This is a genomic window from Streptomyces sp. NPDC057854 (genome assembly GCF_042797055.1).
In the GTDB taxonomy this organism is placed as follows: Bacteria; Actinomycetota; Actinomycetes; order Streptomycetales; family Streptomycetaceae; genus Streptomyces.
In genome coordinates this window covers 1-57,671 of the sequence record NZ_JBHVMF010000008.1, presented here as the reverse complement: position 1 = coordinate 57,671, position 57,671 = coordinate 1, and the positions used below count along the sequence as shown (strand labels likewise).

42 protein-coding genes and 2 tRNA genes (1 of these 44 running past the window's edge) are annotated in these 57,671 nt (G+C 71.9%); 32 read left to right on the top strand and 12 right to left on the bottom strand.

The window, feature by feature from the left end; all coding sequences use genetic code 11:
* Positions 1 to 991 carry the 3' portion of a serine hydrolase domain-containing protein gene (locus ACFVQZ_RS13745; RefSeq protein WP_383621868.1) on the top strand. Its footprint begins 167 nt before the window's first position, so 991 of the gene's 1,158 nt are visible here — the last part of the coding sequence; its start codon lies beyond the left edge, outside the window; its stop codon occupies positions 989 to 991.
* Positions 992 to 994: 3 nt separating this feature from the next.
* Here the strand turns inward: ACFVQZ_RS13745 and ACFVQZ_RS13740 are convergent, their stop codons facing one another.
* Positions 995 to 1,999, bottom strand: a complete 1,005-nt coding sequence (locus ACFVQZ_RS13740; RefSeq protein ID WP_383621865.1) for a hypothetical protein — start codon at positions 1,997 to 1,999, stop codon at positions 995 to 997.
* A gap of 142 nt (positions 2,000 to 2,141) precedes the next feature.
* Positions 2,142 to 4,688, bottom strand: coding sequence for an aminopeptidase N (gene pepN / locus ACFVQZ_RS13735; protein WP_383621862.1), 2,547 nt, complete (start codon positions 4,686 to 4,688; stop codon positions 2,142 to 2,144).
* Positions 4,689 to 4,831: 143 nt separating this feature from the next.
* Here pepN and ACFVQZ_RS13730 point away from each other — a divergent pair, with 143 nt between their 5' ends.
* Positions 4,832 to 5,467, top strand: a complete 636-nt coding sequence (locus tag ACFVQZ_RS13730) for a DsbA family protein (RefSeq protein ID WP_030494055.1) — start codon at positions 4,832 to 4,834, stop codon at positions 5,465 to 5,467.
* Positions 5,468 to 5,581: 114 nt separating this feature from the next.
* On the opposite strand, the gene ACFVQZ_RS13725 is transcribed toward ACFVQZ_RS13730, so the two are convergent.
* Positions 5,582 to 6,229, bottom strand: coding sequence for a superoxide dismutase (locus ACFVQZ_RS13725; protein ID WP_030494056.1), 648 nt, complete (start codon positions 6,227 to 6,229; stop codon positions 5,582 to 5,584).
* 189 nt (positions 6,230 to 6,418) lie between these two features.
* On the opposite strand from ACFVQZ_RS13725, the gene ACFVQZ_RS13720 reads away from it, so the two are divergent.
* Positions 6,419 to 7,381, top strand: coding sequence for a hypothetical protein (locus ACFVQZ_RS13720; protein ID WP_383621857.1), 963 nt, complete (start codon positions 6,419 to 6,421; stop codon positions 7,379 to 7,381).
* A 71-nt stretch (positions 7,382 to 7,452) separates the two neighbouring features.
* Here ACFVQZ_RS13720 and ACFVQZ_RS13715 read toward each other — a convergent pair whose 3' ends face one another.
* Positions 7,453 to 8,862 carry an amino acid permease gene (locus ACFVQZ_RS13715; RefSeq protein WP_383621854.1) on the bottom strand — a complete coding sequence of 470 codons (1,410 nt, stop codon included), beginning with the start codon at positions 8,860 to 8,862 and terminating at the stop codon, positions 7,453 to 7,455.
* 116 nt (positions 8,863 to 8,978) lie between these two features.
* A complete protein-coding gene (locus ACFVQZ_RS13710) occupies positions 8,979 to 10,391 on the bottom strand; it encodes an amino acid permease (protein ID WP_383621850.1) in 1,413 nt (470 codons plus the stop codon).
* Positions 10,392 to 10,653: 262 nt separating this feature from the next.
* Here ACFVQZ_RS13710 and ACFVQZ_RS13705 point away from each other — a divergent pair, with 262 nt between their 5' ends.
* Entirely contained in the window at positions 10,654 to 11,250 is a 597-nt protein-coding gene (locus ACFVQZ_RS13705) for a biotin transporter BioY (protein ID WP_030494060.1), read from the top strand.
* Positions 11,251 to 11,320: 70 nt separating this feature from the next.
* Here the strand turns inward: ACFVQZ_RS13705 and ACFVQZ_RS13700 are convergent, their stop codons facing one another.
* Positions 11,321 to 12,754, bottom strand: a complete 1,434-nt coding sequence (locus ACFVQZ_RS13700) for an amino acid permease (protein ID WP_030494061.1) — start codon at positions 12,752 to 12,754, stop codon at positions 11,321 to 11,323.
* Between the two features lie 219 nt (positions 12,755 to 12,973).
* Here ACFVQZ_RS13700 and ACFVQZ_RS13695 point away from each other — a divergent pair, with 219 nt between their 5' ends.
* Entirely contained in the window at positions 12,974 to 13,462 is a 489-nt protein-coding gene (locus ACFVQZ_RS13695) for a ribose-5-phosphate isomerase (protein WP_383621845.1), read from the top strand.
* Positions 13,463 to 13,535: 73 nt separating this feature from the next.
* Positions 13,536 to 14,351, top strand: a complete 816-nt coding sequence (locus ACFVQZ_RS13690) for an Fpg/Nei family DNA glycosylase (RefSeq protein ID WP_383621842.1) — start codon at positions 13,536 to 13,538, stop codon at positions 14,349 to 14,351.
* Here the strand turns inward: ACFVQZ_RS13690 and ACFVQZ_RS13685 are convergent.
* Positions 14,348 to 15,577, bottom strand: coding sequence for a GNAT family N-acetyltransferase (locus ACFVQZ_RS13685; RefSeq protein WP_030494064.1), 1,230 nt, complete (start codon positions 15,575 to 15,577; stop codon positions 14,348 to 14,350). The genes ACFVQZ_RS13690 and ACFVQZ_RS13685 overlap by 4 nt on opposite strands.
* A gap of 106 nt (positions 15,578 to 15,683) precedes the next feature.
* Here ACFVQZ_RS13685 and ACFVQZ_RS13680 point away from each other — a divergent pair, with 106 nt between their 5' ends.
* The gene (locus ACFVQZ_RS13680; protein WP_030494065.1) at positions 15,684 to 16,826 is read left to right on the top strand and encodes a PP2C family protein-serine/threonine phosphatase; all 1,143 of its coding nucleotides are present in this window, start codon (positions 15,684 to 15,686) and stop codon (positions 16,824 to 16,826) included.
* Positions 16,827 to 16,964: 138 nt separating this feature from the next.
* On the top strand, positions 16,965 to 17,159 hold the full coding sequence (locus ACFVQZ_RS13675; RefSeq protein WP_030494066.1) for a hypothetical protein: 195 nt from the start codon (positions 16,965 to 16,967) through the stop codon (positions 17,157 to 17,159).
* A 90-nt stretch (positions 17,160 to 17,249) separates the two neighbouring features.
* Here the strand turns inward: ACFVQZ_RS13675 and ACFVQZ_RS13670 are convergent.
* Positions 17,250 to 17,320 (bottom strand) — tRNA-Gly (locus tag ACFVQZ_RS13670).
* A gap of 131 nt (positions 17,321 to 17,451) precedes the next feature.
* Here ACFVQZ_RS13670 and ACFVQZ_RS13665 point away from each other — a divergent pair.
* The 5 genes from ACFVQZ_RS13665 (at position 17,452) to clpX (ending at position 22,165) form a co-directional block, all read left to right on the top strand.
* Positions 17,452 to 17,528 (top strand) — tRNA-Pro (locus ACFVQZ_RS13665).
* 186 nt (positions 17,529 to 17,714) lie between these two features.
* A complete protein-coding gene (gene tig / locus ACFVQZ_RS13660; protein WP_030494067.1) occupies positions 17,715 to 19,097 on the top strand; it encodes a trigger factor in 1,383 nt (460 codons plus the stop codon).
* A gap of 264 nt (positions 19,098 to 19,361) precedes the next feature.
* Positions 19,362 to 19,979 (top strand): ATP-dependent Clp protease proteolytic subunit, encoded by a 618-nt coding sequence (locus ACFVQZ_RS13655; RefSeq protein ID WP_030494068.1) that lies wholly within the window; start codon positions 19,362 to 19,364, stop codon positions 19,977 to 19,979.
* A gap of 65 nt (positions 19,980 to 20,044) precedes the next feature.
* Entirely contained in the window at positions 20,045 to 20,707 is a 663-nt protein-coding gene (locus ACFVQZ_RS13650; protein ID WP_030494069.1) for an ATP-dependent Clp protease proteolytic subunit, read from the top strand.
* Between the two features lie 174 nt (positions 20,708 to 20,881).
* On the top strand, positions 20,882 to 22,165 hold the full coding sequence (gene clpX / locus ACFVQZ_RS13645) for an ATP-dependent Clp protease ATP-binding subunit ClpX (protein ID WP_030494070.1): 1,284 nt from the start codon (positions 20,882 to 20,884) through the stop codon (positions 22,163 to 22,165).
* Between the two features lie 72 nt (positions 22,166 to 22,237).
* On the opposite strand, the gene ACFVQZ_RS13640 is transcribed toward clpX, so the two are convergent.
* Complete coding sequence (locus ACFVQZ_RS13640; protein ID WP_383621835.1) at positions 22,238 to 23,170, bottom strand: hypothetical protein; 933 nt, start codon at positions 23,168 to 23,170, stop codon at positions 22,238 to 22,240.
* A 138-nt stretch (positions 23,171 to 23,308) separates the two neighbouring features.
* On the opposite strand from ACFVQZ_RS13640, the gene ACFVQZ_RS13635 reads away from it, so the two are divergent.
* The gene (locus ACFVQZ_RS13635; RefSeq protein WP_383621832.1) at positions 23,309 to 25,930 is read left to right on the top strand and encodes a valine--tRNA ligase; all 2,622 of its coding nucleotides are present in this window, start codon (positions 23,309 to 23,311) and stop codon (positions 25,928 to 25,930) included.
* A 158-nt stretch (positions 25,931 to 26,088) separates the two neighbouring features.
* Positions 26,089 to 27,228, top strand: a complete 1,140-nt coding sequence (locus ACFVQZ_RS13630; protein WP_030494073.1) for an ATP-binding protein — start codon at positions 26,089 to 26,091, stop codon at positions 27,226 to 27,228.
* A 77-nt stretch (positions 27,229 to 27,305) separates the two neighbouring features.
* On the opposite strand, the gene ACFVQZ_RS13625 is transcribed toward ACFVQZ_RS13630, so the two are convergent.
* Positions 27,306 to 28,328 (bottom strand): rod shape-determining protein, encoded by a 1,023-nt coding sequence (locus ACFVQZ_RS13625; RefSeq protein ID WP_383621827.1) that lies wholly within the window; start codon positions 28,326 to 28,328, stop codon positions 27,306 to 27,308.
* A 65-nt stretch (positions 28,329 to 28,393) separates the two neighbouring features.
* On the opposite strand from ACFVQZ_RS13625, the gene ACFVQZ_RS13620 reads away from it, so the two are divergent.
* The 10 genes from ACFVQZ_RS13620 to ACFVQZ_RS13575 all read left to right on the top strand — a co-directional run bounded on the left by ACFVQZ_RS13620 (position 28,394) and on the right by ACFVQZ_RS13575 (position 40,836).
* Positions 28,394 to 29,938 carry a folylpolyglutamate synthase/dihydrofolate synthase family protein gene (locus ACFVQZ_RS13620; RefSeq protein WP_107645412.1) on the top strand — a complete coding sequence of 515 codons (1,545 nt, stop codon included), beginning with the start codon at positions 28,394 to 28,396 and terminating at the stop codon, positions 29,936 to 29,938.
* A gap of 7 nt (positions 29,939 to 29,945) precedes the next feature.
* Positions 29,946 to 30,311, top strand: a complete 366-nt coding sequence (locus ACFVQZ_RS13615; RefSeq protein WP_030494076.1) for a DUF4233 domain-containing protein — start codon at positions 29,946 to 29,948, stop codon at positions 30,309 to 30,311.
* Between the two features lie 65 nt (positions 30,312 to 30,376).
* Positions 30,377 to 30,790 carry a nucleoside-diphosphate kinase gene (gene ndk / locus ACFVQZ_RS13610; protein ID WP_030494077.1) on the top strand — a complete coding sequence of 138 codons (414 nt, stop codon included), beginning with the start codon at positions 30,377 to 30,379 and terminating at the stop codon, positions 30,788 to 30,790.
* Between the two features lie 232 nt (positions 30,791 to 31,022).
* Entirely contained in the window at positions 31,023 to 32,042 is a 1,020-nt protein-coding gene (locus ACFVQZ_RS13605; RefSeq protein ID WP_019886273.1) for a rod shape-determining protein, read from the top strand.
* Between the two features lie 77 nt (positions 32,043 to 32,119).
* Complete coding sequence (mreC, locus tag ACFVQZ_RS13600) at positions 32,120 to 33,181, top strand: rod shape-determining protein MreC (protein ID WP_051787684.1); 1,062 nt, start codon at positions 32,120 to 32,122, stop codon at positions 33,179 to 33,181.
* The gene (gene mreD / locus ACFVQZ_RS13595; protein ID WP_030494079.1) at positions 33,178 to 33,846 is read left to right on the top strand and encodes a rod shape-determining protein MreD; all 669 of its coding nucleotides are present in this window, start codon (positions 33,178 to 33,180) and stop codon (positions 33,844 to 33,846) included. Before mreC ends, mreD begins: the two co-directional genes overlap by 4 nt.
* 19 nt (positions 33,847 to 33,865) lie before the next feature.
* Positions 33,866 to 36,058, top strand: coding sequence for a penicillin-binding protein 2 (mrdA, locus tag ACFVQZ_RS13590; protein WP_383621820.1), 2,193 nt, complete (start codon positions 33,866 to 33,868; stop codon positions 36,056 to 36,058).
* 4 nt (positions 36,059 to 36,062) lie between these two features.
* Positions 36,063 to 37,262 carry a rod shape-determining protein RodA gene (rodA, locus tag ACFVQZ_RS13585; RefSeq protein ID WP_030494080.1) on the top strand — a complete coding sequence of 400 codons (1,200 nt, stop codon included), beginning with the start codon at positions 36,063 to 36,065 and terminating at the stop codon, positions 37,260 to 37,262.
* 69 nt (positions 37,263 to 37,331) lie between these two features.
* Entirely contained in the window at positions 37,332 to 38,855 is a 1,524-nt protein-coding gene (locus ACFVQZ_RS13580) for a CHAD domain-containing protein (RefSeq protein WP_383621815.1), read from the top strand.
* Between the two features lie 52 nt (positions 38,856 to 38,907).
* Complete coding sequence (locus ACFVQZ_RS13575; RefSeq protein ID WP_383621812.1) at positions 38,908 to 40,836, top strand: TIGR03960 family B12-binding radical SAM protein; 1,929 nt, start codon at positions 38,908 to 38,910, stop codon at positions 40,834 to 40,836.
* A 65-nt stretch (positions 40,837 to 40,901) separates the two neighbouring features.
* Here the strand turns inward: ACFVQZ_RS13575 and ACFVQZ_RS13570 are convergent, their stop codons facing one another.
* Entirely contained in the window at positions 40,902 to 43,208 is a 2,307-nt protein-coding gene (locus tag ACFVQZ_RS13570) for a bifunctional glycosyltransferase family 2 protein/CDP-glycerol:glycerophosphate glycerophosphotransferase (protein ID WP_051787686.1), read from the bottom strand.
* A 352-nt stretch (positions 43,209 to 43,560) separates the two neighbouring features.
* Between ACFVQZ_RS13570 and ACFVQZ_RS13565 the strand changes: the two genes are divergently transcribed.
* Positions 43,561 to 47,154, top strand: coding sequence for a bifunctional glycosyltransferase/CDP-glycerol:glycerophosphate glycerophosphotransferase (locus ACFVQZ_RS13565; RefSeq protein ID WP_030494084.1), 3,594 nt, complete (start codon positions 43,561 to 43,563; stop codon positions 47,152 to 47,154).
* An 81-nt stretch (positions 47,155 to 47,235) separates the two neighbouring features.
* Here ACFVQZ_RS13565 and ACFVQZ_RS13560 read toward each other — a convergent pair whose 3' ends face one another.
* The gene (locus tag ACFVQZ_RS13560; RefSeq protein WP_051787688.1) at positions 47,236 to 49,236 is read right to left on the bottom strand and encodes a glycosyltransferase family 4 protein; all 2,001 of its coding nucleotides are present in this window, start codon (positions 49,234 to 49,236) and stop codon (positions 47,236 to 47,238) included.
* Between the two features lie 246 nt (positions 49,237 to 49,482).
* Between ACFVQZ_RS13560 and ACFVQZ_RS13555 the strand changes: the two genes are divergently transcribed.
* The 6 genes from ACFVQZ_RS13555 to obgE all read left to right on the top strand — a co-directional run bounded on the left by ACFVQZ_RS13555 (position 49,483) and on the right by obgE (position 57,625).
* A complete protein-coding gene (locus ACFVQZ_RS13555; RefSeq protein WP_383621808.1) occupies positions 49,483 to 50,118 on the top strand; it encodes a hypothetical protein in 636 nt (211 codons plus the stop codon).
* A gap of 255 nt (positions 50,119 to 50,373) precedes the next feature.
* Positions 50,374 to 51,165 carry a TIGR03936 family radical SAM-associated protein gene (locus tag ACFVQZ_RS13550; protein ID WP_383621805.1) on the top strand — a complete coding sequence of 264 codons (792 nt, stop codon included), beginning with the start codon at positions 50,374 to 50,376 and terminating at the stop codon, positions 51,163 to 51,165.
* 231 nt (positions 51,166 to 51,396) lie between these two features.
* Complete coding sequence (locus ACFVQZ_RS13545; RefSeq protein ID WP_383621802.1) at positions 51,397 to 55,209, top strand: ribonuclease E/G; 3,813 nt, start codon at positions 51,397 to 51,399, stop codon at positions 55,207 to 55,209.
* 261 nt (positions 55,210 to 55,470) lie between these two features.
* Positions 55,471 to 55,791 (top strand): 50S ribosomal protein L21, encoded by a 321-nt coding sequence (rplU, locus tag ACFVQZ_RS13540; protein ID WP_030494089.1) that lies wholly within the window; start codon positions 55,471 to 55,473, stop codon positions 55,789 to 55,791.
* Between the two features lie 14 nt (positions 55,792 to 55,805).
* Positions 55,806 to 56,060, top strand: a complete 255-nt coding sequence (gene rpmA / locus ACFVQZ_RS13535; protein WP_030494090.1) for a 50S ribosomal protein L27 — start codon at positions 55,806 to 55,808, stop codon at positions 56,058 to 56,060.
* A 125-nt stretch (positions 56,061 to 56,185) separates the two neighbouring features.
* Positions 56,186 to 57,625 carry a GTPase ObgE gene (gene obgE / locus ACFVQZ_RS13530; RefSeq protein ID WP_030494091.1) on the top strand — a complete coding sequence of 480 codons (1,440 nt, stop codon included), beginning with the start codon at positions 56,186 to 56,188 and terminating at the stop codon, positions 57,623 to 57,625.
* Positions 57,626 to 57,671 lie beyond the last annotated feature (46 nt).

Sequence of the window (57,671 nt, the reverse complement as noted above, 5' to 3'; positions counted from 1 at the left end):
CGGCGTCCCCGGCGCCGTCGCCCAGGCCCGGGTGGACGGCCGCTCCTGGACCGGCACCGCCGGCGAGCGCGGCGGCGACGACCGCTTCCGCGTCGGCTCCATCACCAAGACCTTCACCGCCACCGTCCTCCTCCAGCTCCAGGCCGAGGGCCGGATCGACCTCGACGACCCGGTCGAGAAGTGGCTCCCCGGCCTGGTCCGCGGCAACGGCCACGACGGCGCGAAGATCACCGTCCGCCAGCTCCTCAACCACACCAGCGGCGTCTACAGCTACACCGAGGACCCCGGCTTCCAGCAGAAGGTCTTCGGCCCCGGCTTCCTCCGGCACCGCTACGACACCTGGAACCCGCGCGACCTGGTCGGCATCGCCATGGCCCACGCCCCCGCGTTCGCCCCCGGCACGTCCTGGTCCTACTCCAACACCAACTTCGTCCTGGCCGGCCTGGTCATCGAGAAGGTCACCGGCCGCCCCTACGGCAAGGCCGTCGAGAACCGGATCATCAAGCCGCTCAAGCTCCGCGCCACCAGCGTCCCCGGCACCCGGGCGACCGTGCCGGACCCCAGCAGCCCCGCGTACTCCACCCTCGACCCGAAGAGCTCCACCGTCCACGACGTCACCGAGCTCAACCCCTCCCTCGCCCACGCCGCCGGCGAGATGATCTCCGACGCGAACGACCTCCAGACCTTCTACCGCGCCCTCCTCAGGGGCCGGCTCCTCCCGAAGGCCGAGATGCGCGAACTCACCGCCACCGTGCCGGTCTCCGACCAGCACCCGGGCTACCGCTACGGCCTCGGCATCTCCTGGCAGAAGCTGAGCTGCGGCACCGAGGTCTGGGGCCACGGCGGCGGCATCCACGGCTCCCTCTCCGAGGCGTACACCACCCGCGACGGCCGGCACACCCTCGCCGCCAACATCAACGCCGACTGGACCGGCGACACCCAGGCGATCATCGACGCCGAGTTCTGCGGCACCCTCCCGGCGAAGAAGTAGCGCTCACCGGGGCAGCACCACGACGTAGGCGGCGGGCTGCCGGTCCGACGCGGCCATCAGCGCCGTGCGGACCACGGTGGCCTGCCGCTCCATCGACTCCCGCAGCTTGCGCGGGGTCAGATGGACCACCGTGATGCCCAGCCGCTCCAGATGCTCCCGCTTGCGGGTGTACTCGGACCACAGGGCGTCCTCGTCCTGCCGAGGCGCCCGGGTGTCCAGCTCCACCGCCACCGCCTGGTCCGGCCAGTACGCGTCCACGCCGCCCAGGTGCGGGCCGCCCGGCAGCCGCAGGTCCACGTTCCACACCGGGTCCGGCAGCGCGAAGTCCCGCACCATCTCGTACAGCCGCTCCTCCGACAGCGCCCGCCCCTCCACCAGGAGCGAGTCCACCGCGTCCACCACGTGCGACCGGGTCAGCAGCCGCGACCGGCTCAACTCCCGCACCAGCACCGGGGGTTCGCAGTGACCGCCGCGGACCGCCTCGGTCATCAGCCGGCGGACGGTCTCGGCGTCCTGCAGCCCCGACACCGCGTCCGCGACCGCCCGCGCCACCGGCGCCACCGGCAGCCCGTCGAGCTCCACCGGCTCCGGCGACTCCGGCGCCCGCACCACCCGCACGAACCCCGTCGACCGCAGCCGCCGGGTCCGCCCCACCAGGACGTCGATCCGGTCCAGGGCGGCCGGCGGGGGAGCGGACGCGAAGCCGTGCAGGGCCAGCGCGGCCAGCCCGGTGATCATCGCGCCCGGGCCGTGCAGCGGCGCCCCGCCGTCCCGGCGGGCGTACAGCAGCGCGGCCCGCAGCCGGTCGTCGCCGGTCGGCGCGCCGGGGTGCAGCAGGAAGACGCCCGGCAGCACCTGCTGCCAGTCGCCGCCCGCCGCCCGTCCGGCGACCTCGGCGGCGGGCACGCCCATCGCCCTCAACTGGGCGGTCGACGCGAGCCGTTGGGTGAGACCCGCGGGGGCGGAGAGGGGGCGGGGGGCGGAGGGGAAGGGGGTGTCGTGGTTCATGCCGGGGGTCTTCCGCCCCCCGGTCCGGTCCTAACGGCCTGTTACACGGGTGTTGCCCAACCCGGACAAGACGGCACTAAAGTACGCGCGTTCGACTGCCGAGAGGGGCGGCGTGCGGCCCCCTCCCGGCAGCCGGGACGCGTCAGTCCTCCAGCGCGTCGCACTCCTGCGCCCGCAGCGCCCGGGCCAGGTCGTCGCGGGCCTCCAGGACGAGCCGCCGCAGCGCCGGCGCCGCGTCCGCGTGCTCCGCCAGCCACGCGTCCGTCGCCGCCAGGGTCTCCGGACGGTCCTGGAGCGCCGGGAACAGCCCCCGCACCACGTCCATGCCGATCTGGATCGACCGCTCGGCCCAGATCCGCTCGATCACCGCGAAGTACTTCTCCGTGTACGGGGCGGTCAGCTCCCGCTGCGAGGGCTGCGCGAACCCGGCGATCACCGCACCGGCCAGCGCGTTCGACAGCGCGTCCGACTCGACGACCTGCGCCCATGCCTGCGCCTTGACCGCCGCCGACGGGCGGGACGCGAGCAGCCGCACCTGGTGGCGCTTGCCGCTCGCGGTGTCGTCCCGGGCCAGCTCCGCGCCGATCCGCGCCTCGTCGGCGCGGCCGTGCTCGGCCAGCGGGGCGAGCAGCGCCCAGCGCAGTTCCTGGTCGACGTCGAGGCCGTCGATCCGGGCGGTGCCGGCCAGCAGCCCCTCCAGCAGCTGGAGGTCGGCGTCGGAGGACGCGGTCGCGGCGAAGAACCGCGCCCAGGTCAGCTGGTGTTCGCTGCCCGGCTCGGCGATCCGCAGCTCGCGCAGCCCGCCCTCGGCGAGCAGCCGGCCGCCCTCCGCGCGCCAGGCGGGCGACGCGTAGTGGGTGACGGCGGTCCGTGCCCAGGCGTGCACCATCTGGAGGACGCCGATGTCGGTCTCGCGGCCCGCGAAGGCGAGGACGGCGGCGACGAAGTCGCGGGCCGGCATCAGCCCGTCGCGGGTCAGGTTCCACAGCGCCGACCAGCACAGCGCGCGGGCCAGCGGGTCGGTGATGTCGCCGAGGTGCGCGCGGAGCGTGTCCAGCGAGCCCTCGTCGAAGCGGACCTTGCAGAAGGTGAGGTCGTCGTCGTTGACGAGGATGAGGTCGGGGCGGTCCGTGCCGGCCAGGCCGTCGACGACGGTCCGGACGCCGGCGACGTCGGCCTCCACGCGCGCGTACCGGACGAGCTCGCCGTCGGTGAGCCGGTAGAGGCCCACGGCGATCCGGTGCGGGCGCAGCTCGCCGCCCTCCTGGAGGACGGCGAGCTCGGTGATCCGGCCCTCGGCGTCGTAGGTGACCTCGGGGGCGAGCACGTTGACGCCGGAGGTCTGGAGCCAGGACTTCGACCAGGCCCGCATGTCCCGGCCGGAGGTCTCCTCCAGCACCGCCAGCAGGTCGTTCAGACGGGTGTTGCCGTAGGCGTGCCGCTGGAAGTAGCGGCGGGCGCCCTCCAGGAAGGCGTCCCGGCCCGCGTAGGCCACGAGCTGCTTGAGGACGGAGGCGCCCTTGGCGTAGGTGATGCCGTCGAAGTTCAGCTTGGCGTCCTCCAGGTCACGGATGTCGGCCGTGATCGGGTGGGTGGACGGCAGCTGGTCGGCGCGGTAGGCCCACGCCTTGCGGTTGTTGGCGAAGGTCACCCAGCTGTCGGTGAAGCGGGTGGCCTCGGCGAGCCCGAAGGAGCCCATGAAGTCGGCGAAGGACTCCTTCAGCCACAGGTCGTCCCACCAGACCATGGTGACCAGGTCGCCGAACCACATGTGGGCCATCTCGTGCAGGATCGTGTTGGCGCGCCGCTCGTACGCCGCCCGCGTGACCTTGCCCCGGTAGACGTACTCCTCGGTGAAGGTGACCATGCCGGGGTTCTCCATGGCGCCGAGGTTGTACTCGGGCACGAAGGCCTGGTCGTACTTGCCGAAGGGGTACGGGAAGTCGAAGAGCTCGTGGAAGAGGTCGAAGCCCTGCTTGGTGACGAGGAAGACGTCGTCCGCGTCGAAGTGCTTCGCCAGCCCCTTGCGGCACATCGCGCCGAGCGGGATCTCGACGTCGCCGCGCCGGTAGGTGTCGGTGACGTAGTGGTACGGGCCGGCCACCACGCAGGTGATGTACGTGGAGATCGGCTTCGTCTCGGCGAACCGCCACACGCCGTCGGCGCCGCGCTCGCCGGCGCCGTTGCTCCACACCGTCCACCCGTCGGGCGCGGTCACCTCGAAGCGGTACGGCGCCTTGAGGTCGGGCTGCTCGAAGTTGGCGTACACGCGGCGGGCGTCGGCCGGCTCGTACTGGGTGTACAGGTACACCTCGCCGTCCTCGGGGTCGACGAACCGGTGCATGCCCTCGCCGGTGCGGCTGTACGCGCACTGGGCGTCGACGACCAGCACGTTGTCGTCGGCCAGCCCGTCGAGGGCGATCCGGGAGCCGTCGAAGACGACGGCCGGGTCGAGCTCCCGCCCGTTGAGGGTGACGGAGGTGACCGACGGGGCGATCAGGTCCGCGAAGGTGCGGTCGCCGTCGCCGGTGCGGCGGAAGCGGATCGTCGTCACCGAGCGGAAGGTGCGGACCGCCTCCGCCGGCTCGCCGACCGCCGAACGCAGGTCGAGGGCGACCTCGTAGCCGTCGACGGACAGCAGCGCCGCCCGCTCGTGGGCCTCGTCGCGGGTCAGGTTCTCACCGGGCACGGTCACTCCTTCGTGGCGTGTTCGAAACAGGACCGATCCTCCCATGCGCACCTTTCACCGGGCGCACGGGAATGCCGCGGCGACCCGGTGGTGTTGCGCCAGATCGGCGCACGTCCACCGTTTCCACCGTCCCGAGGAGTGACATGTCCGAGAGCAGGACCACCGCAGAGTTCTTCTTCGACCCGCTGTGCCCCTGGGCCTGGATGACCTCCCGGTGGATGCTGGAGGTCGAGAAGGTCCGCCCGGTGGACGTCCGCTGGAAGGTGATGAGCCTCGCGGTCCTGAACGAGAACCGGCTGGACGAGGTCCCCGCCGAGTACCGGGAGATGCTGGAGACGCAGGCGTGGGGTCCGGTCCGCGTCGTGATCGCGGCCCAGCAGCTGCACGGCGACGAGGTCGTCGGCAAGCTGTACACGGCCCTGGGCACCCGCTTCCACAACAACGGCGAGGGCCCGACCCGCGAGGCCATCGCCGGCGCGCTGCGCGACGTGGGCCTCCCCGAGGACCTGGTGGAGTACGCCGACAAGGACACGTACGACACCGAGCTCCGCGCGTCCCACACGGAGGGCATCGACAAGGTCGGCCAGGACGTCGGCACCCCGGTGATCGCGGTGCCCGGCCCGGACGGCGACGAGGTCGCCTTCTTCGGCCCGGTCGTCACCCCGACCCCGCGCGGCGAGGCCGCCGCCCGGCTGTGGGACGGCACCCTGCTCGTCGCCTCGACGCCGGGCTTCTACGAGATCAAGCGCACCCGGACGGCGGCGCCGAGCTTCGAGTAGGCCCCCGGCACGGAAGGACCCCCGCGACGCACGTCGTCGCGGGGGTCCTTCTTTCTTCCGCCTGCCCGGTGACGGTTGAGAAGACGATCACGAGCAGGAGGCGGGGGAGGGGCCTCAGGCGCCGATCAGCGGCGTCCGGCCCTTCGCGTCCGTGTAGCGCTTCTGCACGTCCTGCCAGTTCACGACCTGCCACATGGCGTCGATGAAGTCGACCTTCTGGTTCTTGTACTGGAGGTAGAAGGCGTGCTCCCAGGCGTCGAAGACCAGAATCGGGACCGAGCCCTGGCCGACGTTGCCCTGGTGGTCGTAGACCTGCTCGACGATGAGCCGGCCGCTGACCGGCTCGTAGGCGAGGACGCCCCAGCCGGAACCCTGGGTGGTCGCCGCCGCCTTGGTCAGCTGGGCCTTGAACCCGGCGAAGGAGCCGAAGGACGCGGTGATCGCGTCCGCGAGCTCGCCCACGCCGTCGGCCGCCAGCGGCTCGCCGCCGCCCTCGCCGCCCTTCGGGCTCGCCATGTTGGTCCAGTAGATGGAGTGGAGGATGTGGCCGGAGAGGTGGAAGGCCAGGTTCTTCTCCAGGCCGTTGAGCGCGCCCCACTGCTCCTTGGCGCGGGCCTCCTCCAGCTGCTCCAGGGTGTCGTTGGCGCCCTTGACGTAGGCGGCGTGGTGCTTGTCGTGGTGCAGCTCGATGATCTGCGGGTTGATCACCGGCTCCAGCGCCGCGTAGTCGTACGGCAGTTCCGGGAGTGTGTAGATCGCCATGTGTGCCGAGCCCTTCCACTGACTGCTTATTGCAACCTATGTGCAAGTGCAGGCTAACAGTACCTGCGGAGGAAGTGGATCAGTCCCTGGTCCTAGACCCCCGTCGTGCGCCCGCCCGCTTCCGCGCGCCCCCCCGAACGGCGCAATCCCGCCTGTCCGTGACCGGTTCAAGATCCCTAACGTGCGGGCATGAAGCTCCCCCTGAGACTCGCCACCGCCGGCGTCCTGGTCGCCCTGCTCGCCGGCACCGCCCAGGCCGCCGCCCCCGGAGGACCGGCGGGCACCGCCCGGGACACCGCCGCGCGGCAGACCGGCGCCGACCGGGCCGCCTCCCCCTGGCGCCAGGTCGGCACCGACGCCCGCGGCGGCGTCAGCGGCCTCGCCGCCGAGGCCGGCGGCACCGCCCTCGTCGTCCACGACAACAAGCGCGCCGGCCAGCCGCGGCTCTCCCGGATCGCGTACGGCGCGGACCCCGTCACCGTCACCCCGCTGGTCTGGGAGGGCGCCGAACCCGTCGACCTGGAGGCGATCGAGGCGATTCCCGGCGCCCCGGGGGAGTATCTGGCGCTCGCCTCCCGCGGGATCGTCTACCGCCTGAAGGTCGCCGGCACCACGGCCACCGTCGTCGACTACGCCCCGCTGCCGGCGATCGGCCCGGGCGACGACTTCGAGAGCTTCGCGCTCGTCGCCCGCGACGGCCGGTTCGCCGCCCTGTGGGCGGACCGGGGCGCGGGCCCGGACCGGCCCGCCCGGCTGCACGCCGCCCCGCTCACCTTCGCGCCCTGGGGCCAGCCGCAGTTCGGCGCCGTCATCCGGCGCTCCTTCACCGCCCCGTACCCCGCGGACCCGGGCACGCGCCACATCTCCGACATCACTGTCACCGACTCCGGCCGGATCCTGGTCGGTTCGGCGTCCGACGCCGGCGACGACGGCCCCTTCGACTCTGCCGTGACCGGCGCCGGCCAGGTCACGATCACCGCCTCCGGCCGGGTGCGCGTCTCCCTCACCGCCCGGCCGGCCCCGCTCGGCACCTTCCCGGGCTACAAGATCGAGGCCGTCGAGTGCCTCCCCGGCACCGGGGACGCCCTCCTCGGCACGGACGACGAGAACCGGGGCGGGTACGTCCGCGCCCTGCCGTCCTGCGGGACCTGACCGGCCCCGGACGCGCGGACGCCCCGCCGGGTCGGGCCCGGCGGGGCGTCGGTACGGAAGCGGGGCGCGGCTCAGGCCGCCTTCGCGCGCATCTTCTGGAGCGCGAAGCCGACGGCGGCGAGGCCGAGCGTCAGCACGCCGGTCGCGTACAGCTGCACCCGGGTGCCCTCCTCGCGGGCCATCAGGAAGAAGACGGCCGTCATGCCGGCCAGCGCCACCCAGGTCAGCGCCGGGAAGGCCCACATCCGCACGACCAGCTTCTCCGGCTCCTCGCGCTCGGTGCGGCGGCGCAGCACCAGCTGCGAGGCGGCGATGAAGAACCAGACGACGAGGATGATCGCGCCGATGGTGTTGAGGAGCCAGATGAACGCCTTGTCCGGCGACCAGTAGCTCAGCAGGACGGCGCCGAAGCCGACGACCGAGGAGAGCAGGACGGCCGGGCGCGGCACGCCGCCGTACAGCCGGCCGAGCGCCTGCGGGCCCTGGCCGCGGCCGATCAGCGAGCGGGCCATGCGGGAGGCGCCGTAGATGTTGGCGTTCATCGCGGAGAGCAGCGCGATCAGCACGACCACGTTCATGATCTGGCCGGCCGCCGGGATGCCCAGGTGGTCGAGGGTGGCGACGTACGGGCCCTTCTCGACGACCGCCTTGTCGTCCCACGGGACGAGGGTGACGATGACCGCCATCGAGCCGATGTAGAAGAGCGCGATGCGCCACATCGCCGTACGGACCGCCTTGGCGACGCCCTGCACCGGGTGCTCGGACTCGGCCGCCGCGATGGTGACCGTCTCCAGGCCGCCGTACGCGAAGACGGAGGCGAGCAGGCCGACGATCAGGCCCTCGGAGCCGTGCGGGAAGAAGCCGCCGTCACCGGTGAGGTTGGCGGTGCCGGGGGCGTCGGTGCCGGGCAGGACGCCGGCGATGGCGAGCACGCCGATGCCGAGGAAGAGGACGATCGCGCCGACCTTCAGCGCGGCGAACCAGAACTCGAACTCGCCGAAGTTCTTCACCGCCGCCAGGTTTGTGCCGCAGAAGACCACCATGAACAGCGCCACCCAGGCCCACTCGGGGGTGCCCGGGAACCAGCCCGTCATGATCTTCGCCGCGCCGATGCCCTCCAGGCCGACGGCCACGCAGAGCAGGAACCAGAAGGCCCAGCCGGCGGTGAAGCCGGCCCACGGGCCGAAGGCGCGCTCGGCGTGGACGGAGAAGGAGCCGGAGGCCGGGTTCGCCGCCGACATCTCGCCGAGCATGCGCATCACCAGCATGACGAGCACGCCGGAGATCGCGTAGGCGACGACGATCGACGGACCGGCGGCGGCGATGCCGGCGCCGGAGCCGACGAAGAGGCCGGCGCCGATGACGCCGCCGAGGGCGATCATCGACAGATGGCGCTGCTTGAGACCGTGCGAGAGGCCCTCGGCGGGAGCGGCGGAGCCGTCCTCGCGGTCGGCCGGCGCGGTCGCGGTGGTCCGGGACATGGGCAACCCTGTTCATAGGCTGAGACGGGGAGGGAAGCCCACAGTCTGGGTGCCCGCACCGTTCAGAGGGAACGGGTGTCCGCTATACGGTCACGACCTTCACACAAGGTGAAGATTCAATTCCGTTTCGTCGCGGACGCCGGCCCGTTCCGGCGCGCGCGCAGCTCCCGCAGCCACGCCACCGCCAGCACCGCCGCGGTCGCCGCCGCCGACCACAGCACCTGCGGACGCGCCCCGTCGTCCGTCAGCATCAGGACCAGCACCGCCGCCATCGCCGCCAGCGCCGCCCACGTCAGCCACGGGAACGCCCACATCCGCAGCGTCAGCGTCTCCGGCGCCTCCCGCTCGATCCGCGGCCGGAGCCGCAGCTGCGACACCGCGATCAGCGCCCACACGAACAGCAGCACCGCGCCGACCGCGTTGAGCATGTACAGAAAGACGGAATCCGGCCATTTCAGATTCAGCAGCACGGACACGAAACCGAAGGCCACCGACGCGAGCACCGCCCGCCGCGGCACCCCGCCGCCCGACACCTTCAGCAGCCCCTTCGGTGCCTCGCCGCGCTCCGCCAGCGAGAAGACCATCCGGGAGGAGCCGTACAGGTTGGCGTTGAGCGCCGACAGCAGCGCCACGAACACCACCACGTTCATGATCTGCCCCGCGCCCGGCACCCCGATCGCGTCCAGCACCGCCACGTACGGCGACTCGCCCGGCACCATCGACGTCCACGGCAGCAGGGTCACGATCACCAGCATCGAGCCCACGTAGAAGAGCAGGATCCGCCACACCGCGCTGCGCACCGCCCGCGCCACGTTCCGCGCCGGGTCCTCCGACTCGGCCGCCGCGATGGTGACGACCTCCAGGCCGCCGAAGGCGAAGACCACCGCGAGCACCCCGGAGACCACCCCGGACCAGCCGTGCGGCAGGAAACCGCCCTGCCCGGTCAGGTTCGCCAGCCCCACCGGGTCCGTGTCCGGCAGCCAGCCGGCGATCGCCAGCACGCCGAGCACCAGGAAGAGGACGATCGCGCCGACCTTCAGCGCCGCGAACCAGAACTCGAACTCGCCGAAGTTCTTCACCGCCGCCAGGTTCGCCGCCGTGAAGACCACCATGAAGAGCAGCACCCAGCCCCACTGCGGAACCCCCGGCACCCAGCCGTGCGCGATCCGGGCCGCGCCCGTCGCCTCCACCGCGAGCACCACGACGAGCAGGAACCAGTACAGCCAGCCCACCGAGAAGCCCGCCCAGCGGCCCAGCGCCCGCTCCGCGTGCACCGAGAAGGCGCCGGACGCCGGCATCGCCGCCGACATCTCGCCCAGCATCCGCATCACCAGCATCGCGAGCGCGCCCGCGATCAGGTACGAGAGGACGATGCCGGGACCGGCGACCGCGATGCCCGCGCCGGAGCCGACGAAGAGCCCGGCGCCGATGACCCCGCCCAGGCCGAGCATCGTCAGGTGACGCTGCTTCAGGCCGTGGGAGAGGGGCTCGGGTTCGGCGAGCGGGGAGGGCGGTGCGGTGTCGCGCATGGTGGGGGGACTCGCGCTCTGGGAGGAGGGGCACTTTATGGAGACCCCACAGTCTCTCCGCAGACCGCCCCGTGACGCAAAAGGGGCGGTCCGCACCGACTCCCCAGTGACAAGCGTCACGTGGCGCCAGGCGCCGCCGTCCTCCTTTGTCGGGATCCCATGAAGGCGCGGGCGGTGGCTTTGTCGGCGGCTGACGGTGATCGGGCGTTCACTCCTGGCATAGCGTCAAGCTGTCCCGCCCCCTCACCCTTGCGGAGTACCGATGAGTAGCACCGCCGCCGCCCCCGTCCGCACCCTCCGGGCGGGCACCGTCCTGGCCGACCTCCTGCCGTCCAGCCGCGTCCGCGACGTCGCCCTGGTCGTCGGCGGCGCCGCCCTCACCGGCCTCGCCGCGCAGCTCTCCGTCCCGGTCCCCGGCTCCCCGGTCCCGGTCTCCGGCCAGACCTTCGCCGCCCTGCTCGTCGGCACCGCCCTCGGCGCCCGCCGCGGCTTCCTCTCGCTGGCCCTCTACACCCTCGTCGGCATGGCCGGCGTCCCGTGGTTCGCGGAGGCGAAGTCCGGCTACGCGATGCCGTCCTTCGGCTACGTCCTCGGCATGCTGCTCGCCGCCACCGTCGTCGGGGCCCTCGCCCGCCGCGGCGCCGACCGCTCGGTCCTGCGCACCGCCGGCACCATGGTCCTCGGCTCCGCGGTCATCTACGCGGTCGGCGTGCCCTACCTCGCCCTCGCCACCGGTATGACCCTCGGCCAGGCGGTCGCCGCCGGCCTGACGCCCTTCCTCATCGGCGACGCCCTCAAGGCCGCGCTGGCCATGGGCGCCCTCCCGGCCGCCTGGAAGCTGGCCGGCCGCCGCGGCTGACGCCGCCGCCGTACGCGAAGGGCCCGTCGCTCCAGCAGGAGCGGCGGGCCCTTTCCCGTACCGGAGGGGACTAGACGTGGGAGGACTTCCTGATCCGGTCCCTGACCAGCGCGATCGCCAGCACCAGCGCGGCCACCAGCAGCGAGAGCACGACCTGCTCCCGGGCGCTGCCGCCGTCGTAGATCATGTAGCCGAGGACGAAGACGATCATGCCGATCGTCGCCCACGTCAGGTACGGGAAGAGCCACATCCGCACCACCAGCTTCTCCGGCGACTCGCGCAGGATGATCCCGCGCATCCGCAGCTGGGTCACGCAGATGACCAGCCAGACGAAGAGCGCCACCGCGCCGGAGGAGTTCAGCAGGAACGCGAAGACGGTGTCCGGCCACTGGTAGTTGAAGAACACCGCGACGAAGCCGAAGACCACCGAGGCCAGGATCGCCGTCCGCGGCACACCGCGCTTGTCGGCCTTGGCGAAGCCCTTCGGCGCGTCCCCGCGCTGCCCGAGCGAGAAGGCCATCCGGGAGGCCGTGTACAGGCCGGAGTTGAGGCAGGAGAGCACGGCGGTCAGGACGATCACGTTCATGATCTGGCCGGCGGCCGGGATGCCGATGGAGTCGAGCGCGGCGACGTACGAGCCCTTCTCGGTGATCGACGGGTCGTTCCACGGCAGCAGCGTCAGCACCACGAAGATCGAGCCCAGGTAGAAGACGCCGATCCGCCAGATCACGCTGTTCGTCGCCTTGGTCACGGCTCGCTGCGGGTCCTCCGACTCACCGGCCGCGAGGGTCACGATCTCGCTGCCCATGAACGAGAAGACGACCATCAGCACACCCGTCAGGATCGCGCCCGCGCCCATCGGGAGGAAGCCGCCCGTGTCCGTGAGGTGCGCGAAGCCCGCGCCCGGGTTGTCCGAGCCCGGCAGCACGCCGAAGACCGCGAGCAGGCCGATCGCCACGAAGGCGGCGATCGCGACGACCTTGATCCCGGCAAACCAGAACTCGAACTCGCCGTACGAGGCCACCGAGCCCAGGTTGGTCGCGGTGAGCACCACCATCACGATCAGCGCCCACGCCCACTGCGGCACCGCCGGGACCCAGCCCTCCAGGATGACCGCGCCCGCGGTCGCCTCGACGGCCAGCACGACCACCCAGAAGAACCAGTACAGCCAGCCGATGGTGAAGCCCGCCCAGCGGCCGAGCGCCTGGTCGGCGTAGGCGGAGAAGGAGCCGGAGGACGGCCGGGCCGCGGCCATCTCGCCGAGCATCCGCATCACGAACACGACCATCGCGCCGACGAGCGCGTACGAGAGGAGGATCGCGGGTCCGGCGGCGGCGATGCCCGAGCCGGAGCCGACGAAGAGGCCGGCGCCGATGACGCCGCCGATCGCGATCATCGACAGATGGCGGTTCTTGAGCCCGGCCTTGAGGCCGTCGGACGGCGGGGTCTGACCGGTGGTGCCGGTGCTGCCGCCTTCCTTGGCGAGGGTCGGCTGCGTGTTCATGAACGCTTCCTTCGGGTGTGGGGGGTGGCTCGGGTCGCGAGCCGGAGCCATGTAACCCGGCGACCGGCCAGTACGGAAGGTTTGACTCCGGATCGTGATTCAGGACATATCCGGGACATAAGGTCCAGACCAGCAGGGCCGGAAGGCCGTGACCCCCCGGGACCAAGGTCCCGACCCCGCTGACGCCTGCCCCGTCCCCGCCGTGCCACACTCGAAGCCATGCGCGTCTACATCGGTTCCGACCACGCCGGCTACGAACTCAAGAACCACCTCGTCGAGTGGCTCACCGCCCACGGCCACGAGCCCGTGGACTGCGGCCCCCACATCTACGACGCCCTCGACGACTACCCGCCGTTCTGCCTGCGCGCCGCCGAGAAGACGGCCGCCGACCCCGACAGCCTCGGCATCGTCATCGGCGGCTCCGGCAACGGCGAGCAGATCGCCGCCAACAAGGTCAAGGGCGTCCGTGCCGCCCTCGCCTGGAGCGAGCAGACCGCCGCCCTCGGCCGCGAGCACAACAACGCCAACGTCGTCGCCGTCGGCGCCCGCATGCACACCGAGGAGGAGGCGACCAAGTTCGTCGAGATCTTCCTCGCCACCCCGTACTCCGGTGACGAGCGCCACACCCGCCGCATCGACATGCTCAGCGCCTACGAGACCGAGGGCGTCATGCCCCCGATCCCGGCCCACCACCCCCAGCAGGGCTGAGCCCCACCCGCCCGTGCCGCCGGCCCGCCCGGCGGCACGGCCGCGCGCCGTCCCGTCACCCAGGAGAACCGCCGTGCCCGAGGGGCATACGATCCACCGCCTCGCCCAGGACCACCTGGAGCGCTTCGGAGGCCGCCCCGTCCGCGCGACCAGCCCCCAGGGCAAGTTCTCCGACTCCGCCGCCCTGATCGACGGCTCCGTCCTGGAGACCGCCGAGGCCCACGGCAAACACCTCTTCCTCGGCTTCCGCGACGCCTGGGTCCACATCCACCTCGGCCTCTTCGGCAAGGTCGCCTTCGGCGACCCCCCCGCGCCCCCGCCCACCGACACCGTCCGGCTGCGGCTCGCGAACCCCGAGGCGTACGTCGACCTCCGCGGCCCCACCGCCTGCGCGCTCATCACCGACGCCGAGAAGCGCGCGATCCACGCCCGCCTGGGCCCGGACCCGCTGCGCGACGGCGACGACCCCGGCCCGGCCTGGCGCCGCGTGGCGAGGTCCCGCACCACCATCGCCGCCCTGCTCATGGACCAGAAGGTCATCGCCGGCGTCGGCAACGTCTACCGCGCCGAGGTCCTCTTCCGGCACGGCATCGACCCGTACCGCCCCGGCAAGGACCTCACCGCGGGGGAGTGGACCGCGATCTGGGACGACCTGCGGGCCCTCATGCGCGAGGGCGTCCGCCTCAACCGCATCGACACCGTCCGCCCCGAGCACACCCCCGAGGCCATGGGCCGCCCGCCGCGCGTCGACGACCACGGCGGCGAGGTGTACGTCTACCGGCGCGCGAACCAGCCCTGCCACCTCTGCGGCACCCCGGTCCGCACGGCCGACCTCGCCGCGCGGAACCTCTTCTGGTGCCCCACCTGCCAGCCCCCGGGCGCCGCCTAGAACATGTGCGGCAGCCACGGCGCCACCGGCGACCCGAAGGCCACCGACGCCTCCGCCAGCGCCCCGCCCCGCAGTTCGGTCACCCGGCCCGCGGACGCCAGCGCCGCCAGGCCCGTACCGCCCAGATACGCCGCCCCCAACTCCCGCACCGACAGCGCCAGATCCGCCGCGTCCGACGTACGGGAACAGGTCGCCCCCTTCGCGTCGCCCGACAGCCGCCACCGCCCCGCGTTCCACGGGCAGAAGGCGTCCGCCACCTCGAACACCACGTCCACCGGCGCCTGGTACGTCCGCGCCTCCAGCGCCGCGCCCACGTCCACCAGCCGCGCGAACAGCGCCTCCCGCACGGTCGGTTCGCACCGCCGCACGTCCGACACCAGGTGCTGCCACGCGTCGTCCACCGGCCGGCTGTCGAACCGCACCGTCCGTGTCAGGTCCACCGAGCACAGGAACCGCCACAGCGCCGCCTCCGCCACCGGGTCCAGCCCCCGCAGCTCGCGCACCACCACCGAACCGTCCGCGCCCGCCCACGTCCACTCCGGCTTGACCGCGTAGTACGCGTACCCCACGACCTCCCCGTCCCGCTCCGCCAGCACGCACAGCAGCGGCGACGCCCCGTTCCGCGAGCCCGGCGGATCCAGCACCGGCAGCCGCTCCCACCCGGGCGCGCGGGCCGTCGTCCCCGGCCGCAGCGGCACCATCCGGGCGTACACCGCCTCGGTCACCGCCGAGGACTCCGCCGCGTCCACCATCCGCAGCGCCACCCCGTCCGTGCCCTCCGGCACGTCCAGCCGCACCCGCGTCGTGTCGATCGACCCGCGCTGCGACCAGGTCGCCGCCCCGTACCCGAACCGCCCGTAGATGGCCGGCTCCGACGCGGTCAGCACCGCCAGCGGCTCGCCCAGCTCCCGCACGTCGTCCAGCTGCCGGCGCATCAGCGACGTCAGCATCCCGCGCCTGCGGTGCGTCCCCGCCACGCTCACCATCGTCACCCCGGCCGCCGGCACCGACGCCCCGCCCGGCACCGTCAGCCGGAACGAGAACGCCCCCGCCGTCCCCACCGCCCGGTCCCCCTCCCAGACGCCCAGCGACCGCTCGCACTCGGTCAGCTCGCGCCACAGCGCCCGCTCCTCCGGTTCCTCCGCCAGCCCCCCGAAGGCCAGCTCCAGCGCCGCGAACCAGCGATCCCACTCCGACGGGTCCAGCACCCGCAGTTCAGTCGTCATATGCCATCGATATCAGCGGCCCCCGCCCGAGGCGACCCGATTTCACGCACCTTGTCACCGGGGTACCCCTGCACGGCCGCCGCCCGGGTGGATAGGGTCCAGGCCAATGGCCCACCACGGAGTGCACACGTACACGGCCCGGTTGCGCAGGCGCGCCCACCGGGCCCGCGTCGCGCTGCGCCGGACCGGCGTCGAGTACTTCCGCGGCGGCACCTCCGACCGGCTCGCCTTCGCCGGACTCCTGCTCACCGTCCCCGCCATCGTCTGCGGCACCGTCCTCGACCCGGTCTGGTGCGCGCCCGCCGCTCTCGTCCTGCCCATCGTGGCCGGCGGACTGCTGCTGCGCCCCGCCAGCCTCCTCGGCCTGTACGCGGCGGCGGCCGGCGGCCTCATCGTCGAGTCCGCGATCCTCGGCCCGTACGGAGAAGGACCCGCCCGCGTCACCCCCGGCACCGTCCTGGTGGTCGCCGCCTGCGGCCTCTTCGGCCTGCTCATCGCCCAGTTCCGGGCCCGCGTCGGCGTGCCCTGGCGGCGCGGCGGCACCATGCTCTTCGACCTGCGCGAACGGCTCCGGGTGCAGAGCGCGCTGCCCCGGCTGCCGCGCGGCTGGCACCGCGAGATGGCGCTCCGCCCGGCCGGCGGCCAGTCCTTCTCCGGCGACTTCGTCGTCGCCGCCCGCACCCACGGCGGCCGCACCCTGGAGGTCGTCCTCACCGACGTCTCCGGCAAGGGCATGGACGCCGCCTCCCGCTCCCTGCTGCTCTCCGGCGCCTTCGGCGGCCTGCTCGGCTCGCTCCCGCCGCACGGCTTCCTGCCCGCCGCCAACGGCTACCTGCTCCGGCAGAACTGGGACGAGGGCTTCGCCACCTCCGTCCACCTCGTCCTCGACCTCGACTCCGGCGACTACGAGCTGTACTCCGCCGGCCACCTGCCCGCGCTCCAGCTCCACTCCGGCACCGGCCGCTGGGAGGAGAAGGACGGCGACGGGCCCCTCCTCGGCGTCTACGACGGCGCCGAGTTCCACCCCGTCAAGGGCACCCTGCACCCCGGCGACGTGCTGATGCTCTTCACCGACGGGCTCGTCGAAGCCGCCGACCGCGACCTCGCCGAGGGCATCGACCGGCTCACCGGCGAGGCCGACCGCTGTGTCCCCGGCGGCTTCGAGGGCGTCGCCTGGCACCTCATCGAGGCCGTCGCCAAGGACGTCAACGACGACCGCGCGCTCGTCCTCATCTCCCGCCCCGCCTGAACCTTTCGGAGCTGTGGCGCGTCCCACGATTCGTCACCCCCCGCCGAGGGCAAAGGGGTTGGTGGCACGATGGAGGCGCGGGGGTGTCCAGATGCATACCCCGGGCTGGGCAGGGACCGACCGAGGGTGTGATCAGTTGTGGCCATTTCGCTGTCTGTGGTGTTGCTGTTGGCGATCGTGCTCGTGGTGCTGATCCGCGGCGGAAGCCTCAAGGGCGGGCCCGCCGTGGTCGCCGTCCTCTTCGGCTTCTTCCTCGCCTCCACGGGCATGGCCGACGACATCCAGCGCTTCCTGGACTCGATAACCCAGACGATCAGTGCCGTGAAGTTCTGACGCCGGAGTTCTGGCGCCGGACCTCCGGCTCCGGCCGGAAACGGCTCCGGCCCGGCCCCTCGACGAGGGACCGGGCCGGAGCCGTACAAGAGCGGGCGACGGGAATCGAACCCGCGTAGCTAGTTTGGAAGACTAGGGCTCTACCATTGAGCTACGCCCGCACCGGACGCGCCACGGGCACGAAGGCCGCGGCACGGACAGCATGGTAGCCGGTCCGGAGCCGTCCGTGCACGCCCCGGAAAACCGGGGGCCTCGCAGCGTCTCCGTCCATGTACCCTACGTGTCGCACCGACGGGGTGTGGCGCAGCTTGGTAGCGCGTCCGCTTTGGGAGCGGAAGGCCGTGGGTTCAAATCCCGCCACCCCGACCAGCATGATCCTCACGTCCCCCTCGGGGCCCCGACCTCGCGGGTTCTTGATCACGTTGTGGGGCTGCTCCCACGTGCGGTTACTATGCAAGCTGCGAGCCCGTGTGTCTTTCTGACCGGGCCCATCGGCCGGAACCGCCCCGCGCGGCCCGTCCGGAATCCAGGAATCAGCCACAAGGAGACCGAACCGTGAAGAGCGCCGTGGAGACCCTGAACCCGACCCGGGTTCGGCTCACTGTCGAGGTGCCCTTCGAGGAGCTCAAGGACAGCCTCGACGCGGCGTACAAGAAGATCAACCAGCAGGTCACGGTCAAGGGCTTCCGCAAGGGCAAGATCCCGGCTCGTGTGATCGACCAGCGGTTCGGCCGCGGCGCCGTGCTGGAGGAGGCCGTCAACGACGCGCTCCCGAAGTTCTACACCGAGGCCGTGAACGAGGCCGAGGTCAACGTGCTCGGCCAGCCCGAGGTCGACATCACCGAGCTGAAGGACGGCGAGCTGCTGGCCTTCACCGCCGAGGTCGACGTCCGCCCGGCCATCGAGATCCCGGACTACTCCGGCATCGAGGTCGAGGTCGACGCGGTCGAGGTCACCGACGAGGACGTCGAGAAGTCCGTGGAGCAGCTCCGCGAGCGCTTCGCGTCCACCGCCAAGGTCGACCGCGCCGCCGCCGAGGGCGACGTCGTGACCGTGGACCTGACCGCCAAGGTCGACGGCGAGGTGCTGCCCGACGGCGTCGCCGACGGCGTGAAGTACACCATCGGCTCCGGCGAGCTGCTGGACGGCATCGACGCCGCCGTCACCGGCCTGGAGGCCGGCGGCGAGGCCACCTTCACCTCGCAGCTGAAGGGCGGCTCCGCCGCGGGCAAGGACGCCGAGGTCACCGTCAAGGTCACCGAGGTCGCCGCCCGTGAGCTCCCCGAGCTGGACGACGAGTTCGCGCAGATGGCGTCGGAGTTCGACACCCTCGACGAGCTCAAGGCCGACAGCCGCAAGCGCCTCGAGAACATGAAGCAGTTCGACCAGGCCACCCAGGCCCAGGAGCGCGTCCTGGAGAAGTTCCTGGAGCTGGCGGAGATCCCCGTCCCCGAGAAGCTCCTCGAGGACGAGATCAACACCCGCAAGCACAACCTGGAGCACCACCAGCTCGGCCAGATGGGCCTGAGCCTGGAGAAGTACCTGGAGCTCCAGGGCAAGACGGTCGAGGAGTTCGAGGCCGAGACCAAGGAGCAGGCGGTCAAGGGCATCAAGACCCAGTTCCTCCTCGACGAGCTCGTCTCCAAGGAGAAGCTGAACGTCGAGCAGGACGAGCTCACCGAGCACCTGTTCCGCCGTGCCGCCTCCTCCGGCATGTCCCCCGACCAGTTCGCCCAGGCCGTCGTCCAGGGCGGCCAGGTGCCGATGCTGGTCGGCGAGGTCGCCCGCGGCAAGGCCCTCGCGGTCGTCGTCGAGGCCGCCAAGGTCGTCGACACCAACGGCGAGGTCGTGGACCTCTCCGACGACGAGGACGAGGCCGAGGCCGCCGCCGAGACGGTCGAGGCCGCCGGCGAGGCCGAGGCCGCCGAGGAGAAGTGACAGCCCCACCCGGCTGACCACCGAGGCCCGCGCCTCGCGCACCACCCTCGCGTCACGGGCCCGGCCGCACAGCAGTGCGGCCGGGCCCGTGGCCGTACGCGGACCTTTTATGCGCCGCCAACTACCTTGCGCTCCCAGCGAACAGTTCGGGAACCGGGATGGCGTTGTCCTACCTGCGCGTTAGGGTCCATGGATACGGGGGCACTGCCCTCAGAACGAGACGCTGAGACGGCCCGGGGCCGTCGGAGACGAGCAGGTGGATACGTGACGAATCTGAAGCCTTACGCCGCGGGTGAGCCGTCCATCGGTGGCGGCCTCGGCGACCATGTCTACAACCGGCTGCTCGGCGAGCGCATCATCTTCCTCGGCCAGCAGGTCGACGACGACATCGCCAACAAGATCACCGCCCAGATGCTCCTCCTGGCCGCCGACCCGGAGAAGGACATCTACCTCTACATCAACAGCCCCGGTGGCTCCGTGACGGCCGGCATGGCCGTCTACGACACCATGCAGTACATCCCGAACGACGTCGTCACCATCGGGATGGGCATGGCGGCCTCCATGGGCCAGTTCCTGCTCACCGGCGGCACCCCCGGCAAGCGCTTCGCGCTGCCGAACACCGACATCCTGATGCACCAGGGCTCCGCCGGCATCGGCGGCACCGCCTCCGACATCAAGATCCAGGCCGAGTACCTGCTGCGCACCAAGACGCGCATGGCCGAGATCACCGCGCACCACTCCGGCCAGACCGTCGAGACGATCATCCGCGACGGCGACCGCGACCGCTGGTTCACCGCGGAGGAGGCCAAGGACTACGGCCTCATCGACGACATCATCACGCACGCCGCGGGCGTTCCGGGCGGCGGCGGCACGGGCGCCTGAGCGCCGGCAGCACGCAGCAGAGCCCCCAGCCCCCGCTGAACGCCACCAGGACGGTGAACACCCAGATGCAGAACAACCTCTCCCCGAGCGGCCTCTACACCGGCGCGCCGATGGACAGCCGCTACGTCGTCCCGCGCTTCGTCGAGCGCACCTCGCAGGGCGTGCGCGAGTACGACCCGTACGCGAAGCTCTTCGAGGAGCGCGTGATCTTCCTCGGCGTGCAGATCGACGACGCCTCCGCCAACGACGTCATGGCGCAGCTGCTGTGCCTGGAGTCGATGGACCCGGACCGCGACATCTCGATCTACATCAACAGCCCCGGTGGCTCCTTCACCGCGCTGACGGCCATCTACGACACGATGCAGTTCGTGAAGCCGGACATCCAGACGGTCTGCATGGGCCAGGCGGCCTCCGCCGCGGCCGTGCTGCTCGCCGCCGGCACCCCCGGCAAGCGGATGGCCCTGCCGAACGCCCGTGTGCTGATCCACCAGCCCTCCGGCGGCACCGGCCGCGAGCAGCTCTCCGACCTGGAGATCGCGGCCAAGGAGATCCTGCGCATGCGCGACCAGCTGGAGACCATGCTGGCCAAGCACTCCACCACGCCGATCGAGAAGATCCGCGAGGACATCGAGCGCGACAAGATCCTGACGGCCGAGGACGCCCTGGCGTACGGCCTGGTCGACCAGATCGTCTCCACCCGCAAGAGCACCGCCGCCGCGGCGCACTGACGCCCGACCTTCCCTCGGCACGGTTCACGCGGCCCTGACGGCCCGTGTGGCCGAATCACGACCATGTGAACCGTGCCAAGGGGGGCCCGAACGGGGGGCCCGGCAAGGTACCGTCGAATATGAGGCACCAGGAGTCGCTGAACCAAGCGCTCCCAGGCGAAGGGGAAGCACCTCGTGGCACGCATCGGTGATGGCGGCGACCTGCTCAAGTGCTCGTTCTGCGGAAAGAGCCAGAAGCAGGTGAAGAAGCTCATCGCGGGACCCGGTGTGTACATCTGCGACGAGTGCATCGACCTCTGCAACGAGATCATCGAAGAGGAACTGGCGGAGACGAGCGAGGTGCGCTGGGAGGAACTCCCCAAGCCCCGCGAGATCTACGAGTTCCTGGAGGGGTACGTCGTCGGCCAGGAGCCGGCGAAGAAGGCCCTCTCCGTCGCCGTGTACAACCACTACAAGCGCGTCCAGGCCGGCGAGAACGGCGGCGCGCAGGGCCGGGACGACGCCATCGAACTGGCCAAGTCCAACATCCTGCTGCTGGGCCCCACGGGCTCCGGCAAGACGCTGCTCGCGCAGACGCTGGCCCGCATGCTCAACGTCCCGTTCGCCATCGCCGACGCGACGGCGCTGACGGAGGCCGGCTACGTCGGCGAGGACGTCGAGAACATCCTGCTCAAGCTGATCCAGGCCGCGGACTACGACGTCAAGAAGGCCGAGACCGGGATCATCTACATCGACGAGATCGACAAGGTCGCCCGTAAGAGCGAAAACCCGTCGATCACGCGTGACGTCTCCGGCGAGGGCGTGCAGCAGGCCCTGCTGAAGATCCTGGAGGGCACCACGGCCTCCGTCCCGCCGCAGGGCGGCCGGAAGCACCCGCACCAGGAGTTCATCCAGATCGACACGACGAACGTGCTCTTCATCGTGGGCGGCGCCTTCGCCGGCCTGGAGAAGATCATCGAGTCGCGGGCGGGCGCCAAGGGCATCGGCTTCGGGGCGACCATCCGCTCCAAGCGCGAGATCGAGGCGAGCGACCAGTTCCAGGAGGTCATGCCGGAGGACCTGGTGAAGTTCGGGATGATCCCCGAGTTCATCGGCCGTCTCCCCGTCATCACCTCGGTCCACAACCTGGACCGCGAGGCGCTCCTGAAGATCCTCGTCGAGCCGCGCAACGCGCTGGTGAAGCAGTACCAGCGCCTCTTCGAACTCGACGGCGTGGAGCTGGACTTCGACCGCCCTGCCCTGGAGGCCATCGCCGACCAGGCCATCCTCCGCGGCACCGGTGCGCGCGGCCTGCGCGCCATCATGGAGGAGGTCCTCCAGTCGGTGATGTACGAGGTCCCCTCCCGCAAGGACGTGGCCCGCGTCGTCATCACGGCGGACGTCGTCCGCAACAACGTGAACCCGACCCTGGTCCCCAGGATCGTCAAGAACGACGGCCGCCACGAGAAGTCGGCGTAACCGCCACGAGAACGCCGAAGGGGCGCCCCACCGGAATCCCGGCGGGGCGCCCCTTCGCATGGGCCCGTCGCGTCAGATCTTGACGCGGACCTCCTTGCGGAGCTTGGCGGCGATCGCCGAGACCTCGTCGATGGTCCCGCCCTTGCCGGCCATCATGTCGCTCAGGCTGAAGTGCGTGACGTAGCCGAGGGTGCTGTGGTCGCCCCAGACGCAGAACGGCATGGTGACCTCCTTGGGGCCGATGCCCCCGGACTCCTCACCCGTCGGTGCCTTGATCTCCTGGCACTTCATCACGGCGCCGTTCAGCTCCGCCGGTGTGACCGTCCGGGGCTCGCCGACCAGCTCGCCCTTCTCCTTCGGGTCCGACTCGGCCTCGATCTCGGCCTTGATGCCGGCGAAGACGTTGTCGACGGCCTGCTCCGGGTCGTCGATCTCGCCGTACGCACCGCCGAACGCCAGCATCTTCCCGGCGAGCGGGTTGGACTTGTCCTCCGTCTTCCAGGAGGCGTTGGCCCGCTGGGCCCCCTTCACGCCGTACTTCTCGGCGTCCTTGATGAAGTCGTCCTCGTCGGACTGCTTGCCCGAGCTCGGGTCCTTCTTGTACTCGCCCAGCACCGTCTCCGGCGTCACCAGCTTGTGCGGGCCGTCGTTCGCGACGGAGGCGCCGCCCCCGCCGCCGATCAGGAAGTACGCGCCGACCGCGATGGCCGCGACGACCGCGACCGCGCCGATGATCAGCGGGGTCTTGGACTTCTTCGGGGCCGGGGGGTGCGGGACGTAGCCGCCGGGGCCCTGGGGGGCGCCGTACTGCGGCTGCTGGCCGTACGGGTTCGGCTGCTGCTGCGGGTAGCCGTACGGCGGCTGCTGCGGCGGCACGCCCTGCGGCGCCTGCTGGGGGTAGCCGTAACCGGGCTGCTGCTGGCCGTACGGGCCGGGCTGCTGGCCGTACGGCCCGGGCTGCTGCGGCTGCTGGCCCCCGTACGGACCCGGCTGGTTGTAGCTCATCGACTGCTTCCCCTCACAGGACGTTTATGCGTAGCGAACATCCTGTCGGAAGCCGCCCGGTCATGGGGCGCCGGGGGTCACACCGTTACCGAACAATCGCGTTTCGGGACACGGCGGCCACACCCCTAAACTGGGCCCGTGACCGAGAACACTCAGCAGCAGACAGCGCCCACCACCGAACTGCCGACCCAGTACGCGCCGGCCGAGGTAGAGGGGCCGCTGTACGAGCGCTGGGTAGAGCGCGGCTACTTCACGGCGGACGCGAAGAGCGAGAAGCCGCCGTACACCATCGTCATCCCGCCGCCGAACGTCACCGGCTCCCTCCACCTGGGCCACGCCTTCCAGCACACGCTGATGGACGCCCTCACCCGCCGCAAGCGCATGCAGGGCTTCGAGTCCCTGTGGCTGCCCGGCATGGACCACGCCGGCATCGCCACCCAGAACAAGGTCGAGCAGCAGCTCGCCGAGGAGGGCAAGTCCCGCCACGACCTGGGCCGCGAGGAGTTCGTCGAGCGCGTCTGGCGGTGGAAGGAGGAGTACGGCGGCAAGATCCTCGGCCAGATGCGCCGCCTCGGCGACGGCGTCGACTGGAGCCGCGAGCGCTTCACCATGGACGAGGGCCTGTCCCGGGCCGTCCAGACCATCTTCAAGAAGCTCTACGACGACGAGCTGATCTACCGCGCCGAGCGCATCATCAACTGGTGCCCGCGCTGCCTCACCGCGATCTCCGACATCGAGGTCGAGTACCAGGAGGACGCCGGCGAGCTGGTCTCCATCCGGTACGGCGAGGGCGAGGACTCCCTCGTCGTCGCGACGACCCGCGCCGAGACGATGCTCGGCGACACCGCCGTCGCCGTCCACCCGGAGGACGAGCGGTACCAGCACCTCGTCGGCAAGCAGATCAAGCTGCCGCTGACCGACCGCACCATCCCGGTCGTCGCCGACGAGCACGTCGACCCCGAGTTCGGCACCGGCGCCGTCAAGGTGACCCCGGCGCACGACCCGAACGACTTCGCCATCGGCCAGCGCCACGACCTGCCGTCGCTGACCGTCATGGACGAGCACGGCGTCATCACCGTCCACGGCCCCTTCCTCGGCCTGGACCGCTTCGAGGCCCGCTCCGCGGTCGTCGGCGCGCTCCGCGAGCAGGGCCGGATCGTCGCCGAGAAGCGCCCGTACATGCACTCCGTCGGGCACTGCTCGCGCTGCAAGACGACGGTCGAGCCGCGTCTGTCGATGCAGTGGTGGGTCGACGTCAAGCCGCTCGCCAAGGCCGCCGGCGACGCGGTCCGCGACGGCCGCGTCGCGATCCACCCGGCCGACATGTCGAAGCGCTACTTCGACTGGGTCGACAACATGAACGACTGGTGCATCTCGCGCCAGCTGTGGTGGGGCCACCGCATCCCGATCTGGTACGGCCCCGACGGCGAGATCGTCTGCGTCGGCCCCGACGAGCAGCCGCCGGCGGGCGAGGGCTGGCACCAGGACACCGACGTCCTCGACACCTGGTTCTCCTCCGGCCTGTGGCCGTTCTCCACCCTCGGCTGGCCGGAGAAGACCCCGGACCTGGAGAAGTTCTACTCCACCGACGTCCTGCTCACCGGCCACGACATCATCTTCTTCTGGGTCGCCCGGATGATGATGTTCGGCCTGTACGCGATGGACGGCGAGGTCCCGTTCCGGACCATCGCCCTCACCGGCCTGGTCCGCGACGAGCGCGGCAAGAAGATGTCGAAGTCCTTCGGCAACGTCGTGGACCCCCTGGACTGGATGGACAGGTACGGCTCCGACGCCGTCCGCTTCACCCTGGCCAAGGGCGCCAACCCGGGCACCGACGTCCCGATCGGCGAGGACTGGGTCCAGGCGTCCCGGAACTTCGCCAACAAGATCTGGAACGCGACCCGCTTCGCGATGATGAACGGCGCCACGACCGAGGGCCCGCTGCCGGACGCCTCCGCGATGTCGGCGACCGACCGCTGGATCCTGTCGCGGCTCAACAAGACGGTCGAGCAGGTCGACGCGTACTACGACGACTTCCAGTTCGCCAAGCTGAGCGAGGCGCTCTACCACTTCGCGTGGGACGAGGTCTTCGACTGGTACGTCGAGCTGTCGAAGACGACGTTCTTCGCCGGCGGCGAGGGCGCGAAGGTCTCCGGCCGGGTCCTCGGCGAGGTCCTGGACGTCCTGATGCGCCTGCTGCACCCGGTGATGCCGTTCGTCACCGAGACGCTGTGGACCACCCTCACCGGCCGCGAGTCGATCGTCATCGCCGAGTGGCCGGCCGACTCCGGCTTCCGCGACGAGGCCGCGGAGCGGGAGATCGAGCTGGTCCAGCGGGTCGTCACCGAGGTCCGCCGCTTCCGCTCGGACCAGGGCCTCCAGCCCGGCCAGAAGGTCCCGGCCCGCCTGGAGCTGGCCGGCACCGCGCTCGCCCCGCACGAGGCCGCCATCCGCCAGCTGCTGCGCCTCCAGCCGGAGGGCGAGGGCTTCGCGGCCACCGCCTCCCTGCCGGTCGCCGGCTGCACCGTCGCGCTGGACCTGTCCGGCACCATCGACGTTGCCGCCGAGCGCAAGCGGCTCGCGAAGGACCTGGCCGCCGCCGAGAAGGAGAAGGCCCAGGCCGAGGCCAAGCTCGGCAACGAGGCGTTCCTCGCCAAGGCCCCCGACAACGTCGTGGACAAGATCAAGGGCCGCCTCGCCAAGGCGGACGAGGACATCGCCCGCATCCAGGCCCAGCTGGAGAAGCTGCCGCAGGCCTGACGCGGACCCGACGCGGACGGCGGAAGGGCCCGGGACCGGCACGGTCCCGGGCCCTTCCCGTACCCACGGGACCAGAAGGCTGACGAAGTGCCTGATCTCACAGCAGACGGGACTTCAGGTCCACGGCGTCGGGACCAAGGACCCTGGATGATGGAGACATGGTCCGCCTCCCCACCCTTCCCGCGCTGCGCCGCCGCGTGGACCGGTGGGCCGGATCGGCCCCGGCCCTCGACGTCGTCGCCGCGCTCAGCGCGTTCGCGCTCATGCTGCTCGACGTGCCGGGCCTGGCCCGCGCCGACAACTCCCTCACCGGCGTCACCGCCACCCTGGTCCTCGCGGCCGGCGCCGCGTCCCTGGTGCTGCGCCGGCGGGCGCCCTGGCTGCCGTACCTCGTCGCCCTCGCGCTGATGGGCTGGCTGCACGAGGTCACCCTCGTCCAGTTCGCGCTCTACTCCATCGGGCGCTTCCGGGGGCGCCGGGCCGCCGTCGCCGCCACCCTGCTCTACACGGGCGTGGCGTACGCGTACTTCCAGCTGCCCGGCTGGCCCGCCCGGCACGGCGACACCCTCAGCGACTTCCTCAGCCTGGTCGTGCCGATCGGCGTCCTCGCGGCCGGCGTCGGCATCGCCGCCCACCGCCACGACCTCGTCAGCGCCCTGGAGGTCCAGCGGCGCGAGGCCGCCGCCCGGCAGGCCGTCCAGGAGGAGCGCATCCAGGTCGGGCGGGACGTCCACGACCTGGTCGGACGCGAGCTGACCGTGCTCGCCGTACGCGCCGAGGTGCTGGCCGTACGGGCCCGCGGCGAGGCCCACCGGAAGGACTTCGAGGAGCTCGCCGACACCGCCCGGCGCGCCCACCTCATGCTCAACGAGACGCTGGTGCGGCGCGCCGACCGGGACGGCGCCACACGCGGCCTGGAGGGCCTCGCGGACCTGGCCGCGGAGAGCGAGCGGATGGGCAGCCCGGTGGACCTGGACGTGGCCGAGGAGGTCAAGGCGCTGTCGCCGCTGCGCCAGACCGCCGTCCACCGGGTGGTCCAGGAGTGCCTGACGAACGCGGCCAAGCACGCGCCCGGCCTGCCCGTCCGGGTGGGCATCGGCGTCGAGGGCCCGGACCTGTGGATCGAGGTCCGCAACCCGCTCCCGAAGACCCCGCCGGACCGCGCGCCCGTCTCCACCGGCACGGGGCTCGTCTCCATGGACGAGCGGGTCGCCACCATGGGCGGCACCTTCACGGCGGGGGAGAAGGACGGCGCGTACGTGGTCCGGGCGACCCTCCCCTCCGGCCTCCCGCGCTGACCCCCGCGGCCACCGGCCGACGGCAGGGGGCCACCGCCCGACGGCAGGGGGCTGCCGGCCCGACGGCAGGGGAGGGGCTACCGGCCCGACTCCGCCTTGCCCAGCACCCGCTGGAGGCCGTCGAAGTCCTCCACGCAGCGGCCCGAGCCCAGGGCCACGCAGTCCAGGGGCGCGTCCGCCACGAAGACCGGGATGCCCGTCGCCGACGCCATCCTGAGGTCGAGTCCCGGCAGCAGGGCGCCGCCGCCGGTCAGCACGATGCCGTGCTCCATGACGTCGCCGGACAGCTCCGGCGGGCACTCCTCCAGCGTGGTCCGCACCGCCGCGATGACCGCCTCCACCGGTTCGTCCAGCGCCTGCCGGACCTCCGGGACGGTCAGCTCCACCGTCCTCGGCAGACCGCTGACCTTCTCCCGGCCGCGCACCGTGAAGGTGCGCCGCTCGAACTCCTCGCCGCCCGGGACCGGCCACGCCGAACCGATCGCCACCTTCACGTCCTCGGCCGTCCGCTCGCCGACCAGCAGCGAGTGCGCCCTGCGGACGTGGTCGGCGACCGCCGCGTCGAAGCGGTCGCCGCCGACCCGCAGGGACTGGGCGGTGACGATGCCGCCGAGCGAGATCACCGCCACCTCGGTGGTGCCGCCGCCGATGTCCACCACCATGGAGCCGCGCGCGTCGGAGACCGGCAGGCCCGCCCCGATCGCCGCCGCCATCGGCTCCTCGATGAGGTGGACGGCCCGCGCGCCGGCCGCGACGGAGGCGTGCACGATGGCCCGCCGCTCGACCGGGGTGACCCCGCTCGGCACGCAGACGACCATCCGGGTGCGGGGGCGGCGGCGCCCCGGGACGGCCTTGCGGACGAAGTGCCGGATCATCTCCTCCGCCGCCTCGTAGTCGCTGATCACCCCGTCGCGCAGCGGCCGGATCGCGGTGATGGACCCCGGCGTCCGGCCGATGGTCTCCTTCGCCTCGGCGCCGACCGCGAGCGCGTGCCGGGAGCCCTCCTGGACCGCCACCACGGACGGCTCGTTGAGCACGATGCCCCGCCCCCGGGCGTAGAGGAGGGTGTTGGCCGTGCCGAGATCGATGCCTATGTCCATGATCGCCAAGTTTGCCGGGCGGCCCCGGCGGACGGCGGGCCGAAGGTCCCGAAAGGGGGAGGTCCATGGTCCTGTCGGTGGGCCTCCGTAGACTTGGGTCCGTGAGTGACCCGAGCGACCAGAGCGACCACGCCGACGGCTTCGACGACCTCGTCGACGAAGCGACGGACCGAGACCCCGACCTGGCGGTGATCGAGGCCGGCAGCCGCACCCTGCGCGCCCTGGCCGGACCGCCGCAGGGCGACCCCGTGCCTTCCCGCCCCGAGGACCCGGAGCTGGACGCGGCCCTGCGCGAGGTCGAGACCGAGCTCTCGACCCGCTGGGGCGAGACCAAGCTGGAGCCGTCCGTCAAGCGGATCGCGGCGCTCATGGACGTGCTGGGCGAGCCGCAGCGCGCGTACCCCTCGATCCACATCACGGGCACCAACGGCAAGACGTCGACCGCCCGCATGATCGAGTCCCTGCTCGCCGCCTTCGAGCTGCGCACCGGCCGCTACACCTCGCCGCACGTGCAGACGATCACCGAGCGGATCAGCCTGGACGGCGCCCCGGTCTCCGCCGAGCGGTTCATCGAGACGTACCAGGACGTCAAGCCGTACGTAGAGCTGGTCGACGCCCGGGAGGAGTACCGCCTCTCGTTCTTCGAGGTCCTCACCGCAATGGCCTACGCGGCCTTCGCGGACGCCCCGGTCGACGTGGCGATCGTCGAGGTCGGCATGGGCGGCACCTGGGACGCGACCAACGTGATCGACGGCTCCGTCGCCGTCGTCACCCCGATCGACCTCGACCACACCGACCGGCTCGGCGAGACGACCGGCGCGATCGCGGGCGAGAAGTCCGGGATCATCAAGGAGGGCGCGACCGTCATCCTGGCCCAGCAGCCGGTGGACGCCGCCCAGGTGCTGCTGAAGAAGGCCGTCGACGTCGACGCGACGGTGGCCCGCGAGGGCATGGAGTTCGGCGTCGTCTCCCGCGAGGTGGCCGTCGGCGGCCAGCTGCTGACCCTGCGCGGTCTCGGCGGCGAGTACGAGGACGTCTTCCTGCCGCTGTACGGCGCCCACCAGGCGCACAACGCGGCGGTGGCGCTCGCCGCCGTCGAGGCGTTCTTCGGCATCGGCGCGGAGCACGCCCGCACCCTCGACATCGAGACCGTCCGCCGGGCCTTCGCGCAGACGTCGTCGCCGGGCCGGCTGGAGGTCGTCCGCTCGTCCCCGACGGTCGTCCTCGACGCCGCGCACAACCCGCACGGGGCCCGCGCCACCGCCGAGGCCGTCTCGGAGTCCTTCGGCTTCTCCCGGCTCATCGGCGTCGTCTCCACCAGCGGCGACAAGGACGCCCGGGGGCTGCTCGAAGCCTTCGAGCCGATCTTCGCGGAGATCGTCGTCACGCAGAACTCCACCTCCCGCGCCACCGACGTCGACGCGCTCGCCGCGGTCGCCGTCGAGGTGTTCGGCGAGGACCGGGTCGTCGTGGAGCCGCGGCTGCCCGACGCCCTGGAGGCGGCGATCACGCTCGCCGAGGAAGAGGCCGAGTACGGCGGCGCCGGCGTGCTGGTGACCGGTTCGATCTTCACGGTCGGCGACGCCCGGCTGCTGCTCAAGAGGGGCTGACCCGGACATGCGCGTGCTCTGCTCCTCCACCCTGATCGGCGAGTTCTTCGTCATCGGCTTCGCCGGTCTCGTCGCCATGAAGGACGACAGCCTCACCACCTCCACCGTCTGGTGGGTGTGCGGCGTCGCGATGGTCCTCTCCGTGCTGCTGTGCGGGATGGTCACCCGGCCCGGCGGCGTGCAGCTCGGCTGGGCGCTCCAGATCGGGCTGGTCATCAGCGGTTTCTTCGTGCCCGTCATGTACTTCCTCGGGGCCGTCTTCGCCGTGCTGTGGTGGTGCTCGGTGCACTACGGACGCAAGGTGGACGAGATCAAGGCCGGCTGGGCCGCCTCCGAGGGCGCCCGGGGAACCGCAGGGCCTGACGCTGCGTGACGGGGGGCGGTGCGGGCCCTGTAGATTCAGAGGCCCGCACATCCCTCCCCTAAGGAGTTCCTCCCGTGAGCCAGCGCACGCTCGTCCTGCTGAAGCCCGACGCGGTCCGCCGCGGTCTCGTCGGCGAGATCATCGGCCGCATCGAGCGCAAGGCCGGCTGGACCCTCGCGGCCCTGGAGCTGCGCGAGCTGGACCAGGCGACGCTGGAGCAGCACTACGGCGAGCACAAGGGCAAGCCCTTCTACGAGCCGCTGATGGGCTTCATGTCCTCCGGTCCGGTCGTCGCGCTCGTCGTCGAGGGCGAGCGGGTCATCGAGGGCGTCCGCCAGCTGGCCGGTCCGACCGACCCGATCGCCGCCGCCCCGGGTTCCATCCGCGGCGACTACGGCACCATCGTCCGCGAGAACCTCATCCACGCCTCGGACTCCGAGGAGTCCGCCGCGCGCGAGCTCAAGATCTTCTTCCCCGGACTCGCGTGACCCCTCCCTGACCGGCCGCTGACCCCCCGTCAGCCGAACGGCAGCCAGATGTGGGGCGACCGAAGGAATTCGGCCGCCCCCAGGCATATGAACGCCAATCCCGGGAACGGATCGCCGCAACCTACCGTCACCTAGTACAGAGGTGGACCAGCGCGCGCCATCCGCGTGAGCGGCACTACGATGAAAACTCTTCGCCGCACCACCCTCAGCCATGGGAAACAAGGGGAACTTCATGTCGTTCATCGGCCGTGACATGGCTGTCGACCTCGGGACCGCCAACACGCTGGTGTACGTCAGGGGTCGAGGCATCGTCCTCAACGAGCCGTCCGTCGTCGCGATCAACACCAACACCGGCGGGATCCTCGCGGTGGGTGCCGAGGCGAAGAAGATGATCGGCAGGACCCCCGGCAACATCGTCGCCGTCCGCCCGCTGAAGGACGGCGTCATCGCCGACTTCGAGATCACGGAGCGGATGCTCCGTTACTTCATCCTCAAGATCCACAAGCGCCGCTACCTCGCCCGCCCCCGCGTCGTCGTCTGCGTGCCCTCCGGCATCACCGGCGTCGAGCGCCGCGCCGTCATCGAGGCGTCCACCCAGGCCGGCGCCCGCCAGGTGCACATCATCGAGGAGCCCATGGCCGCCGCCATCGGTTCCGGCCTCCCCGTCCACGAGGCCACCGGCAACATGGTCGTCGACATCGGCGGCGGCACCACCGAGGTCGCCGTGATCTCCCTCGGAGGAATCGTCACGGCACAGTCCATCCGGGTGGCCGGCGACGAGCTGGACAACGCGATCATCCAGCACATCAAGAAGGAGTACTCGCTCCTCCTCGGCGAGCGCACCGCCGAACAGATCAAGATCACCATCGGTTCGGCCTACGACCTGGAGCAGGACGAGCACACCGAGATCCGCGGCCGCGACCTCGTCTCCGGCCTCCCCAAGACCGTCGTCATCTCGGCCGCCGAGGTCCGCAAGGCCATCGAGGAGCCGGTCAACGCGATCGTCGACGCCGTGAAGACCACCCTCGACAAGTGCCCGCCGGAGCTCTCCGGTGACGTGATGGACCGCGGCATCGTTCTCACGGGTGGCGGCGCCCTGCTGCGCGGCCTCGACGAGCGGCTGCGCCGCGAGACCGGCATGCCGATCCACATCGCCGAGGACCCGCTCGACTCGGTCGCCCTCGGATCCGGCAAGTGCGTCGAGGAGTTCGAGGCCCTCCAGCAGGTCCTGGACGCCCAGCCGCGCCGCTGACCCGCCGGCCGGGCGGAAGCCCGTACGGTACGAACATCTGCACAACGAACCACGAGGGAAGGGCACGGCCGCCGCACGTGAGGGACACACGAGAGAGCCGGCTGCTCCTGGTGCTGCTGGTCGCCATCGCGTTCGCGCTGATCACGGTGGACATCCGCGGCGGCCAGGAGTCGCCGGTCGACGGCGCCCGGCAGGCCGCCGCCGCCGTCTTCGGCCCCGTCGAGAACGGCGTCGCGGCGGCCGTCGACCCCATCGGCAACGCCATAGGCGCCGTCCGCGACTCCGGCGAGCGGCACACCCGCATCGCCGCCCTGGAGAAGGAGAACGCCGAGCTCAAGGCGGAGCTGGGCAGCGACGACCGCAACCGCAACCGGCTGCGCGAACTCGACGCCCTGCTCAAGACCGCCGGCGCCGGCCAGTACGGCATCAAGGGCGCCCAGGTCATCGCCATAGGGTCGGCCCAGGGCTTCTCCTGGACCGTCACCCTCGACGTCGGCGCCCGCGACGGCATCCAGCGCGACATGACCGTCCTCAACGGCGCCGGACTCGTCGGCCGGGTCACCACCGTCGGCCCGTCCACCTCCACGGTCCTGCTCGCCAACGACCCCGACTTCACCGTCGGCACCCGCATGGAGAAGTCCGACGAACTCGGCTTCGCCACCGGCCAGGGCGACCGCCCGCTCCTCGTCCAGCTCCTCAACGGCAAGGCGAAGGTGAAGCCCGGCGACCGCCTCGTCACCTTCGGCTCGGCCGGCGACCGGCCCTTCGTGCCCGGCGTGCCCGTCGGCGAGATCATCCGCGTCGACCCGATGGGCGGCGGGCTCACCCGGAACGTGTACGTGCGCCCGTACGTCGGCTTCAGCAAGCTCGACATCGTCGGCGTCGTCGTCCAGGCGCCCCGCTCCGACCCGCGCGACACCGTGCTGCCGCCGAAGCCGAAGCCCGCGCCGACCGTCACCGTCACGGTCACCGCGAAGCCGCCCGCCGACGGCGGCCAGGCGAACGAACAGCCCCAGGGCCAGGCCGAGCGGCCCGTCCAGGAGCAGGCACCGCAGGACCAGGGCCAGGCTCAGGACCAGGCCCAGCAGCCCGACGGCCAGGCGGCCGCGCCGGACGACCAGGAGGACGCGACACCGTGAAGTTCAACCGCATCCTCCTCTCCGCGACGCTGATCGTCGTCGCGCTCGTCGTCCAGGTCTCCGTCCTCGCCCGGCTCCAGCTCCCCGGCGCCGTCCCCGACCTGGTCCTCCTCACCGTCGTCGCCCTCGCGCTCGTCCACGGCCCCGTCACCGGCTCGCTCGTCGGCTTCTCCGCCGGCCTCCTCGCCGACCTTGCCCCGCCCGCCGACCACGCCGCCGGCCGCTACGCCCTCGTGCTCTGCGTCGTCGGCTACCTCGTCGGCCTCGCCCGCCCCGAGAACGGCCGCTTCACCTCCGCGATCGGCCCGATGGCCGCCGTCGTCGCCGCGGCCGTCGGCTCCACCCTGCTCTACGCGGGCGTCGGCGCCCTCGTCGGCGACACCGCCGCCCGCCACGTCGGCCTCGGCTCCCTGCTGTTCACCGCGGTGGTGTACGACCTGCTGCTGGCGCCGTTCACGGTGCCGCTCGTCATGGCCCTGGCCCGGCGCGCCGAGAACGACCCGGTCGCCGACGCCACGGGGGCGGGCGCCGGCGACGTCGCCTCCGGCTGGCTCGCCTCCGGCACCGGCCTGAGGATCGGCACCCAGCGCGGCGGCCTGCGCGTCAAGGCGGCCCGCACCCGCGCCGGACGGGCCGGACGCATCAAGGGAGTCAAGCGACTGTGACCGAGGGGGCACCGGCAGCATGAGCAACATCCCCGAGACCGGACGGACCCCCCGGGTCCAGACCCGGCTCGTCGTCATCCAGGTCCTCGTCTTCTCGCTGCTGCTCACCCTGGGCGGCCGGCTCTGGTACCTCCAGATCCGCAACGGCAAGGAGTACGCCGACGAGGCCAAGAGCAACAACATCCAGCAGGTCGTCACCCCGGCCGTGCGCGGCTCCATCCTCGACGCCCGCGGCGTCCCGCTCGCCGACAACGAGACCCGGCTCGTGGTCTCCGCCTCGCGCACCGAGCTGATGAAAATGAAGGACGACGGCAAGGCCGTCCTCACCCGGCTCGCCGGCGTCCTGAACATGAAGCCCGAGGACGTCGTCAACAAGATCCGGCTCTGCGACTCCCAGACGCCCAAGCCCTGCTGGAACGGCTCGCCCTACCAGCCGATCCCGGTCACCGACGAGGCCACCGTCCAGCAGGCGCTCACCATCCGCGAGAGCACCGAGGACTTCCCCGGCATCACCGCCGAGCTCACTGCCGTCCGCCGCTACCCCGCGCCCGGCAAGGCCCGTACCGCCCAGGTCCTCGGCTACCTCTCGCCGGTCACCGACGAGGAGATCACCAAGGCGAAGGACACCGACTCGCCGTTCCTCCGCTCCGACCAGGTCGGCCGCTCCGGCATCGAGCGCACCTACGACAAGGAGCTGCGCGGCAAGGCGGGCGTGACCCGCTACGAGGTCGACAACCTCGGGCGCGTCATGGGCCAGACCACCTCCGACCCGGGCGTCGCCGGCTCCACCCTCGTCACCAGCATCGACGCCCGCGTGCAGGCGGTCGCCGAGTACGAGCTCGCGCAGGCGATGAAGGCCGTCCGCGGCGAGACCGACAAGATCACCGGCCGCAAGTACGAGGCCGACTCCGGCGCCGTCGTCGTCATGGAGACCAAGACCGGCCGGGTCGTCGCCATGGCCTCCCAGCCGGACTACGACCCCAACGTCTGGATCGGCGGCATCTCCGCCAAGGACTACGCGGGCCTCACCAGCAAGAACTCCAACTACCCGCTGCTCAACCGGGCCATCCAGGGCCAGGCCCCGGCCGGCTCGATCTTCAAGGTGATCTCCGCGAGCGCCGCCGTCCGGGCCGGCTACGACTTCAACGACAAGTACAACTGCAGCGCCTCCTACAGCCTCGGCAGCCGCAGCTTCGCCAACTTCGAGTCCCAGGGACACGGCCCCATCACCCTCGGGGACGCCCTCAAGTACTCCTGCAACACCGTCTTCTACGCCCTCGGCCACAAGGAGTGGCAGAAGGACGGCGGCATCACCGCGAACAAGGACTCCAAGGACTGGTTCTACGTGACCGCCCGCGACTTCGGCCTCGGCTCCGAGACCGGCGTCGACCTGCCCAACGAGGTCAAGGGCCGCATCCCGGACCGCCAGTGGAAGCAGTCGTTCTGGGAGGCCAACAAGGACGCCTGGTGCAAGCAGGGCAAGAAGGGCGGCAGCTACGTCGAGCAGATCGCGTACGAGAACTGCCTGGAGGGCAACCAGCTGAAGGCGTACGACAGCATCAACTTCGCCATCGGCCAGGGCGACGTCCTCGTCACCCCCATCCAGATGGCCACCATCTACGCGGCCATCAGCAACGGCGGCACCCTCTACAACCCCACCGTCGGCAAGGCGGTCATCAGCCCCGACGGCAAGCAGGTCCGCGAGATCAAGCCCAAGGCCCACGGCAAGCTGCCGGTCGGCGCGGACACCATCCGCGACCTCGACAAGGGCCTCCGCTCGGTCGTCGAACCCGGCGGCACCGCCGCCTGGCGCTTCGGCAGCTGGCCCCAGGACAAGATCCCGATGCGCGCCAAGACCGGCACCGCCCAGGTCTACGGCAAGCAGACCACCTCGTGGCTCGCGACCTACACCGACGACTTCACCATCGTCATGACCATCTCCCAGGGCGGCACCGGCTCCGGCGCCTCCGGCCCCGCCGTCCGCAACATCTACGACGCCCTCTACGGCCTCGACGACGCCGGCAACCAGGACCTCAAGCGCGCCCTGCTGCCCACGCCGCAGAAGGCGCTGCCGAAGGTCAACGCCGACGGCACCATCGACGCCCCGGTCATCAAGGCGTACGACCCGAAGTCCCAGCTGGTCGACCCGGCCGAGCAGAACGGCGCCGCGCCGCCGCCGCTCGCGGGCACGCCCCCCAACAGGAGGGACTGACCCGATGACGACCCGGACCACCTTTTCGGTCTCCCGGTACGCCCCCCAGCGCGGCCCCGTCGCCCGGCTGACCGCCCGCGACTCGGTGCTGCGCCGCCTCGACTGGCCGATCCTGCTGTCGGCGCTGGCGCTGTCGCTGATCGGCTCGCTGCTGGTGTGGTCGGCGACCCGGGGCCGCACCGAGCTGAACCAGGGCGACCCGTACTACTTCCTCTTCCGGCACCTGCTCAACACCGGCATCGGCGTGGCGCTGATGATCGGCACGGTGTGGCTGGGGCACCGGACCCTGCGCGGGGCCGTGCCGGTCCTCTACGGGCTGTCGATCGTGCTGATCCTCGCCGTCCTCACCCCGCTGGGCGCCACCATCAACGGCGCCCACGCGTGGATCGTGATCGGCGGCGGCTTCTCGCTCCAGCCCAGCGAGTTCGTGAAGATCACCATCATCCTGGTGATGGCGATGCTGCTGGCGTCGAAGGTGGACGCGGGCGACCAGCTCCACCCGGACCACGGCACCGTCGCGAAGTCCCTGGTGCTCGCCGCCCTCCCCATGGGCATCGTCATGCTCATGCCGGACCTGGGCTCGGTCATGGTGATGATCGTGATCGTGCTCGGCGTCCTGCTCGCCTCCGGCGCCTCCAACCGCTGGGTCCTCGGCCTCATCTTCTCCGGCGTCGCCGGCGCGGTCCTCGTCACCGCCCTCGGCATGCTCGACGAGTACCAGATCAACCGCTTCGCCGCCTTCGCCAACCCCGACCTCGACCCCTCCGGCGTCGGCTACAACACCAACCAGGCCCGCATCGCCATCGGCTCCGGCGGCCTCTACGGCGCCGGCCTCTTCAACGGCCACCAGACCAGCGGCCAGTTCGTCCCCGAACAGCAGACCGACTTCGTCTTCACCGTCGCCGGCGAGGAGCTCGGCTTCGTCGGCTCCGGCTTCATCCTGCTGCTGCTCGGCATCGTGCTCTGGCGCGCTTGCCGCATCGCCCGCGAGACCACCGAGCTGTACGGCACGATCGTCGCCGCCGGCATCATCGCCTGGTTCGCCTTCCAGTCCTTCGAGAACATCGGCATGAACCTCGGCATCATGCCCGTCGCCGGCCTCCCGCTGCCCTTCGTCTCCTACGGCGGATCCTCCATGTTCGCCGTCTGGGTCGCCGTCGGACTCCTCCAGTCGATCCGCGTCCAGCGGCCCATGACCGCCTGACCCGCCGCCCTCCCCAGGGCGGCGGGAACCGCCAGGTGTGACCGCCGCCCCGGTGGTTAGATGCGACATATGGCGGAGACCAAGCGCGAGACCGAGCGGAAGTACGAAGCCACCGAGGACACCCGGCTGCCGGACCTCACCCGCGCGGCCGGGGTCGCCTCGGTCACCGACGAGGGCGTCATGGAGCTCGACGCGGTCTACTACGACACGGCCGACCTCAGGCTGGCCGCCGGCTCCCTCACCCTCCGGCGCCGCACCGGCGGCTCCGACGCGGGCTGGCACGCGAAGTTCCCCGTGACCGTCGGGGTCCGCGACGAGATCCGCGCCCCGCTCTCCGACACCCTCCCGCCCGACCTGGCCGGGCTCCTGCGCTCCCGGGTCCGCGGCGCCGACGTCGTCCCCGTCGTCCGGATCCGCTCCACCCGCGACGTCCGGCACCTGCGGGACGCCGGCGGCACCCTCCTCGCCGAGGTCTCCGTCGACACCGTCCACGCCGACCGGCTCCTCGGCGACACCGCCTCCACCGCCTGGACCGAGATCGAGGTCGAGCTCGCCGACGGCGCCGACCCCGCGATCCTCGACGCCGTCGCGAAACGGCTCCGGAAGGCCGGCATCCGCCCCTCCGACGCCCCCTCCAAGCTGGCCCGCGCCCTCGACGGCACCGGCCTCGCCCCCGCACCGCGCGACCCCGCCGGGGCGGCCGGCGACGGCACGGCGGGCGCCGCCGTCCTCGCGTACGTACGGACCCAGATCGACGCCCTCGTCCGGCTCGACCCCGCCGTCCGGCGCGACCTGCCCGACTCCGTCCACAAGATGCGGGTGGCCTGCCGGCGCCTGCGCAGCGCCTTCAAGACGTACCGCAAGGTCCTCGACCGGGACGTCACGGACCCGATCGGCGCCGAGCTGAAGTGGCTCGCCGGCGAGCTCGGCCACGCCCGCGACCAGGAGGTCCTCGACGCCCGCCTCGGCGACGCGATCGGCGCGCTGCCCCGCGCCCTGCGCCACGGCCCGGTCCGCGGCCGGCTCCGCGCCTGGAGCAACGCCCGGTCCCGCGGCGCCCGCCACCACGTCCTCGACGCCCTCGACTCGCCCCGCCACCTCGCCCTCCTCGACGCCCTCGACCACCTCCTCGCCGACCCCCCGCTGAAGCCCGCGGCCCGCAAGAAGGCCGCGAAGGTCCTGCCGAAGGCGATCCGGCGCGACCACCGCCGGCTCGCCGACCGCGTCGGCCCCGCGCTCGCCCTCGACCCCGGGCACGACCGCGACACCGCCCTCCACGAGGCCCGCAAGGCCGCCAAACGGGCCCGGTACGCCGCCGACGCCGCCGTACCCGCCCTCGGCAAGCCCGCGAAACGGTTCGCCAAGGAGACGAAGGCCCTCCAGAGCCTCCTCGGCGACCACCAGGACACCGTCGTCGCCCGCGCCGCCCTGGCCGACCTCGCCCACCAGGCCGAAGCGGCCGGCGAACCGTCCTTCACCTGGGGCGTTCTCCACGCGCGGCAGGAGGCGGCCGCGGCGGCCCAGGAGCGGGAGCTGCCGGAGGCGTGGGAGCGGGCCGCCGCCCCCGGCCTCCGCGCGGCGCTGAGCCGCTGAGCACCGGGGTACGCTTGAGAGTCGCCCCCCTGCCCGCTCACGAAGGTTCGAGATGTCTGCTGCCGAGTCTGTCTTCCCGCAGCTCGAAGCTCTGCTCCCGCACGTGCAGAAGCCGATTCAGTACGTCGGTGGAGAGCTGAACTCCACGGTGAAGCCGTGGGAGTCCGCCGACGTCCGCTGGGCTCTGATGTACCCGGACGCGTACGAGGTCGGCCTGCCCAACCAGGGCGTCATGATCCTCTACGAGGTGCTGAACGAGCGCGAGGGCGTCCTCGCCGAGCGCACCTACAGCGTGTGGCCGGACCTCGAAGCGCTGATGCGCGAGCACAAGGTGCCGCAGTTCACGGTCGACAGCCACCGCCCGGTCGGCGCCTTCGACGTGTTCGGCCTGTCCTTCTCCACGGAGCTGGGCTACACCAACATGCTCACCGCCCTCGACCTGGCGGGCATCCCGCTGGAGTCGAAGGACCGCACCGTCGACCACCCCATCGTGCTCGCCGGCGGCCACGCCGCCTTCAACCCCGAGCCGATCGCGGACTTCATCGACGCGGCGATCATCGGCGACGGCGAGCAGGCCGTCCTGGACATGACCGAGATCATCCGGGCGTGGAAGACCGAGGGGCGCCCGGGCGGCCGCGAGGAGGTCCTGCTCCGCCTCGCGAAGACCGGCTCGGTGTACATCCCGGCGTTCTACGACGTCGAGTACCTGCCGGACGGCCGCATCGGCCGCGTCGTCCCGAACCGCTCCGGCGTGCCGTGGCGCGTGTCCAAGCACACCGTCATGGACCTCGACGAGTGGCCGTACCCCAAGCAGCCCCTGGTGCCGCTCGCGGAGACCGTCCACGAGCGCATGTCCGTCGAGATCTTCCGCGGCTGCACCCGCGGCTGCCGCTTCTGCCAGGCCGGCATGATCACGCGCCCCGTGCGGGAGCGAAGCATCACCGGCATCGGCGAGATGGTCGAGAAGGGCCTCAAGGCCACGGGCTTCGAGGAGGTCGGCCTCCTCTCCCTCTCCTCCGCGGACCACTCGGAGATCGGCGACATCGCCAAGGGCCTCGCCGACCGGTACGAGGACGACAAGGTGGGCCTGTCCCTGCCGTCGACCCGCGTGGACGCCTTCAACGTCGACCTCGCCAACGAGCTGACCCGCAACGGGCGCCGCTCCGGCCTCACCTTCGCCCCCGAGGGCGGCTCCGAGCGCATGCGCAAGGTCATCAACAAGATGGTCTCGGAAGAGGACCTCATCCGTACCGTCTCGACGGCCTACGGCAACGGCTGGCGCCAGGTGAAGCTGTACTTCATGTGCGGCCTGCCGACGGAGACCGACGAGGACGTCCTCCAGATCGCCGACATGGCGATGAACGTGATCGCCGAGGGCCGCAAGGTCTCCGGCCAGAACGACATCCGCTGCACCGTCTCCATCGGCGGCTTCGTGCCCAAGCCGCACACCCCCTTCCAGTGGGCGCCGCAGCTGTCGGCCGAGGAGACGGACGCGCGCCTGCTGAAGCTCCGCGACAAGATCCGCGGCGACAAGAAGTACGGCCGCTCGATCGGCTTCCGCTACCACGACGGCAAGCCCGGCATCGTCGAGGGCCTGCTCTCCCGCGGCGACCGCCGCGTCGGCGCCGTCATCCGCGCGGTCTACGAGGACGGCGGCCGCTTCGACGGCTGGCGCGAGCACTTCAGCTACGACCGCTGGATGGAGTGCGCGGAGAAGACCCTGCCCGAGTACGGCGTGGACGTCGCCTGGTACACCACCCGCGAGCGCTCCTACGAGGAGGTCCTGCCCTGGGACCACCTGGACTCGGGCCTCGACAAGGACTGGCTCTGGGAGGACTGGCAGGACGCCCTCGACGAGACCGAGGTCGAGGACTGCCGCTGGACCCCGTGCTTCGACTGCGGCGTCTGCCCGCAGATGGACACGCACATCCAGATCGGCCCCACCGGCAAGAAGCTGCTGCCGCTGACCGTGGTCAAGTAGTCCCGCCGCATACGGAAGGGGCGCCCGGACGGATCTCCGTCCGGGCGCCCCTTCCGTCGTACGGATCAGCCGGCGACGTGCTCCGACCGGGCGGCGGGGGTGGTGGCGGCCTCGGCGGCGGCCGGGCTGGGGGCGGGGGTGCGGTCGGCGACCGGGACGACGGGCGGGGTCAGGTCCTGCTGGTCCAGGAAGACCGCGCGGACCACCCGCTCGGCCGCGTGGCCGTCGTCCCACATGCAGAAGCGCTCGCGGAAGGCGCGGCGCAGCTCGGCGGCGGGCTCGCCGGCCCAGGCGCCGCTGCGGAAGGCCGCGATCAGCTCGTCCTCGGTGGTGGCGATCACACCGGGGGTGTCGCCGGGCTCGCCGGAGAGCAGGTCGAAGGTCACGCCGCGGCAGGTGCGGTACATCTCCCAGTCGTCGGCGTAGGTGACGATCGGCCGGTCGAGGTTGGCGTAGTCGAACATGATCGACGAGTAGTCCGTGATCAGGGCGTCCGCCGCCAGGCACAGCTCCTCCACCGAGGGGTGGCGGGAGACGTCGATCAGCGTGCCGCGCTCGGCGAGGGCGCTCAGCTCGCGGTCGGCGCCGTAGAAGTAGTGGGCGCGGACCAGGAGGACGTAGTCGGGGCCGAGCTCGCGCGCGAAGCGGGCCAGGTCCAGGCGGGAGACGAAGGCGTCCTTCTGGTGGTCGCGGACGGTCGGCGCGTACAGGAGCGCCTTCTTGCCGGGGGCGATGCCGAGCGCGCCGCGGATCCGGCGGACGTCCTCGGCGCCGGCCCGGTAGTAGACGTCGTTGCGCGGGTAGCCGGTGTTGAGCGTCCGGAAGGGGGCCGGGTAGACCCGCTCCCACTGCTCGGTGGAGTGCTGGTTGGAGGAGACGCTCCAGTCCCAGCGGTCGACCCGCTCCATGAGCTTGTCGAAGTCCATGCTCTTGGCGACGGCCGGGTAGTACTGCTGGTCCAGGCCCATCCGCTTCAGCGGGGTGCCGTGGTGGGTCTGGAGGTGGACCTGGCCGGGGCGCTTGACCACGGAGTCCGGGAAGTTCACGTTGTTGACCAGGTACTTCGCCCGGGCCATGGCCTTCCAGTAGCCGAAGGTGGCGGGGGCGACCCGGGTGATGCCGGCGGGCAGCTTCCCGGCGTGGGCCTGGTTGACCACCCAGACGCCGCGCAGGTCCGGCACCAGCTTCTTGGCGGCCTCGTGGATGGCGAGCGGATTGCAGCCGGGGGTGCGGCCCCAGTAGGCGGAGTAGACGGCGAGGCTGTCGTCGAGGGGGAGCCGGCGCTGTACCGCGTAGTACGTCTTCAGGGCCTTCCGGCCGCCCCAGCGCTTGGACCGGCCGAGCGCGCGGAAGGCGGTCTCGCGGGTGCCGTTGGCGGCCTTGAGCGATTCGAAGGCGGCGTACGAGCCGGTGCGGAGCACCTTGAACTTGAGGCCGGTGATGCCGGGCGGCGGGGTGAAGCCCTTGGGCTCGTTCCTGCGGTACGCCTTGCCGGCCGCCTGCACGTAGGCGCGGCGGTGGCTGCGGGGTATGCGGAAGCCGCGGGCGAGGGTGTAGAGGAAGTGGCTGACCATCCGCTCGAAGACGACCTTGCGGTAGTCGTCGAGGCCGGGGCGGCCCTCGAGGTAGTCGAAGACCCGCTGGTACTGCTCGAAGATCACGAAGTGCTTGCGCGGCGAGCTGCTCCGCATGGAGCTGCCCTGGCGGCGCTGGCGGTACTCGACGACCACGTACTCCAGACCGGCGACGCGCCGGGCGGCGGCCATGGTCGTGTAGACGACGAGGGCGTCCTCGTAGAGGCCGTCGGTGAAGCGGTAGCCCTGGCCGTCGAAGCCGCCGGTGGTGAAGAAGTCACGGCGGTAGACGCGGTTCCAGACGACGGCGAAGATCCGCAGCAGTTCCAGGTGGTCGACGGGGCGGACGACCTGGTCGCGGATGCCGGCGATGTACTTGCCGGACTTGCTGGGCTCGACGGTGCCGTCGACGTGGGTGCGGACGTAGTCGAAGACGACGATCTCGGGGTCGTCGGTCTCGGCGAGCCGGTCGGCTATCGCCTGGAGCGAGCCGGGGCGTATGGAGTCGTCGCCGTCGAGGAAGAGCAGGTAGTCGCCGCGGGCGTGGGCGATGCCGGTGTTGCGGGCGGCGCCGATGCCGCCGTTCTGCTCGCGGTGCACGGCGCGGACCCGGGGGTCGCGGGCGGCGAACTCGTCGATGATGGCGCCGCTGCTGTCCGGGGAGCAGTCGTCGACCGCGACGATCTCGAAGTCGCGGAAGCTCTGCGAGGTGATCGATTCGAGGCATTCGCGGATGTAGCCCTCGACCCCGTAGACAGGGATGATCACGCTGAAACGGGGGGTAGCTGCAGACGGCATGCCGTGTGTCTCTCCTCTGTCGGACCGCTCAAGCGCAGTATGACAGGAGTGGTCGAACGTCTCTCCGGGTGCGGGCGGCCGGTCCGCGCCGGGGGAGCGGGTGAACGGCGTGTTCCCGGCGGGTGAGGCGGCGGCCAACTGGGTTCGAACGGCCGAGGAGACCATCGTCTATTCTGAAGTGCTGCGGCGGTGCTGCGCTCCGGCGCCGGGGCGGGCGGGCCGGCAGGCGGTCTCTCTCGGTGGGGGAGACACCCCCAGGGGTCCGCTGGAAAAACCGATAGCACGCCCCGTCACCCACTCAGACGCTCGAGCCTGTCGAGCGGGTCTGAACCGGAAAGGAACGCAGAACTCCATGGCTCCCAGGCTCAGCGTCATCGTCCCGATATACAACGTGGCGTACTACCTGCCCGCCTGCCTGAACTCGCTCGCCGTGCAGACCTTCCAGGACCTGGAAGTGATCATGGTGGACGACGGGTCGACCGACGAGTCCCACGAGATCGCGGCGGAGTTCGCGGCGAAGGACGACCGCTTCCGGCTCATCCGGAAGGAGAACGCCGGCCTGGGCGCCGCCCGCAACACCGGTCTGGACAGCCTGGCGCCGGAGAGCGAGTACATCGCGTTCGTCGACAGCGACGACCTGATCCCGCCGGACGCCTACCGGCTGATGATCGAGACCCTGGACGAGACGGGCTCCTCCTTCGCCACGGGCAACGTGGAGCACATCAACTCCACCCGCATCTGGCAGTCCCCGATGCACCGCTTCCTCTCCCGGGGCGCGGTCAAGAAGACGCACGTCAGCCGCAAGCGCGCGCTGCTCACCGACCGCATCGCCTGCAACAAGGTCTTCCGCCGCGACTTCTGGGAGCGCAACGCGCTGCGCTTCCCCGAGGGCGTCCTGTACGAGGACACCCCGGTGATCGTCCCGGCGCAGTACCTCGCCGAGTCCGTCGACATCATCAGCGAGACCACGTACTACTGGCGTCTGCGCGAGGGCGAGGCCGCCCCGTCGATCACCCAGCGGCGCACCGAGCCGAAGGCCGCCCGCGACCGCGCCTCCGCGGTGGAGAGCGTCAGCCGCTTCCTGGCCGCGCGCACCGAGCCCGGCGCGGAGGAGCTGAAGCGCGAGTACGACAAGACCGTCCTCACCGGTGACCTGCGCATCTTCCTCAACGTCCTGCCGGACGGCGACGAGGAGTACCGCGCGGAGTTCATGAAGGCGGCCAACAAGTTCCTCGACCAGATCGACCTGAAGACGGTCAAGTCGCTGCCGACCGCGCTGCGCGTCAAGTGGCTGCTGGTCCGCAAGCACGCCCTGGCCGAGCTGCTGGCCTTCATCGAGGCCGAGCGGATCGGCGAGCCGGTCGAGATCGACGGCTCCTTCCGCCGGTACGCGAAGTACCCGTTCCTGGAGTCCACCCAGCTGCCCAAGAAGGTCCTCCGGATGGACCAGGACCTGCAGCTGCGCTCGCCGCTGCGGGAGCTGGAGTGGCTGCCGAACAACAAGCTGCGGCTGGCCGGCCACGCCTGGATCGACCGGGTCGACCAGAGCGGCAAGCGGTCCGTGGTGAAGCTGCTCCAGCTGAAGAAGGACGGCACCCAGCGGCGGATGCTGATCCCGCTGAAGAACCTCCAGACCGAGGACGCCACCACGGCCGCCGGCTGGAAGAACCGCGGCCACAGCTTCGACTGGGCCGGCTGGGAGACCGAGATCGACCTGTCCCGCTTCCGCAAGGGAGGCCAGTGGCAGGAGGGCCTGTGGCACGTCGGCATGCGCGTGCTCTCCGGCGGTCTGGTGCGGTCCCGCTCGGTCCACTCGTACGGCTCCGACCACACCGCCTACCCGCAGCCGCACTGGCTCGACGAGACCCACCGGATGGTGCCGGAGCTGCGCCGCGCCGCGCTGAAGCTGCGCGTCGAGAAGGTGCCGTTCACCGTCTCCGGCTTCGCGCCCGACGGTGACGCGATCGTCGTCGACGGCCTGCTGCGCGAGACGGTCGCGCCGGGCGTCGAGGTCTCGCTGCGGATCATCAACCAGAACAGCGGCGAGGCGTTCTTCGTGCCCGCCGACGAGGTGACCCGGGACGGCGACCACACCCGCATCCGGATCCGCGTCCCGCTGAAGGACGTGGCCCTGCTCCCCGAGCACCTGGAGAGCGAGACCGCGGGCGCCGACATGGCGAAGACCATGCGCCGCAACTGGAGCACCCAGCTCCAGCTCCAGCCCGAGGGCGAGAAGTGGCGCCGCTACAAGGTCGTCGTCCGCGACGGCGTCGCCGACCTCCAGGTCCGCCTGCCCGAGTCCTTCGGCGAGGAGGCGACGCTCAACGAGGTCGCGGTGCTGTCCGGCACCAACGGCTACCTGAAGTTCTCCGGCCGCCCGCTGCGCGGCAAGATCACCGGGATCGCCACCACCGACGGCACCTTCCTGATCCGCGGCACCGCGCCGGTGGACCTGTCCGACTACCACCTGGTGATCAGCGCCAAGAACCGCTTCGACGAGCGGACCGTGCCGCTGAGCGTCGCCGCGGACGGCACCTTCGAGGCGACCTTCCGCCCGTCCACCATGTCCGGCACCGGCGGCGGCCTGCCGCTGAAGGCCGGCCGCTGGATCTTCCGCCTGGAGGCCGGGGAGGACGCGCCGTCGCTGCAGCTCGTCGTGGACCGCCTCGCCGTCACCCAGTTCCCGCTGGAGAGCACGTACAACGGGCGCGAGAACCGCCTCGAGGTGCACTGGCAGGACCACCCGCAGCTCAACTGCCTGCCGGACCTGTCCCCGCTGGAGCGCGGCGACAACCGCCAGTACCAGCTGCGCCAGGAGGTGTACGAGAAGGGCCGCGAGCTGCCGCTGCGCGACTCCGTGCTGTACATCAGCTACAACGGCAAGCAGTACTCGGACAGCCCGCGCGCCATCCACGAGGAGCTGCTGCGCCGGGGCGCCGACGTCGAGCACCTGTGGCTGGTCCGCGACGGCCAGGTCGAGCTGCCCGACACGGTGCAGCCGGTCCGCTTCCAGGGCCGCGAGTGGTACGAGGCGCTGGCCCGGTCCCGGTACATCATCACCAACGCGCACCTGCCGCACTGGATCCGCCGCCGCGCGGGCCAGGTGATCGTGCAGACCTGGCACGGCACGATGCTGAAGAAGATCGGCCTGGACATCGACGCGCCGAAGTTCGACCCGAACTACCACGAGCGTCTGGTGAAGGAGGCGGCGAGCTGGAACATCCTGGTCTCGTCGAACCGCTTCTCCACCCCGATCCTCAAGCGCGCCATGGGCTACAACGGCCTGATCGCCGAGACCGGCTACCCGCGCAACGACTACCTGTACGCCGAGGACCGCGACGAGCGCGCGGCCGCGGTGAAGGAGAAGCTGGGCCTGCCCGCCGGCAAGAAGGTCGTGCTGTACGCGCCGACCTGGCGTGACGACCTGTCGCACGGCCGCGGCCAGTTCAAGTTCGACCTGCGGGTGGACCTGGAGGACGCGCGCCGCCGCCTCGGCGACGACCACGTCTTCCTGATCCGCCGTCACTCGAACATCGTGGACAGCATCCCGGGCGCCGGGAACGGCTTCGTCTTCGACGTCTCCGAGTACCCGGACATCGCGGACCTGTACCTGGCGGCCGACATCATGATCACGGACTACTCGTCGGTCATGTTCGACTACGCGCACCTGCGCCGCCCGATGCTGTTCTTCACGTACGACCTGGAGCACTACCGCGACCGCCTGCGGGGCTTCTACTTCGACTTCGAGAACGACGCCCCGGGCCCGCTGGTCGAGACCTCGGACGACCTGCTCACGGCGATCCGCGAGATCGACGAGGTCCAGGAGGCGTACCGGGAGAAGTACGACGAGTTCCACCACCAGTTCTGCGACCTGGACGACGGCCACGCGGCCGGCCGCGTCGCCGACCTGATGTTCAAGATCGCCGAGGAGGGCGCGCCGCTGTAGGCGGTGCCCCGCCGGGCGCGCACGTGAAGGAGCCCCGGTCCGCGGAAGCGGGCCGGGGCTCCTTCGTGTCCGCCGGGGCGGCTACTTCTTGTCGATGATCTTCAGCGAGAGCTGCCCGTTGCTGGAGAAGTACGGGCGCAGCTCGTGCCGGGTGCCGGTGACGGCGGCCGGCACGGCGGCGAGCCGGTTGCGCCAGCCGCTCTTCGGCCGGGTGTCGACGGAGGCCGGGACGGGCGCGCCGGACTGCGTCACCACCGGGTACGGGAAGGTGAAGACGTCCATCGGGACGAGCACGTCGGTGGCGAGCTTGCAGACCCGGATCCGGGGGGAGTCCTGGTCGGGCAGCAGCCACAGGTCCCAGACGTCCTCGGTGCCGGGCTGGTGGAGGCGGGCCGCGGCGGCGTTGTCGAGGGACGCGGTGAAACGCCCGTCGGCGTCGGCCTTCACCGGGAAGGTGAAGTTCTTGTCGGCCTCCTTGCGGTGGACGGCCTCGATGAGGCTGCCCTGGCCGGGGCGGACGCCCCAGGCGGCGGCCTCGACGACGATCGCCTTCGGACCGGCCTTGATCGCCGAGACCTCGACGTGCTGGGGGCGGACCCGGCTCTGCACCCGGAGCGTGCCGTCGGTGTGGGCGTACGGCAGCAGCAGGGAGAGCGCGGGGCCCTCGGTGCGGGGCAGCTTCAGGCCCAGGATGTGAAGGGTGTCGCAGCCGGCCGAGCGCAGCGGCAGGTCGAAGCCGGCGGCGCGGACCTGGAGCTCCCAGTCGCCTTCGGCGAGCTTGCCGAGCGCGGGCACGACGGCCTCGTCGCCGGTGAAGGGGACGACGACCTCGTCGGCCTTCTTGCGGATGTCCTTGCAGACCAGGCGGGCGTCGCTGTCGGCGGGCAGCCCCTCGACCCGCACCCGGACGTCGCCCTGCGGGCCGACGACGGCGGTGGCCGTGCGGGGGATGGCGCGGCGGGCGCGCATGGTCTCGACGAGCTGCTCGAAGCGGGCGGCGGTCGCCGCCTCCTGGAAGCGGACCACGTTGGCGACGGCGGCGGCGGCCATCTTGCGGCGCAGGTCCTCGTCGGAGATCAGCTTCTCGATGTGCTCGGCGAGGGCTTCCTTGTCGCCGAGGGGGACGACGTAGCCGTCCTCGCCCTGCTTGATGATGTTGCGGGGGCCGTGCGGGGCGTCGTAGCAGATCGCCGGGAGGCCGGCCGCCATCGCCTCGACGGTGACGTTGCCGAACGCCTCCAGGTGCGAGGGGAGGACGAAGACGGACGCCTTGGCGAACTCCGGGGTGACCGGGGTGGCCGGGCCCATCAGGAAGATCTGGTTGTTGCCGTCGGTCTCGTCGATCTTCTTGCGGAGGTTGGCGCGCTCCGGGCCGGAGCCGTAGATCCGCAGGCTCCAGTCCGGGTGGCGCGGGGCCACCGTGGAGAACGCCTCGATGAGGTCGGCGAAGCCCTTGTGCGGCTTGAGCAGACCGGCCGCGACGACGATCTTGTTGTCGCCGGTGGACATCTGGCCCTGGTGGGCCGGGATGCAGTTCGGCATGGGGGAGAGCAGGTGGCTCACGGCGGGCACGACCCCGGCGATGGTCCGGCACTCGTCCGGCGTCGGCGCGGTGATCGCGTCCATCTTCGGGTACGCGTCCCGGAAGAGGGCGTCGCGGATGTGCGGGCCGTAGCGGGCGGGCCGCGAGTGCTCCATCGCGACCTTGAGGAAGTCGCGGTCCGAGTAGGCCAGCATGATGGTGATCTTGGGGTTGTTGCTGACCACGACGTCGGCGTCGGTGGTGGCCAGGTACTCCATCAGCCGCTTCTCCGCCAGACGGCTGATCCACGGCTTCTTGTCCGTGGGCTCGTTGGGGTAGATGTGCGGGAAGACGTCGATCTGCGGGTCGTCGCCGTCGTAGACGTGGGAGTGCTTCCGGTAGTCGGAGAGCGCGACCGTCTTCACCCGGGGGTCCAGCGGGAAGAACGCCTGGTCGCGGTTGCGGCGGAGGGCGACCAGCTCGACCTCGTGGTGCTCCACGAGCGCTCCGGCCAGGTTGTGGATCGCGCTCACCACACCGCCGATGTGGCAGCGGTCCACCAGGAGGAAGGATATTTTCACGCCGGGCCTCGATGTCTGCGAAGAGGGGGGACCCCCGGGCGGGGGCTTGCGGCACGTGCGTCCAGCACGAGGGTTGACGCACCTTAGGTTACGGGGCGTGGGCCGCGAAGCGGGGCGGGTCCGTCCGCACCCGTACGGCGAACGGGCGGTATCCGCCGCGTAACACCTCGGTCTCGGCCGGGCGAACGGGAAACCCGCCCGGCGCCGCCACACGTCGTTCACGTCATGAACACGGAAAACCCGGGCTGCCTCACGGGAGCGGCCCGCGCGGTCGCCCTCGTCGTCGTCCTGCCCGTGCGGCTGGTCTGGGACGCGCTCGTCTGGTGCCTCACGCAGCTCTGGCGCCGGATCCTCGCCCCGGTCGGCCGCGCCCTGGCCTGGCTCCTCCACCACCTGCTGGTCGTGCCGCTGCGGTGGCTGTGGGAGTGGGTGCTCGCCCCGGTCGGCCGCGCCATGGCCCGGCTCCTCCACTACCTGCTGGTCGTGCCGCTCCAATGGCTGTGGGAGTGGGTGCTCCTCCCCGTCGGCAAGGCCCTGTGGTGGGTCGTCGACCTGCTCCTCGTCACCCCCCTCACCTGGCTCTGGCGGTACGTGCTCGGCCCCGTCTGCCGCTTCACCGGCGCCGTCCTCGCCTGGGCCTGGCGGGTCGCGGGCGAGATCGCGCGGGCCGTCGGGCGGGCCGTGCGCCGGGTCCTGTGGCACGCCGTCGGACGCCCGCTCGCCTGGGTGTACCGGGTGGTCCTCACCCCGATCGGCCACGCCCTGCGCACCTGGGTGTGGGAACCCGTCGCCGCCGCGGGCCGCGCCGTCCGCGCCGCCGCCCGCGAGGTGCGCACCGCCCTCATCGGCGGGCCCCGCTGACCTGCCCGTCCGCGCATCCGGCGGCCCGCCGGGGAACCCGAGGTGGGCCGGGCGCGTACTCTGGGTAGTACAAGGAACGTCCCCGGCGCGGCCCACGCCCCCGAGATCTCCCCGCCACCGGCGGGGGTGATCCGGGCGGGAGCCCACGGGACGCACCGAGAGCTTCCGGGCGGAGCGCCACCCGCGCCCGCCCCGCACCGAGGAGAAGAACCACTGGGCAAGCGACAGCCCGAAGGCCCGCCGCCCGCACCGGCGGTGCAGCGCATCCGTCTGCGCTACACCAAGCGCGGCCGCCTCCGGTTCACCAGCCACCGCGACTTCCAGCGCGCCTTCGAGCGCGCCCTGCGCCGCGCCGAGGTGCCCATGGCGTACTCGGCCGGATTCACCCCGCACCCCAAGGTGTCGTACGCCAACGCCGCCCCCACGGGTACGGGCTCCGAGGCCGAGTTCCTGGAGATCGCCCTCACCGAGCGCCGCGACCCGGAGACCCTGCGGGCCCTGCTCGACGAGTCCCTCCCGGCAGGCCTCGACATCACCGACGCCGTCGAGGCCCGCACCTCCGGCCTCGCCGACCGGCTCACCGCCTCCGTGTGGGAGCTCCGGCTCGACGGCGTCCCCGTCGACGACGCCCGCAAGGCCGTCGACGCGTTCCTCGCCGCCGAGACGGTGGAGGTGCAGCGCAAGACCAAGAACGGCATCCGTACCTTCGACACCCGCGCCGCCGTCGCCGGCCTCGTCGCGGACCGTCCCCAGGGCGATCCCCAGGGTGATAGGCCCGCCGCCGACGCCTGTGCGATACTGCGGCTGGTCGTTCGGCACGTGACACCCGCCGTGCGACCCGACGACGTCCTGTCCGGTCTCCGAGCTGTGGCCGACCTGGCGCCGCCGGTCCCCGCAGCGGTGACCAGGCTGGCGCAGGGGCTCTTCGACGAGGAGTCCGGCACGGTGACCGACCCGCTCGCGCCCGACCGCGAGGCAGTCACGGCCGCAGCACCCACGGCCGCCGCGACCGCCCCGGCGACGGCGCCGGAGGCAGGCCCCGCGTAGGGGACGGAGTCGAGCGCAGCCCTGGCACTCGGGAGCCACCTGGGTCGGGCAGCGCACTGACCAGGAGACTTTCGCCAGGCCGTACGCATCGGGCGTACGGAACCGGCGAGCCAGACATTCAGCTCCCGTGCGGCGCCCGCGCCCCGGACGGCGGCACCGCGCACGACGCGCGTCCGTGCCGCCACCGGAATCCGACGCGGCGCCCGGGAGCGTGACGGGAGAACCGCCCGCATGCTCGAAGACACCAACGAGACCACCGACACCAACGACACCGCCCCCGGTGACAAGCTGCCGCCGCGCCGCCGGCGCCGCGCCGCCTCCCGGCCCGCCGGCCCGCCGGTGACCGCCGCCGGCGAGACCGCCGAGGCCGCCGCCGGGACGCCGGCCGTCGAGGCCCCCGCCACGGAGGCCCCGGCCGCCGAGCCGGAGGCCGCTCCGGCCCGCCCGCGCCGCCGCGCGACCCGCAAGACGGCCGCCCCGGCCCCGGTCGCCGAGACCCCGGAGACCCCCGCCGCCGAGCCCGTCGCCGCCGAGTCCGTCGCCGCGCCCGCCGAGCCGGAGACCCCGGCCGCAGACACTCCGGCCGCCGAGCCGGAGGCCGCCCCGGCCCGGACCCGCCGCCGCGCCACCCGCAAGGCCACCGCGCCCGTGACCTCCCCGGCCGCCGTCGAGGAGCCCGCCGCGCCCGCCGAACCGGAGGCCCCGGCCGCCGAGACCCCGGCCGCCGAGCCCGAGGCCGCCCCGGCCCGCCCGCGCCGCCGCGCCACCCGCCGCGCCAGCGCCCCGGTCACCTCCCCGGCCCCGGCCGAGGAGCCCGCCGCCGAGACGCCGGCCGCCCCGGCCCCCGTCGCGGAGGCCCCGGCCGAGCCGGTCGCCGAGGCCGCCCCGGCCCGCACTCGCCGCCGCGCGAACCGCCGCGCCAGCGCCCCCGAGGCCACCACCCCCGACGTCACGGCCGAGCTCGCCGCGCCCACCTCCGGCGAGTCGCTGCCCGAGGACACCGTCGAGGAGATCGCCTCGCACGGCGCCGACGTCGCCGCCGCCGAGGCCGCCGCCACCCGCGGCCGTGGCCGCCGCCGGGTCAGCACGCCGCAGTTCACCGCCGAGCCGCCCACCGCCGCGGAGGCCCCGCGCCGCCGCCGCGCCGAGCGCCCGGCCGTCGCCGTCTTCCAGGCCCCGGTCTTCACCGAGCCGATGTTCCAGACGCCGGAGACCGCCGCGTTCGCCGCCGCCGCTGCCGCCGAGGCCGACGAGGAGACCGAGGACGAGACCGGCGTCGAGACGGCCGAGGCCGTCGAGGCCGTCGAGCCCGTCGAGCGCGCCGAGACCGGCTCGCGCCGCCGTCGCCGCCGCCGCGGCGAGCCCGTCGCCGTCGAGCCCGTCCCGGCCACCGTCGCCGACGAGCCCGAGGTCGAGCACGTCGCCGACGAGGCCGAGGACGAGGCCGAGGAGACCGACGAGTACGGCGACCGCCCCTCCCGCCGCCGCCGTCGCGGTGGCCGTCGCCGCCGCCGCGGCGAGTCCGCCGAGACGGAGGAGAACGAGGAGGGCGAGGACGCCGACGAGCTCCACGCCGACGCCGAGACGGACGCCGAGGAGACGGAGGAGTCCGACGACGACAACGGCTTCGCCGGCTCCAGCAGCTCCCGCCGCCGCCGTCGCCGTCGCCGCCGCAGCGGTGACGCCGCCGGTGAGGCCGAGGCCACGGAAGAGGACGGCGTCCGCACGGTCGTCAAGGTCCGCGAGCCCCGCCCGAAGCCCGAGCCGTCCGACGAGGTGCAGTCCATCAAGGGCTCCACCCGCCTGGAGGCCAAGAAGCAGCGCCGCCGCGAGGGCCGCGAGCAGGGCCGCCGCCGCGTCCCGATCATCACCGAGGCCGAGTTCCTCGCCCGCCGCGAGGCCGTCGAGCGCGTCATGGTCGTCCGCCAGAACGGCGAGCGCACCCAGATCGGCGTCCTCGAGGACAACGTGCTCGTCGAGCACTACGTCAACAAGGAGCAGGCCACCTCGTACGTCGGCAACGTCTACCTGGGCAAGGTCCAGAACGTGCTGCCGTCGATGGAGGCCGCCTTCGTCGACATCGGCAAGGGCCGCAACGCCGTCCTGTACGCCGGCGAGGTCAACTTCGAGGCGCTCGGCATGGGCAACGGCCCGCGCCGCATCGAGTCCGCCCTGAAGTCCGGCCAGTCCGTCCTCGTGCAGGTCACCAAGGACCCGATCGGCCACAAGGGCGCCCGCCTCACCAGCCAGGTCTCCCTCCCGGGCCGCTACCTCGTGTACGTCCCCGAGGGCTCGATGACCGGCATCAGCCGCAAGCTCCCGGACACCGAGCGCGCCCGCCTGAAGACCATCCTCAAGAAGATCGTCCCCGAGGACGCCGGCGTCATCGTGCGCACCGCCGCCGAGGGCGCCAGCGAGGACGAGCTGCGCCGCGACGTCGAGCGCCTCCAGGCGCAGTGGGCCGACATCCAGAAGAAGGCGAGCCAGATCTCGACGTCCGCGCCGAGCCTGCTCTACGGCGAGCCGGACATGACCGTCCGGGTCGTCCGCGACATCTTCAACGAGGACTTCACCAAGGTCATCGTCAGCGGCGACGACGCCTGGGAGACCATCCACGGCTACGTCTCGCACGTCGCGCCCGACCTGGCCGACCGCCTCCAGCGGTGGACCAGCGAGGTCGATGTCTTCGCCACCTACCGGATCGACGAGCAGCTGATGAAGGCGCTCGACCGGAAGGTCTGGCTGCCCTCGGGCGGCTCGCTGGTGATCGACAAGACCGAGGCGATGATCGTCATCGACGTCAACACCGGCAAGTTCACCGGCCAGGGCGGCAACCTCGAGGAGACCGTCACCCGGAACAACCTGGAGGCGGCCGAGGAGATCGTCCGCCAGCTGCGGCTGCGCGACCTCGGCGGCATCGTCGTCATCGACTTCATCGACATGGTCCTGGAGTCCAACCGCGACCTCGTGCTGCGCCGCCTCCTGGAGTGCCTGGGCCGCGACCGGACCAAGCACCAGGTGGCCGAGGTCACCTCGCTCGGCCTGGTGCAGATGACCCGCAAGCGGGTCGGCCAGGGCCTCCTGGAGTCCTTCTCGGAGACCTGCGTCCACTGCAACGGCCGCGGCGTCATCGTCCACATGGAGCAGCCGGCCGCCCACGGCGGCGGCGGTGGCGGCAAGCGCGCGAAGAAGCGCGGCCGCGGCGGCGACGAGCACGTGCACGAGCACGCCCACGAGACGCACGAGGCCGAGGCCCCGGTGGAGGCCGAGACCGAGGCCGAGGTCGCGGCCGAGCTGGCCGCCCCGGTGGCCGTACCGGTCCCGATCGCCCCGGACGAGGAGCTGTACGGCTCCGTCGCCGAGGCCGAGGCCGCCGCGACCCGCGGCCGTGGCCGCCGCCGCGTCGCCCGCAAGGTGACCGCCCCGGTGACCCCGACGCCGATCGCGGAGCCCGCCGCCGCGCCGGCCGAGCCCGTCGCCCAGCCCGAGCCGGTCGCCGAGGCCCCGCAGGCCGAGCCGGCCGTGGAGGAGGCGCCCGCGCCCCGTTCGCGCCGCCGCGCCACCCGCCGGGTGACCTCGCCGGTCGTCTCCACGTCGGAGCCGGCCGCCGCCGAGGCCGAGACGGTCGTCGCGGCCGCCGCGCCGGAGGCCGTACCGGCGCCGGAGCCGGCCGTGGAGGCCGCGCCCGAGCCGGTCGCGGAGCCCGCCGCCGAGGAGGCGCCCGTCGCCGCCGCGCCGCGCGCCCGCCGCCGGGTGGTCCGCAAGGCCACCGCCCCGGCCGGTGCCGAGGCCGCCGAGATCGTGGTGCCCGCGGTCGCCCCGGCCGAGGAGCCCGCTCCGGCGCAGGAGCCGGAGGCCGACGCGGAGGCCGAGGCCGCCCCGGCGGCCAAGAAGGCCGCGCGGAAGACGGCGAAGAAGGCCACCGCCAAGAAGGCCGCCACGAAGAAGACGGCGGCCAAGAAGACGGTGGCGAAGAAGACCGCCGCGAAGAAGACCACGGCCAAGAAGGCCGCGGAGAAGACCGCGGCCCCGGCCCAGGACTGACCGGCCGGTCCCGCCCCGGCGGCGCCCCTCGGAAGGGGCGCCGCCGGGGCGGTCCGCACCCGCACGGGCGAATTTGACCCCCTGAGGCAGCCGCCCGTAACCTAGACCGTCGGCGTGTCTGTGACGCGCCGCGCCTCTGAGCACCCCCCTTCCGCTCGCCGGGAGAGGCCGCTCGTCCGATCCGGATCGCCGTGGGCCCCCGGGCCCGCGCGTGGGCGGCTGGCGTCAGAGGTCCCATCACCGAGTGAGAGAGAGATCCGCGTGTACGCCATCGTGCGCAGCGGTGGTCGCCAGCACAAGGTTGCTGTCGGCGACATCGTTGAGGTTGACAAGATTTCCACCGCCAAGCCGGGCGACACGGTCGAGCTCTCGACCCTGCTCGTCGTCGACGGCGACGCCGTGACCAGCGACCCGTGGGTCCTGGCGGGCATCAAGGTCCAGGCCGAGGTCGTGGACCACACCAAGGGCGCCAAGATCGACATCCTGCGCTACAAGAACAAGACCGGCTACCGCCGTCGCCAGGGTCACCGTCAGCAGTACACGGCGATCAAGGTCACGTCCATCCCGACGGCCGCGAAGTAAAGAGGGACTGAGCAATGGCACACAAGAAGGGCGCATCGTCCACCCGGAACGGTCGCGACTCCAACGCCCAGCGGCTCGGCGTGAAGCGCTTCGGCGGTCAGGTCGTCAACGCCGGTGAGATCCTGGTCCGCCAGCGCGGTACCCACTTCCACCCGGGCTCGGGTGTCGGTCGCGGTGGCGACGACACGCTGTTCGCCCTGCAGGCCGGTTCGGTGCAGTTCGGCACCTTCCGTGGCCGCAAGGTCGTGAACATCGTCCCGGTCGCCTGATCGGAACGCTTGGCGGAGGCGGACCTCACTTCCCGGCAGGGAAGCGGGTCCGCCTTTCGCGTGTTACTAGATAGACAAACCCGTACACAGCTTTCCCGCACTCGCTTTTCTGGAGGCACAGAACCATGACCACCTTCGTGGACCGCGTCGAGCTGCACGTCGCCGCGGGTAACGGAGGCCACGGCTGCGCCTCCGTCCATCGCGAGAAGTTCAAGCCGCTCGGCGGCCCGGACGGCGGCAACGGCGGCCGTGGCGGCGACGTGATGCTGGTCGTCGACCAGTCCGTCACCACCCTGCTCGAGTACCACCACTCGCCGCACCGCAAGGCCACCAACGGCAAGCCCGGCGAGGGCGGCAACCGCGCCGGCAAGGACGGCCAGGACCTCGTCCTGTACGTGCCCGACGGCACCGTCGTCCTGGACAGGAAGGGCAACGTCCTCGCGGACCTCGTCGGCCACGGCACGACGTACGTCGCCGCGCAGGGCGGCCGCGGCGGCCTCGGCAACGCGGCGCTCTCGTCCGCCCGCCGCAAGGCCCCCGGCTTCGCGCTGCTCGGCGAGCCCGGCGACCTCCAGGACATCGTCCTGGAGCTGAAGACCGTCGCCGACGTGGCGCTCGTCGGCTACCCCAGCGCGGGCAAGTCCTCGCTGATCTCCGTCCTCTCGGCCGCCAAGCCGAAGATCGCGGACTACCCCTTCACCACCCTGGTCCCGAACCTCGGCGTGGTCACGGCCGGCTCGACCGTCTACACCATCGCCGACGTCCCCGGCCTCATCCCCGGCGCCAGCCAGGGCCGCGGCCTGGGCCTGGAGTTCCTGCGGCACGTCGAGCGCTGCTCGGTCCTCGTCCACGTCCTGGACACGGCGACGCTGGAGTCCGACCGCGACCCGGTCTCCGACCTCGACGTCATCGAGGAGGAGCTGAAGCAGTACGGCGGCCTCGACGACCGTCCGCGCGTCGTCGTCCTCAACAAGATCGACATCCCGGACGGCCAGGACCTCGCGGACATGATCCGCCCGGACCTGGAGGAGCGCGGCTACCGCGTCTTCGAGGTCTCCGCGGTCGCCCGCACCGGCCTGAAGGAGCTGTCCTTCGCCCTCGCCGAGATCGTCGCGAAGGCCCGCGCCGCGAAGCCGAAGGAGGAGGCGACCCGCGTCGTCATCCGCCCGAAGGCCGTCGACGACGCCGGCTTCACCGTCACGTACGACGAGCACGAGGACGTGTACCGGGTGCGCGGCGAGAAGCCGGAGCGCTGGGTCCGCCAGACCGACTTCAACAACGACGAGGCCGTCGGCTACCTCGCCGACCGCCTCAACCGCCTCGGCGTCGAGGACGAGCTGATGAAGGCCGGTGCCCGCGCCGGCGACGGCGTCGCGATCGGCTCCGAGGAGAACGCGGTCGTCTTCGACTGGGAGCCCACCCTCATGGCCGGCGCCGAGATGCTCGGCCGCCGCGGCGAGGACCACCGCTTCGACGCGCCGCGTCCGGCCGCCCAGCGCCGCCGCGACCGCCAGGCGGAGCACGACGAGGCGGACCGCGAGTACGACGAGTTCAACCCGTTCTAGCGGGTACGGCGGAACCCCCGGCGACAGCGGTCGCCGGGGGTTCCGC

Excerpts from the sequence above, each read along its gene's own strand:
- ACFVQZ_RS13715 (WP_383621854.1), bottom strand. The coding sequence starts at position 8,862 with ATGTCCCGGACCACCGCGACCGCGCCGGCCGACCGCGAGGACGGCTCC.
- rodA (WP_030494080.1), top strand. The coding sequence starts at position 36,063 with ATGACGACCCGGACCACCTTTTCGGTCTCCCGGTACGCCCCCCAGCGC.
- ACFVQZ_RS13580 (WP_383621815.1), top strand. The coding sequence starts at position 37,332 with ATGGCGGAGACCAAGCGCGAGACCGAGCGGAAGTACGAAGCCACCGAG.
- ACFVQZ_RS13630 (WP_030494073.1), top strand. The coding sequence starts at position 26,089 with ATGGTCCGCCTCCCCACCCTTCCCGCGCTGCGCCGCCGCGTGGACCGG.
- ACFVQZ_RS13730 (WP_030494055.1), top strand. The coding sequence starts at position 4,832 with ATGTCCGAGAGCAGGACCACCGCAGAGTTCTTCTTCGACCCGCTGTGC.
- ACFVQZ_RS13575 (WP_383621812.1), top strand. The coding sequence starts at position 38,908 with ATGTCTGCTGCCGAGTCTGTCTTCCCGCAGCTCGAAGCTCTGCTCCCG.
- ACFVQZ_RS13710 (WP_383621850.1), bottom strand. The coding sequence starts at position 10,391 with ATGCGCGACACCGCACCGCCCTCCCCGCTCGCCGAACCCGAGCCCCTC.
- ACFVQZ_RS13650 (WP_030494069.1), top strand. The coding sequence starts at position 20,045 with ATGCAGAACAACCTCTCCCCGAGCGGCCTCTACACCGGCGCGCCGATG.
- ACFVQZ_RS13705 (WP_030494060.1), top strand. The coding sequence starts at position 10,654 with ATGAGTAGCACCGCCGCCGCCCCCGTCCGCACCCTCCGGGCGGGCACC.
- ACFVQZ_RS13565 (WP_030494084.1), top strand. The coding sequence starts at position 43,561 with ATGGCTCCCAGGCTCAGCGTCATCGTCCCGATATACAACGTGGCGTAC.
- ACFVQZ_RS13725 (WP_030494056.1), bottom strand. The coding sequence starts at position 6,229 with ATGGCGATCTACACACTCCCGGAACTGCCGTACGACTACGCGGCGCTG.
- ACFVQZ_RS13615 (WP_030494076.1), top strand. The coding sequence starts at position 29,946 with ATGCGCGTGCTCTGCTCCTCCACCCTGATCGGCGAGTTCTTCGTCATC.
- ACFVQZ_RS13570 (WP_051787686.1), bottom strand. The coding sequence starts at position 43,208 with ATGCCGTCTGCAGCTACCCCCCGTTTCAGCGTGATCATCCCTGTCTAC.
- ACFVQZ_RS13685 (WP_030494064.1), bottom strand. The coding sequence starts at position 15,577 with ATGACGACTGAACTGCGGGTGCTGGACCCGTCGGAGTGGGATCGCTGG.
- ACFVQZ_RS13695 (WP_383621845.1), top strand. The coding sequence starts at position 12,974 with ATGCGCGTCTACATCGGTTCCGACCACGCCGGCTACGAACTCAAGAAC.
- obgE (WP_030494091.1), top strand. The coding sequence starts at position 56,186 with ATGACCACCTTCGTGGACCGCGTCGAGCTGCACGTCGCCGCGGGTAAC.
- ACFVQZ_RS13555 (WP_383621808.1), top strand. The coding sequence starts at position 49,483 with ATGAACACGGAAAACCCGGGCTGCCTCACGGGAGCGGCCCGCGCGGTC.
- mrdA (WP_383621820.1), top strand. The coding sequence starts at position 33,866 with ATGAGCAACATCCCCGAGACCGGACGGACCCCCCGGGTCCAGACCCGG.
- ACFVQZ_RS13545 (WP_383621802.1), top strand. The coding sequence starts at position 51,397 with ATGCTCGAAGACACCAACGAGACCACCGACACCAACGACACCGCCCCC.
- ACFVQZ_RS13640 (WP_383621835.1), bottom strand. The coding sequence starts at position 23,170 with ATGAGCTACAACCAGCCGGGTCCGTACGGGGGCCAGCAGCCGCAGCAG.
- ACFVQZ_RS13720 (WP_383621857.1), top strand. The coding sequence starts at position 6,419 with ATGAAGCTCCCCCTGAGACTCGCCACCGCCGGCGTCCTGGTCGCCCTG.
- ACFVQZ_RS13625 (WP_383621827.1), bottom strand. The coding sequence starts at position 28,328 with ATGGACATAGGCATCGATCTCGGCACGGCCAACACCCTCCTCTACGCC.
- ACFVQZ_RS13700 (WP_030494061.1), bottom strand. The coding sequence starts at position 12,754 with ATGAACACGCAGCCGACCCTCGCCAAGGAAGGCGGCAGCACCGGCACC.
- ACFVQZ_RS13620 (WP_107645412.1), top strand. The coding sequence starts at position 28,394 with ATGGTCCTGTCGGTGGGCCTCCGTAGACTTGGGTCCGTGAGTGACCCG.
- ACFVQZ_RS13605 (WP_019886273.1), top strand. The coding sequence starts at position 31,023 with ATGTCGTTCATCGGCCGTGACATGGCTGTCGACCTCGGGACCGCCAAC.
- rpmA (WP_030494090.1), top strand. The coding sequence starts at position 55,806 with ATGGCACACAAGAAGGGCGCATCGTCCACCCGGAACGGTCGCGACTCC.
- ACFVQZ_RS13680 (WP_030494065.1), top strand. The coding sequence starts at position 15,684 with ATGGCCCACCACGGAGTGCACACGTACACGGCCCGGTTGCGCAGGCGC.
- ACFVQZ_RS13740 (WP_383621865.1), bottom strand. The coding sequence starts at position 1,999 with ATGAACCACGACACCCCCTTCCCCTCCGCCCCCCGCCCCCTCTCCGCC.